General features: G+C 61.9%; 55 protein-coding genes (1 of these 55 cut by a window edge). 20 read left to right on the top strand and 35 right to left on the bottom strand.

Annotation, left to right across the window (positions count from 1 at the left end; translation table 11 throughout):
- Positions 1-143 precede the first annotated feature (143 nt).
- The 8 genes from QWE_RS14485 to QWE_RS14450 form a co-directional block, all read right to left on the bottom strand.
- Positions 144-2105 carry a methyl-accepting chemotaxis protein gene (locus QWE_RS14485; protein WP_006726897.1) on the bottom strand — a complete coding sequence of 654 codons (1962 nt, stop codon included), beginning with the start codon at positions 2103-2105 and terminating at the stop codon, positions 144-146.
- Positions 2106-2184: 79 nt separating this feature from the next.
- The gene (locus QWE_RS14480; protein ID WP_006726896.1) at positions 2185-2793 is read right to left on the bottom strand and encodes a hypothetical protein; all 609 of its coding nucleotides are present in this window, start codon (positions 2791-2793) and stop codon (positions 2185-2187) included.
- 412 nt (positions 2794-3205) lie between these two features.
- On the bottom strand, positions 3206-4240 hold the full coding sequence (gene hemH / locus QWE_RS14475) for a ferrochelatase (RefSeq protein ID WP_006726895.1): 1035 nt from the start codon (positions 4238-4240) through the stop codon (positions 3206-3208).
- A 121-nt stretch (positions 4241-4361) separates the two neighbouring features.
- Positions 4362-6311: a 5'-nucleotidase C-terminal domain-containing protein gene (locus tag QWE_RS14470; protein ID WP_006726894.1), complete on the bottom strand. Its 1950-nt coding sequence runs from the start codon at positions 6309-6311 to the stop codon at positions 4362-4364.
- A 204-nt stretch (positions 6312-6515) separates the two neighbouring features.
- Positions 6516-6878: an outer membrane lipoprotein Omp10 gene (omp10, locus tag QWE_RS14465; protein ID WP_040300272.1), complete on the bottom strand. Its 363-nt coding sequence runs from the start codon at positions 6876-6878 to the stop codon at positions 6516-6518.
- 186 nt (positions 6879-7064) lie between these two features.
- Complete coding sequence (locus tag QWE_RS14460; RefSeq protein ID WP_006726892.1) at positions 7065-8507, bottom strand: homospermidine synthase; 1443 nt, start codon at positions 8505-8507, stop codon at positions 7065-7067.
- Between the two features lie 136 nt (positions 8508-8643).
- Complete coding sequence (locus QWE_RS14455) at positions 8644-9498, bottom strand: heme-dependent oxidative N-demethylase family protein (protein ID WP_006726891.1); 855 nt, start codon at positions 9496-9498, stop codon at positions 8644-8646.
- Between the two features lie 63 nt (positions 9499-9561).
- The gene (locus tag QWE_RS14450) at positions 9562-10446 is read right to left on the bottom strand and encodes a LysR family transcriptional regulator (protein ID WP_006726890.1); all 885 of its coding nucleotides are present in this window, start codon (positions 10444-10446) and stop codon (positions 9562-9564) included.
- A gap of 110 nt (positions 10447-10556) precedes the next feature.
- Here QWE_RS14450 and QWE_RS14445 point away from each other — a divergent pair, with 110 nt between their 5' ends.
- Together QWE_RS14445 and QWE_RS14440 are read left to right on the top strand one after the other, a co-directional pair.
- Entirely contained in the window at positions 10557-11279 is a 723-nt protein-coding gene (locus QWE_RS14445; protein ID WP_006726889.1) for an SDR family oxidoreductase, read from the top strand.
- Between the two features lie 47 nt (positions 11280-11326).
- A complete protein-coding gene (locus QWE_RS14440) occupies positions 11327-11644 on the top strand; it encodes an Atu4866 domain-containing protein (protein ID WP_420804561.1) in 318 nt (105 codons plus the stop codon).
- A 6-nt stretch (positions 11645-11650) separates the two neighbouring features.
- Here the strand turns inward: QWE_RS14440 and QWE_RS14435 are convergent, their stop codons facing one another.
- Genes QWE_RS14435 through QWE_RS14425 form a run of 3 tightly spaced genes read right to left on the bottom strand, consistent with a single transcriptional unit; the run spans position 11651 to position 15290 of the window.
- Positions 11651-12274: an aminotransferase class IV family protein gene (locus tag QWE_RS14435; RefSeq protein ID WP_006726887.1), complete on the bottom strand. Its 624-nt coding sequence runs from the start codon at positions 12272-12274 to the stop codon at positions 11651-11653.
- Positions 12259-13422, bottom strand: coding sequence for an aminodeoxychorismate synthase component I (locus QWE_RS14430; protein ID WP_006726886.1), 1164 nt, complete (start codon positions 13420-13422; stop codon positions 12259-12261). The genes QWE_RS14435 and QWE_RS14430 overlap by 16 nt, the downstream gene beginning before the upstream one ends.
- A gap of 20 nt (positions 13423-13442) precedes the next feature.
- Positions 13443-15290, bottom strand: coding sequence for a M3 family oligoendopeptidase (locus tag QWE_RS14425; RefSeq protein WP_420804560.1), 1848 nt, complete (start codon positions 15288-15290; stop codon positions 13443-13445).
- 255 nt (positions 15291-15545) lie between these two features.
- On the opposite strand from QWE_RS14425, the gene QWE_RS14420 reads away from it, so the two are divergent.
- Both QWE_RS14420 and QWE_RS14415 read left to right on the top strand, forming a co-directional pair.
- A complete protein-coding gene (locus tag QWE_RS14420; protein WP_006726884.1) occupies positions 15546-17063 on the top strand; it encodes a sigma-54-dependent transcriptional regulator in 1518 nt (505 codons plus the stop codon).
- A 188-nt stretch (positions 17064-17251) separates the two neighbouring features.
- Positions 17252-19090: a peptidoglycan L,D-endopeptidase MepK gene (locus QWE_RS14415; protein ID WP_006726883.1), complete on the top strand. Its 1839-nt coding sequence runs from the start codon at positions 17252-17254 to the stop codon at positions 19088-19090.
- Positions 19091-19166: 76 nt separating this feature from the next.
- Here the strand turns inward: QWE_RS14415 and QWE_RS14410 are convergent, their stop codons facing one another.
- The 3 genes from QWE_RS14410 to QWE_RS14400 form a co-directional block, all read right to left on the bottom strand.
- Positions 19167-19433: a DUF2312 domain-containing protein gene (locus QWE_RS14410; RefSeq protein ID WP_006726882.1), complete on the bottom strand. Its 267-nt coding sequence runs from the start codon at positions 19431-19433 to the stop codon at positions 19167-19169.
- A 105-nt stretch (positions 19434-19538) separates the two neighbouring features.
- Positions 19539-19844, bottom strand: coding sequence for a DUF1244 domain-containing protein (locus QWE_RS14405; RefSeq protein ID WP_006726881.1), 306 nt, complete (start codon positions 19842-19844; stop codon positions 19539-19541).
- An 11-nt stretch (positions 19845-19855) separates the two neighbouring features.
- On the bottom strand, positions 19856-20662 hold the full coding sequence (locus QWE_RS14400; protein WP_006726880.1) for an N-formylglutamate amidohydrolase: 807 nt from the start codon (positions 20660-20662) through the stop codon (positions 19856-19858).
- A gap of 302 nt (positions 20663-20964) precedes the next feature.
- On the opposite strand from QWE_RS14400, the gene QWE_RS14395 reads away from it, so the two are divergent.
- Positions 20965-21354, top strand: coding sequence for a DUF1036 domain-containing protein (locus QWE_RS14395; RefSeq protein ID WP_085942941.1), 390 nt, complete (start codon positions 20965-20967; stop codon positions 21352-21354).
- Positions 21354-22793, top strand: a complete 1440-nt coding sequence (gene pyk / locus QWE_RS14390; RefSeq protein ID WP_006726878.1) for a pyruvate kinase — start codon at positions 21354-21356, stop codon at positions 22791-22793. The genes QWE_RS14395 and pyk overlap by 1 nt, the downstream gene beginning before the upstream one ends.
- Positions 22794-22851: 58 nt before the next feature.
- On the opposite strand, the gene QWE_RS14385 is transcribed toward pyk, so the two are convergent.
- Entirely contained in the window at positions 22852-23937 is a 1086-nt protein-coding gene (locus tag QWE_RS14385; RefSeq protein ID WP_006726877.1) for an alpha/beta fold hydrolase, read from the bottom strand.
- A 125-nt stretch (positions 23938-24062) separates the two neighbouring features.
- Here QWE_RS14385 and QWE_RS24760 point away from each other — a divergent pair, with 125 nt between their 5' ends.
- Positions 24063-24326 carry a BrnT family toxin gene (locus QWE_RS24760; RefSeq protein ID WP_006726876.1) on the top strand — a complete coding sequence of 88 codons (264 nt, stop codon included), beginning with the start codon at positions 24063-24065 and terminating at the stop codon, positions 24324-24326.
- Positions 24304-24573 carry a helix-turn-helix domain-containing protein gene (locus QWE_RS14380; protein WP_006726875.1) on the top strand — a complete coding sequence of 90 codons (270 nt, stop codon included), beginning with the start codon at positions 24304-24306 and terminating at the stop codon, positions 24571-24573. The genes QWE_RS24760 and QWE_RS14380 overlap by 23 nt, the downstream gene beginning before the upstream one ends.
- Positions 24574-24600: 27 nt before the next feature.
- On the opposite strand, the gene QWE_RS14375 is transcribed toward QWE_RS14380, so the two are convergent.
- The 5 genes from QWE_RS14375 to QWE_RS14355 form a co-directional block, all read right to left on the bottom strand.
- A complete protein-coding gene (locus QWE_RS14375; protein ID WP_006726874.1) occupies positions 24601-25236 on the bottom strand; it encodes a tetratricopeptide repeat protein in 636 nt (211 codons plus the stop codon).
- A 111-nt stretch (positions 25237-25347) separates the two neighbouring features.
- Entirely contained in the window at positions 25348-25473 is a 126-nt protein-coding gene (ykgO, locus tag QWE_RS14370) for a type B 50S ribosomal protein L36 (protein ID WP_006726873.1), read from the bottom strand.
- Positions 25474-25651: 178 nt separating this feature from the next.
- Complete coding sequence (locus tag QWE_RS14365) at positions 25652-26716, bottom strand: 5-(carboxyamino)imidazole ribonucleotide synthase (RefSeq protein ID WP_006726872.1); 1065 nt, start codon at positions 26714-26716, stop codon at positions 25652-25654.
- Complete coding sequence (gene purE / locus QWE_RS14360) at positions 26713-27213, bottom strand: 5-(carboxyamino)imidazole ribonucleotide mutase (protein ID WP_006726871.1); 501 nt, start codon at positions 27211-27213, stop codon at positions 26713-26715. The genes QWE_RS14365 and purE overlap by 4 nt, the downstream gene beginning before the upstream one ends.
- 17 nt (positions 27214-27230) lie before the next feature.
- Complete coding sequence (locus tag QWE_RS14355; protein WP_006726870.1) at positions 27231-27434, bottom strand: YdcH family protein; 204 nt, start codon at positions 27432-27434, stop codon at positions 27231-27233.
- Positions 27435-27668: 234 nt separating this feature from the next.
- Between QWE_RS14355 and QWE_RS24755 the strand changes: the two genes are divergently transcribed.
- Complete coding sequence (locus tag QWE_RS24755; protein WP_006726869.1) at positions 27669-27845, top strand: YdcH family protein; 177 nt, start codon at positions 27669-27671, stop codon at positions 27843-27845.
- A gap of 144 nt (positions 27846-27989) precedes the next feature.
- Here the strand turns inward: QWE_RS24755 and QWE_RS14345 are convergent, their stop codons facing one another.
- Together QWE_RS14345 and QWE_RS14340 are read right to left on the bottom strand one after the other, a co-directional pair.
- Positions 27990-28250: an ArsR/SmtB family transcription factor gene (locus QWE_RS14345; protein ID WP_040300270.1), complete on the bottom strand. Its 261-nt coding sequence runs from the start codon at positions 28248-28250 to the stop codon at positions 27990-27992.
- A gap of 84 nt (positions 28251-28334) precedes the next feature.
- On the bottom strand, positions 28335-29111 hold the full coding sequence (locus QWE_RS14340) for a sulfite exporter TauE/SafE family protein (protein ID WP_006726867.1): 777 nt from the start codon (positions 29109-29111) through the stop codon (positions 28335-28337).
- Between the two features lie 104 nt (positions 29112-29215).
- Between QWE_RS14340 and QWE_RS14335 the strand changes: the two genes are divergently transcribed.
- The 7 genes from QWE_RS14335 to QWE_RS14305 all read left to right on the top strand — a co-directional run bounded on the left by QWE_RS14335 (position 29216) and on the right by QWE_RS14305 (position 37346).
- Entirely contained in the window at positions 29216-29863 is a 648-nt protein-coding gene (locus tag QWE_RS14335; protein WP_006726866.1) for a thiamine phosphate synthase, read from the top strand.
- Between the two features lie 8 nt (positions 29864-29871).
- Positions 29872-31062, top strand: a complete 1191-nt coding sequence (locus QWE_RS14330) for a tetratricopeptide repeat protein (RefSeq protein ID WP_006726865.1) — start codon at positions 29872-29874, stop codon at positions 31060-31062.
- 180 nt (positions 31063-31242) lie between these two features.
- A complete protein-coding gene (locus tag QWE_RS14325; RefSeq protein WP_006726864.1) occupies positions 31243-32508 on the top strand; it encodes an MgtC/SapB family protein in 1266 nt (421 codons plus the stop codon).
- Between the two features lie 139 nt (positions 32509-32647).
- Positions 32648-33448: an inositol monophosphatase family protein gene (locus QWE_RS14320; protein ID WP_006726863.1), complete on the top strand. Its 801-nt coding sequence runs from the start codon at positions 32648-32650 to the stop codon at positions 33446-33448.
- A gap of 99 nt (positions 33449-33547) precedes the next feature.
- Complete coding sequence (locus QWE_RS14315) at positions 33548-34579, top strand: hypothetical protein (RefSeq protein ID WP_006726862.1); 1032 nt, start codon at positions 33548-33550, stop codon at positions 34577-34579.
- A complete protein-coding gene (locus QWE_RS14310; RefSeq protein WP_006726861.1) occupies positions 34580-35611 on the top strand; it encodes a peptidoglycan -binding protein in 1032 nt (343 codons plus the stop codon).
- A gap of 88 nt (positions 35612-35699) precedes the next feature.
- A complete protein-coding gene (locus tag QWE_RS14305; RefSeq protein WP_006726860.1) occupies positions 35700-37346 on the top strand; it encodes an FAD-binding dehydrogenase in 1647 nt (548 codons plus the stop codon).
- A 12-nt stretch (positions 37347-37358) separates the two neighbouring features.
- Here QWE_RS14305 and QWE_RS14300 read toward each other — a convergent pair whose 3' ends face one another.
- On the bottom strand, positions 37359-39161 hold the full coding sequence (locus QWE_RS14300) for an ABC transporter transmembrane domain-containing protein (protein WP_006726859.1): 1803 nt from the start codon (positions 39159-39161) through the stop codon (positions 37359-37361).
- 188 nt (positions 39162-39349) lie between these two features.
- On the opposite strand from QWE_RS14300, the gene rpmE reads away from it, so the two are divergent.
- Positions 39350-39571: a 50S ribosomal protein L31 gene (gene rpmE / locus QWE_RS14295; RefSeq protein WP_006726858.1), complete on the top strand. Its 222-nt coding sequence runs from the start codon at positions 39350-39352 to the stop codon at positions 39569-39571.
- 79 nt (positions 39572-39650) lie between these two features.
- Here rpmE and QWE_RS14290 read toward each other — a convergent pair whose 3' ends face one another.
- The 4 genes from QWE_RS14290 to QWE_RS14275 all read right to left on the bottom strand — a co-directional run bounded on the left by QWE_RS14290 (position 39651) and on the right by QWE_RS14275 (position 43218).
- On the bottom strand, positions 39651-40712 hold the full coding sequence (locus QWE_RS14290) for a patatin-like phospholipase family protein (RefSeq protein ID WP_006726857.1): 1062 nt from the start codon (positions 40710-40712) through the stop codon (positions 39651-39653).
- Between the two features lie 140 nt (positions 40713-40852).
- Positions 40853-41371, bottom strand: coding sequence for a protease adaptor protein RcdA (rcdA, locus tag QWE_RS14285; RefSeq protein WP_006726856.1), 519 nt, complete (start codon positions 41369-41371; stop codon positions 40853-40855).
- Positions 41372-41731: 360 nt separating this feature from the next.
- Positions 41732-41926 carry a DUF1192 domain-containing protein gene (locus QWE_RS14280; RefSeq protein WP_006726855.1) on the bottom strand — a complete coding sequence of 65 codons (195 nt, stop codon included), beginning with the start codon at positions 41924-41926 and terminating at the stop codon, positions 41732-41734.
- Positions 41923-43218, bottom strand: coding sequence for an MFS transporter (locus QWE_RS14275; protein WP_040300268.1), 1296 nt, complete (start codon positions 43216-43218; stop codon positions 41923-41925). Before QWE_RS14275 ends, QWE_RS14280 begins: the two co-directional genes overlap by 4 nt.
- Positions 43219-43425: 207 nt before the next feature.
- Here QWE_RS14275 and QWE_RS25475 point away from each other — a divergent pair, with 207 nt between their 5' ends.
- Positions 43426-43581, top strand: coding sequence for a hypothetical protein (locus tag QWE_RS25475; RefSeq protein WP_006726853.1), 156 nt, complete (start codon positions 43426-43428; stop codon positions 43579-43581).
- Positions 43582-43587: 6 nt separating this feature from the next.
- On the opposite strand, the gene QWE_RS14270 is transcribed toward QWE_RS25475, so the two are convergent.
- From QWE_RS14270 to tkt, 8 genes are all read right to left on the bottom strand, one after another.
- Positions 43588-44031, bottom strand: coding sequence for a PACE efflux transporter (locus QWE_RS14270; protein ID WP_006726852.1), 444 nt, complete (start codon positions 44029-44031; stop codon positions 43588-43590).
- Between the two features lie 150 nt (positions 44032-44181).
- A complete protein-coding gene (locus tag QWE_RS14265) occupies positions 44182-45105 on the bottom strand; it encodes a PhzF family phenazine biosynthesis protein (protein WP_006726851.1) in 924 nt (307 codons plus the stop codon).
- A gap of 124 nt (positions 45106-45229) precedes the next feature.
- Entirely contained in the window at positions 45230-46144 is a 915-nt protein-coding gene (locus QWE_RS14260) for a fructose bisphosphate aldolase (protein WP_006726850.1), read from the bottom strand.
- Between the two features lie 426 nt (positions 46145-46570).
- On the bottom strand, positions 46571-47770 hold the full coding sequence (locus tag QWE_RS14255) for a phosphoglycerate kinase (protein WP_006726849.1): 1200 nt from the start codon (positions 47768-47770) through the stop codon (positions 46571-46573).
- An 83-nt stretch (positions 47771-47853) separates the two neighbouring features.
- On the bottom strand, positions 47854-49683 hold the full coding sequence (locus QWE_RS14250) for a potassium/proton antiporter (protein ID WP_006726848.1): 1830 nt from the start codon (positions 49681-49683) through the stop codon (positions 47854-47856).
- A 214-nt stretch (positions 49684-49897) separates the two neighbouring features.
- The gene (locus QWE_RS14245; protein WP_006726847.1) at positions 49898-51556 is read right to left on the bottom strand and encodes a BCCT family transporter; all 1659 of its coding nucleotides are present in this window, start codon (positions 51554-51556) and stop codon (positions 49898-49900) included.
- A gap of 249 nt (positions 51557-51805) precedes the next feature.
- Complete coding sequence (gene gap / locus QWE_RS14240; RefSeq protein WP_006726846.1) at positions 51806-52816, bottom strand: type I glyceraldehyde-3-phosphate dehydrogenase; 1011 nt, start codon at positions 52814-52816, stop codon at positions 51806-51808.
- A 74-nt stretch (positions 52817-52890) separates the two neighbouring features.
- Positions 52891-54873 (bottom strand): transketolase, encoded by a 1983-nt coding sequence (gene tkt / locus QWE_RS14235; protein ID WP_006726845.1) that lies wholly within the window; start codon positions 54871-54873, stop codon positions 52891-52893.
- A gap of 342 nt (positions 54874-55215) precedes the next feature.
- Between tkt and QWE_RS14230 the strand changes: the two genes are divergently transcribed.
- Both QWE_RS14230 and QWE_RS14225 read left to right on the top strand, forming a co-directional pair.
- Entirely contained in the window at positions 55216-55488 is a 273-nt protein-coding gene (locus QWE_RS14230) for a DUF4164 domain-containing protein (RefSeq protein ID WP_006726844.1), read from the top strand.
- Between the two features lie 71 nt (positions 55489-55559).
- Positions 55560-55726, top strand: partial view of a cell division protein ZapA gene (locus QWE_RS14225; protein ID WP_006726843.1) — the 5' portion only. Its footprint extends 214 nt past the window's final position; the window shows 167 of its 381 coding nt (coding positions 1-167); it begins with the start codon at positions 55560-55562; its stop codon lies off the right edge, out of view.

The raw sequence follows: 55726 nt of genomic DNA, 5'->3' as shown, positions 1-55726 counted from the left end.
CATCGTGGCGGGACAGGGTAAATGCAAGGGATGGTGGTCACACACGGGCATGGTTTGCCGTGGAGGCTGGCAGGGGCCGCAAGAAACGGAAAAGCGGCGGGATCTCTCCCGCCGCCTCGATTTTCAGGCTGATCGACCTGAGCTTAGAACTCTTCCCAGCTGTCCTGGGCCACTGCCGCGTTGCCGTGGCTGCGCGGTGCCGGGGCGGCATGCCGGGCAGGTTCTGCGGCCCGCGGTGCAGGAGCGCGGCTTGCCGATGCCGAGGGCTGGGCCATGACACGGGCGGTTTCGCGCAGCGCCGATGCCTGGGTTTGCTGCACGCCGTCGATGGTGAAGTGCGAGATCAGATCGCGCAGCTTTGCGGCTTCGCTCGCGAGTGCTGCGGAGGCCGCGTTGGATTCCTCGACCATGGCCGCATTCTGCTGTGTCGTCTGGTCCATCGAGTTGACCGCATGGTTGACTTCCGACAGACCGGTTGCCTGCTCCTTGGCGGAGAGGGCGATGGCATCCATGTGGGTGTTCATCTCGGTGATGAAGCCGCCGATGGTGCGCAGCGCTTCGCCGGTCTTGCGGACGAGATCCACGCCGCCAGCGACTTCCGTCGAGGAGTTCTGGATGAGGGCCTTGATCTCCTTTGCAGCGTTCGCAGAGCGCTGGGCGAGTTCACGGACTTCCTGAGCGACGACGGCGAAGCCTTTGCCCGCTTCACCGGCGCGCGCTGCTTCAACACCCGCATTGAGCGCCAGAAGGTTGGTCTGGAAGGCAATTTCGTCGATCACGCCGATAATATTCGAGATCTGCTGCGAGGAGTTTTCGATCCGGCGCATGGCTTCTTCGGCACGAGAGACGACTTCCGACGACTGGTTGGCAGAGGTATTGGCATGGGCTGCGACACCGCGGGCCTCTTCAGTCCGCTTGGTCGAATTGACGACGTTGGCGGTGATTTCCTCGACCGCAGCTGCCGTTTCTTCGAGGGCGGCAGCCTGCTGCTCGGTGCGTTTCGACAGATGGTCGGTGCCCGACGCAATCTCGCGGGTACCGGTTTCCATGGTCGCGACACTGTTGGTGATCGAGGCCATGGTCTGGTTCAACTGCCGGATCGACTGGTTGAAGTCGTGGCGGAGGGCTTCGAAATCCGGGGCGAAGGCTTCATTGATCTGGAAGGCGAGATCGCCGGCGGCGAGGCGCTTCAGACCGGTGGCCAGACCCGAGGTTGCAACCCGCAAACGTTCGGCTGCATCGGCTTCGGCACGCTGCTGGGTCGCGATGCGATCGGCCTCGGCCTGACGACGGTTCCCGTCGGCTTCTGCTTCCAGACGCTTGTTGGCGATGGCTGCCTCGCGGAAGATCTGCATTGCCGCTGCCATGCGACCGATCTCATCCTTGCCGCCCTGGTCGATCGTGACGTCGAGATCGCCGTTTGCCAGGCGCGTCGTGTTGTCGGCAAGCTTGCCGAGCGGACGCGAAACGAGCTGGAAGTTGAGGAAGCCGAGCAGAACGGCAGCGATGCCGACGACGATCGAAGCGGCGAGGCTGACGGTTTCCACAAGCGAGAGGGCTGCGGTCTGGTTTTCAGCGGCAGCGGCGGCGCGCGCCGAAAGGGCAGACTTGATCTCGCCAAGGCGGGCTTCGAAGGCTTTGACCAGGGCCTCGCCTTCACCCGTCACTTCGATGGCACGGGCCAGTTCAACCGTTGCCGGGTCACGCATCAAGAGAATCTGACGTTCCATGAAGTTCGTCTTCCAAGTCTCAAAAGCGGTGATCGCCTCCTTGAACTTCGAGAGTTCACCGGGAGCAGACGTCGAGAGCATCGCTTCGATATTGGGACGGTCTGCGCCCATTTCCGCTGCCATATCTTGCGCAACCGCTGCGTAATCGCGGTTGCCAGTCAACAGGAAGGTCTTCAGTTGGAGGTCCGCAATATAAAGATCGGCGGAGAATTCTTCGATGACCTCCAGGACCCTATTCATCGTTGCGGTTTCCGCGACCTGCTCACTCGCTGTGATGGCGCGGTTGTGCATGAAGGTGGAGGCTGCGATCGCGATGGCGGCAAGGAGTCCGAAAGCGAGGAAGCCTTTGGCGCTTACGGATAGGTTCTTGAGCATAGTAAAATCCTGTCCCGGTCGGGGTCGAATTGGATCATGGTTTACAGGACGGCCGCCATCATGGGGTCGTGTCGACGGATCAGCTGCCGGCTAGCGCCCGGCGCTCGAGTTCCGTCAGGTTGAGTTCGACGGTGACGGCGCCGATCTTCTTCTTGTCGCTGTCGACCAGCGTCAGGCTCACCTGATTTCGCCAGATCTTCATTTCGTCGTCCCACTCGGCTTCGTCGATGAAGATCGCGTCTTCCGAGACGTCGTAGGTCTTCTGGAACTTCGCCTCGTCGCCCTGCCAGAAATCGCTGGTGATCGAGCTCTGACCGACGTTCAGGCCGTTCTGGTCCATGACGAAGATTTCGGGGTAGAGGCCGAGCGACTTGCCCTGGATGCGGGCGAGATAGACGGAGAGCGGGCTGGAGAGCGTGGCGGCAATCAGCGGCTTGTCGGCCGCTTCGCGCTCGGCCTTCCACTGATTGTCCAGCTCGTCGATCTTGTCCTGGGTCAGCTCGGTGAGCCGGGCGTTTTGCGCTTCGACCGATACGGTGACGATCTCGGCGGAAACAAATTCCTGGATCTCCTTGATCAGCTCTGGCGAGACGAGCTTGGCGACATCAGGCTGTGCCGGTTCTGCATGTGCAGTGGCGAGTGACGCGACGAGAAATGTCGATGCCAATGCGGTCGTGACGAATTTCATGGGTGGTCTCCTTCAACTCCCCCTAATTCTAGGGATCATTACTAAATGGAACCTTAATATAAGAAATCGCCTATCTAAAATTGTATGCAAATCCAATGATTTACGGGTCTCTCCGTCTGCCGATTTTGCGCCTTGCGTCAGCTTGAGGTTGTTTTTCCGGTTGTAGAGGCTCGGCCGGTGCGAACGGCTAACCGGATGAAAAGATGCATTAAATTTGTGCATCTGCGCCGAAAGGTGGGCGAAATCCCGGCAGTGGTCATGCGCTGATCATCGTTGCGGTTGCATCGCCTCGGCTGCCCGAAACGGGCGGGCCACGGTGGTGTCTTTTCCCGACCGGGATGCCGCGCAGAGAAAAGGGGCCGCCTGCCGGCAGCCCCTTCGTCAAGTTCTTTTCACGGTGCGCCTCGGACGATCAGGCCCAGCCCTGGAGCTCCCGGCGCACGACGTTCTCGATCACGCGCATACCGTCGTCGCTGTCGTTGAGACAGGGAATATGGGTGAACTTCTCGCCGCCATTGTGGAGGAAATCCTCGCCCGCTTCACCGGCGATTTCTTCCAGCGTCTCCAGGCAGTCGGAGACGAAGCCGGGGTTCATGATGGCGATGCGCTTGACGCCTTCCTGGGCGAGCTTTTCGACCGTCTTGTCGGTATAGGGCTGCAGCCATTCCTCAGGCCCGAAACGGGACTGGAAGGTGACCATCAGCTTTTCCTTCTCCCAGCCGAGGTGCTCGCGCAAGAGACGCGTCGTCTTGTAGCACTGGCAGTGATAGGGGTCGCCCTTCATGAAGTAGGACTTCGGAATGCCGTGATAGGAGGTGATCACCAGTTCCGGCTCCCAGTCGAGGGTCGCGAGGTGCTGGTTGATCGAGTTGGCGAGCGCCTCGATGTAGACAGGGTCGTCGGCATATTGCGGCACCGTGCGCAGCGCCGGTTGCCAACGCATCTTGAGAAGCGCCTTGAAGGCCTCGTCATTGACGGTTGCCGTCGTCGCGGCTGCATATTGCGGATAGAGCGGATAGACGAGAATGCGCTCGCAGCCTGCCTTCTGCATCTCGTTCATCTTCGCCTGAATCGCCGGCTGGCCGTAGCGCATGGCCCAGTCGACATGCACGTTCGGAAGATCCTTCAGGGCGACGGCGAGCTTCTCGGCCTGGCTGCGGGTGTAGGTGCGCAGATAGCTCTCATCGAGATCCTTGTTCCAGATCTCTTCATAGGCCTTGCCGACCTTCTGTGGGCGACGGTTGAGAACAATGCCGTACAGGATGGGGTACCAGAACCACCGCGACCACTCGATGACGCGCTTGTCCGTCAGGAACTCTTCGAGATAGCGGCGCATGGACTTGTAGTCTGTGCCATCAGGCGTTCCGAGATTGACGAGCAGCACGCCGACCTTGCCGAAATTGACGGGCGGATGGTCGGAGGGCCAATGGGCAGGCAGTACATTCATCTTGATATCCTGGTGCTGAGATCTCGACCGTTACGTGACGAAGGCCAGTTGAGATCATCTGATAAAAGCAAAAGCCGGCCCGGGGAAGCCCGGACCGGCTTTTGGCATGCGTCAAACGGTCTTACTGCGGCGGAAGCTGCAATTCCCGGCCGATCGAGATGACGTTCGGATTGCGCAGGGCATTCGCCTCGGCAATCTTGCTCCACATCATGCCGTCACCGTAGGTGGCCTGTGCAATCTTCCAGAGGCTGTCGCCAGCCACGACCTTGTAGACGGTTGCGGCAGTCGACATGGCCGTATCCGTAGCGGTTGCCGCTGGAGCTTCTGCCGCAGCGGGCGCCTCTGCAGCCGCCGGCGCCTCGGTTGCAGCTGGAGCCTCAGCGGCCGGTGCTTCCGTTGCGGTTGCAGCCGGTGCGCTCGCGTCGGCCTGCGGCGCGGCAGTCTCGTCCGCCGCCGTAGCGGTCGCCGAAATCACGGTGATACGACCGTCTGTGTAAGGCGTGTAGGGGCTGTTCTTGGCGATGTAGTCAGCCACCACGGTCTCGAGGCCCGGGCCGAAATCGTAGGCGTTCTGTCCGCCGCTCTCGAACACGCCATAGCCGTCACCACCGGTACGCATGTAGTTGTTGGTGGCCACGCCGTAGAGCTTCTCCGGGTCGATGGCGACGAAGGCGTCGCCTTCCTTGACCTCGACGGAGGAAATGCGGCTGCCGGCCGGCCTGCTGAGGTCAGCGGTGAACTTTAAACCGGACACCTGAGGGAAACGGCCAGCCGCTTCCTCGACCTGGCCCACGCCGTTTTCAAGCGCGGCTACGATGTCGGAGCCCTTGAGCTGGAAGGAGGCAAGTGTGTTCTGGAATGGCAGGACTGTCAGGACTTCACCCATGGTGACGGTACCGGCGTCGATCGACGCGCGCAGACCGCCGCCGTTCTGGATCGCGATAGTGATGCCCTGATCGCTCAGGCGGTCCACCATGGCATCCGCCACGAGATTGCCCATGGTGCATTCGACTGCACGGCAGGTTTCACGCGAGCCATCGATGGCCTCGGCAGTCTCGCCGATCTCCTTCAGCTTCAACTCTTCGATCGGTCCGCCGAGTTCGGCCACCTTGGCGACGAAGGCTTCATCCGGGGTCACCGAGGCGTCCAGCAGTTTGGGTTCGCCGGTCGCGGTCTTGACGACGCCTGCATCATCGAAAACGACCGTCAGGTCGCCGAGATATTTGGAATAGGCATAGGCCTGGACGATCGGAACATCCTGGCCGGCCGGGTTCTTGACCATGGTCGGATAAGGGCCGGCGGCCTTCTCGTCGGTGTTGGACAAAAGCGTGTGGCTGTGGCCGCCGACGATCACGTCGATGCCGTCAACGGCTGCCGCGATTTCCTGATCCTTGACGTAGCCGACATGCGAGAGCAGCACGATCTTGTCGATGCCCTGGCCTTCGATCTCGGCCACGGCTTCCTTTAGATAGGTGATCTCGTCGGCAAACAGGATCGTGTCGCCAGGCGAGGAGGTCTCGTCGGTGTCGGTTGCGAGGACCGAAACGATTGCGACCTTCTCCTCGCCGAATTCCTTGACGATGTAGGGCTTGAACTTGTCGGCGAGGGGAGAGTTGAGGCCAGCCAGCGTGTTGCCGGAGATCAGCGGGAACTGCAGCGCATCGATGAACTTTGCGAGCTCTTCCGGGCCGTCATCGAATTCGTGGTTGCCGATGGCCATGGCATCGAAGCCGATTTCGTTCATGAAGTCGGCGATCGGGGCGCTCTTGTAGGTGGTGTAGAAGAGCGAGCCCTGGAACTGGTCGCCAGCGTCGAGCGTCAGAACGTTCTTGCCCTCAAGTTCGGCGCGGCGGGCGTCGATTGCGGCCTTCACGCGGGCAATGCCGCCGAAGCACTCGTTCTTGGCAGCATCATCTGCCGAGCAGGTGGAATCGGATTTGCTGATGGCTTCGATGCGGGAATGCAGGTCGTTGATGTGCAGAATATTGAGTTCGAAATCGGCCAGAGCGGTTCCGGCGGTCAGGGCCAGCACCGAGGCGCTGAAAAGGCCAATCTTCAAATGTCTGAACATCTTATCTCTCCTGTTGCAATCGATCACCCACAGTCTGGCACGCATTTATGACAGTCACGCGCCAGAATTCGGATGGCGGATGTTTTCATCTAGACCGGGAGAGGGCAAGCAAAAATCACTTGAGGTCCGCATGTTAGCAGGGCCAGAAACGAAAGAAGCGGCCGCTTGGGCCGCTCCTTGATCCGCATGTCGTGATGCGCTTGCTCAGCCGCGGCGGGCGAGCGAGAACTGGGCGCCGCTGTCGGATGTGCAGTTGAGCTGCGACGGCGTCACGAGGGCGCAATTCACCTTCTGCTGCGTGTTGCGAACCAGCGACGTCATGTTGATCTCGACCAGCCGATCGTTGACGAGCGTATAGGTGCCGGATGCGAGGATCTGGTTGGTGTCGGTCGTCCTTGTGGTGAAGGTGCCGCCCTGGAAGGTCGAGGAGATGCCGTTGGGATCAACCCAGGCGCCTTCGATCGACGGACCCTGCTGGACGGCCGGCAACTGGCGCGGAGGGCTGGAATAGCATGACGAAAGGGCAAGGCTCATCGCCGTTACAGCTACCAGGGATCTGATTTTCATTCTTGTCTCCCACCATCTCGGCGGTTCGGTCCGGCCGCCCACCGTTTGCGTTGTCGTCGAGAACATGCCGCGAAGCCTCGGCCAAAGCAAGGCGAAAGCCTTGTATTGCCGGGGTTATCCCGTCCTTGCTTGCAACGAGAAAGGCCCGCCGCAGGCGACGGGCCTTAAGTTCATTCCTGAAACCGTTTAGCGGACCAGGATGTTCCGGAACTGCCACGGATCCTTTTCGTCGAGATCTTCCGGGAAGAGACCCGGGCGACCGTCGAGCGGGGTCCAGTCGGTGTAGTGGCCTTCGACCGGGCCGAGATAGGGCGATTGCACTTCGAGGCAGCGCTTGTAGTCCATCTCGTCGGCTTCGACGATGCCGGCCTTCGGGTTCTCGAGTGCCCAGACCATGCCGGCGAGCACAGCCGAGGTCACCTGCAGGCCGGTTGCGTTCTGATAGGGCGCGATGCGGCGGGTTTCTTCGAGCGACAGGCGCGAACCGTACCAGTAGGCGTTCTTCTCGTGGCCGTAGAGCAGCACGCCAAGTTCGTCGACGCCGTCAACCAGTTCGTCTTCGTTCAGGACGTGCAGCACCGGCTGCTGCGTGCCGCCATTGCCGAACATCTCGTGCAGCGAAAGCACGGCGTCGTTGGCCGGGTGATAGGCATAGTGGCAGGTCGGGCGATAGACGACTTCGCCATCCTTCTCGACGGTGAAATAGTCGGCGATCGAGATCGACTCGTTGTGGGTGACGAGGAATCCGTATTGCGGGCCGGGGGTCGGGCACCAGGTGCGAACGCGGGTGTTGGCGCCCGGCTGCTCCAGATAGATCGCAGCCTTGCAGCCCTTCTTGTGCTTCTTGGCGTTCTTCGGCATCCAGTTTTCATGGGTGCCCCAGCCGAGTTCGGAGGGCTGCAGGCCTTCCGAGATGAAGCCTTCTGCCGACCATGTGTTCCAGAAGACGTTGAGCGGCTTCGGGTTCTTCGTGCGCTGGGTATCGCGCTCGGCAATGTGGACGCCCTTAACGCCAACCTTCTTCATCAGCTTGGCCCAGCCGTCGCGATCGTTCTGGTCGGGCTCGTCAAACTTGATGCCGATTTCATGGGCGAGGTTGACGAGGCCCTGCTTGACGAACCAGGAGACCATGCCCGGGTTTGCGCCGCAGGTGGAAACGGCCGTCGTGCCACCCGGGTTCTTCGCCTTTTCCTGGCGCACGGTTTCGCGCAGCGCGTAGTTGGTGCGCTCGGAATTCTTCATGCTCTTGTCGAAGTAGAAGCCGAGCCAGGGCTCGACAACCGTGTCGATGTAGAGCACGTCGAGCTTGCGGCAGAGCTTCATCAGGTCGAGCGAGCCGGTGTCGACCGACAGGTTGACGCAGAAGCCCTGGCCTTCGCCTTCGGTCAGAAGCGGCTTCAAAAGCTTCTTGTAGTTCTCCTTGGTGACGTGCGCCTGGATGTGCTTGATGCCATGCTTGGCCAGCAGGTCTGCCTCGTCATTGCGGGGATCGATGACGACCATCCGGCTCTTGTCGAACTTGAAGTGGCGTTCGATCAGCGGCAGGGTGCCGCGGCCGATCGAGCCGAAACCGATCATCACGATCGGGCCGGTGATCTCGCCATAAACCGGGTAGGTCATTTCGCTCATTTCCGTCTCCTTGGAGGCCCGGTCATTATGCCTGGGCCATGTTTCCGGCCTGTGTTGTGCGGCCGGAGCGATACTGGCGGTTCTAGATCACAAAAATCTGACACAATAAAGGGTAGGGGCATGGGGGTGAGGGGCCTCACCGCTGATTTTCGAGTGCTGTATCTTGCCGCAGGTGAGCGACGAGCCGGTCACGCTGGATGTCGAGCCCCTTGTAGCGGAGCTGATCGTTGGCCAACCCCTCCAGCTGCTCGGCCAGAGCCGCGCGGAGCCTTAGGCCTTCCGGGTGGTTCCTGAACGCCGTGACCGGGTCCAGATAGATGCGGATCGTGAAGACGATCGCGCCGGTTTCCGGCAGTTTCGTCAGTGTCTGGCGCTCGACACGCACCACGGCCTCGCCCGGTTCAGCGGCGTCATTGCGGCCGGTTTCCGGGTGAAAGAGCTTTTGCCGCCAGTTGATTGACCAGTTGAAGCGCTCTGCGGGCAGGCCGGGCGCGAGATTGTCGAAGATACGATTGATCATCACCGCGTTGCGCGTGCCGCCCTGGAACCCCGGCACATGCTCATGGACCGCCTCAATCGGTCGGTCGAATTTCTCCGCAAGCGACCAGGAGGATGGGAAGGAGAGATGGGCGGCGGCGATGGACCAGCCGGCCTCGCGCTTCATCATGATCACCAGATCGTCCTGTACCAACATTCCGGCGCGGAGCAGTGGAGGGAGTGTGTGGTCGGCAAGGCCGGTCTCAAGCATGTGTCGTGGATGATGGGCTTTGAGATGGGCGATGAGGGCTGCCAGACATTCCTCCTGGGCGGGGAGACTGTCTTCAGTCGCCCGGAAAACGTCATCAAGCCGTGTCGCTGCCAGCGCGCGCTTTTCGTTCAGGTAGCGATCGCACTCGGCATCCGGCTCGATCCAGCGCTGAGGGTCGAGCGCCGAGAGGCCGATGGCGAAGGGGCGGGTGGCACCGGCATAGGGCGTATGGGTGAAGGGCATGGGCTCAGGCTCCAGCGGATCGCCGTCCGTGTCAATCTCGGCCAGCCATGAATGCGCTGTCGGTCATCGCTTGAGGTAGTCCACAAGGGCGCGCAATTTCGGGGCCATGTTTCTGCGGCTTGGATAATAGAGGTAGAAGCCGGGGAAGGTCGGACAGTAATCCTTGAGGACGGCGACCAGTTCGCCGCGCGCGAGCGGTTCCGCAAACGAATCCTCCATGCCGAAGGTGATGCCCGCACCGGCGACAGCGAGCTTCACCATCAGGGTCATCTCGGTGGTGGTGATGCTCTCGGCAACCGCCACCGAAAACTCCTTTCCGTTCTCGGCGAACTCCCAACGATAGGGTGCGACGCGCGGGCCGGTTCGCCATCCGATGCAGCGATGGTTTGCGAGCTCGCGCGGATCGGCCGGCGTTCCGAAGTCCTCGAGATAGGCTGGGGAAGCGACCGCCAGCTGTCTCAGGTTCCCTGAGACGGGAACCGCGATCATGTCCTGTGCGATGACCTCACCGAGCCTGACACCGGCGTCATAGCCTTCGGCGACGATGTCGAACTCCTCGTCGGTGACCGTCACATGCAATTTGACTTCGGGATGTTGCCTGGCGAAGCGAGCGAGCAGAGATCCGGAGAGAAAGCTTTCCGCAATCGACGACACCGCGAGATTGAGCTGTCCGCGCGGTCTTCTCTGTAGATTGGCCGCGGCCTCCAGAGCATCGGTCATCTCGACCAGCGAAGGGGCGATCTGGGTATACAGACGTTCGCCGGCTTCCGTGAGGGCGACGCTGCGGGTGGTGCGGGCCAGGAGGGCGATGCCGAGCGCTTCTTCCAGCTTGCGGATCGACTGGCTGACGGCCGATCGGGTGACCCCGATGCGGTCTGCTGCCGCGCGGAAATTCCTCTCCTCCGCAACCAGGGCGAAGACGGCAAGTGCGTTCAGATCGTGCAACATTGGTTAGCTCTCCTTTCCAGTGAGGAAAGTTTTCAGCGGCTTATCGCGACAATGGCGCAGCCTTATCTTCCTGACAAGCGCATCTGGCGCGAGGCAAAAAAGGAAACGTCATGGATAAGGTCGTCTTGATTACCGGTGCATCGAGCGGGATCGGGGTGGGCATCGCCCACGAATTGGCGAAAGCTGGAGCAACCGTGGTCCTCGGTGCGCGTCGCATCGACAGGCTGGAGAAGGTGGCGAAGGAGATCCGCTGGGCCGGCGGTCAGGTGATGACGCGCAACCTCGATGTCACCGATCGCGCCAACGTGGCAGCCTTTGCCGCGGCCGCGCGGCAGGAATACGGACGCGTCGATGCGATCGTCAACAATGCAGGCGTCATGCCGCTTTCGCTGATGTCGTCGCTGAAGGTCGACGAATGGGACCGCATGGTGGACGTCAACATCAAGGGCGTCCTCTACGGGATCGCGGCCGTGCTGCCCGAAATGACCGCGCGGGGTTCGGGCCATATCGTCAACATTGCCTCAGTCGGCGCGCTGACGGTCTCGCCGACGGCGGCCGTTTACTGCGCCACGAAGTTTGCCGTGCGGGCGATCTCCGATGGCCTTCGCCAGGAGAACGACAGGCTGCGTGTCACCTGCATCCATCCCGGCGTCGTCGAGAGCGAACTGGCCGACACGATCTCGGATCCCGTGGCTGCCGAAGCGATGAAAGGCTTTCGTGCCATCGCCTTGACACCCGATGCCATCGGCCGGGCTGTCCGATATGCGATGGAACAGCCTGACGACGTCGATGTCAGCGAAATCGTCGTGCGCCCTGTGCGTTCGCCTTACTGACGGAGGCCAGGATAAAGCGTTTTCACCCCATTGCTCTTGGCACCGTCATCGCACTGGCGACGGCGCCGGTTTATCCCCTCAACGTTCTGGCAGAAGAAAACATGGATCAAACATCGAAAACCGAGCAGTCCCACCCTTACGTCGGCATGTGGGTTACCGAAGACGGCAGGATCCGGCACGAACTCCTGCCGAATTGCCGTTACGATGAGGCCCGAGGATCCAGAGAGCGCGCCTATCAGGGACGCTATGTCGTCACCGGCAATCACATCGACCATTGGGACGATACGGGCTTTACAGCCGACGGTACCTTCGTCAGCCAAGACGTGCTGCACCACGGGGGCATGATCTTTCACCGACGAAAGTAACCGGGCTCAGCCGTCCACCAGTTCTGCGCGGATCAGGCCGCGCAGGGAGTTGCCGACAAAAAGCTTGCGCTGGCGAAGGTCGTCGAGTTTCAGCACTTCGCCACGCGCTTTGCGCTCCCGGATCAATTCGGCGCGCAGCACGCCCGGCAGGAGACCGCTGGTCAATGGTGGGGTGAGCAGCATGCCATCGGCTGCTTCGGCAAACAGGTTGGTAATCGTGCCTTCGCAGACTTCTCCCCGCTCGTTGAGCAGGAGCACTTCGTCGGCCTCATCCTTGGAAAACTCGGCGCGGGCGGCCTCGTAAGGCTCGCGCCGGGATGTCTTGTGGCGGAAAAGGCTGTCTTCGGATTGCAGCCTTGTCTTTGCGATCTTCAGGCGCCAGACCGTTTCTTCCGGGATCGGCTCGAAGGGCGTCGCCGTCACCTCCATCTTGCCGCGATAGGTCATGACGAGTCGTACCCGCAGCGGTGTCTCGCCGGACACTTCCTTCTCGAGCTTGCCTTTTGCGTCTTGCGGTTGGCGGAAACCCAGCGCATCGGCGGACCGGGACAGACGGCGCAGATGCTGGTCGAGCCGCAGAAAGCCTGCGTCCGGCTGCCATCGCATCGTCTCGATCAGCGAGAAATCCATTGATCACCCAGGGCAAAACGCGCCTTCAGCAGGCATTCCTCGTATTCGGCCTCGGCCTTCGAATCGAAGACGATGCCGCCGCCGACATTGAAGACGGCGCGCCCCTCGTTGAAAAGAGAGATGGTGCGGATTGCCACTGAAAAACGCATGGGGCCTGCAGGGTCGCACCAGCCGATTGCGCCGCAATAGACGTCGCGCGGGCCGGCTTCCAGTTCGTGCAGGATGCGCATGGCCCACATTTTCGGCGCGCCAGTCACGGATCCGCAGGGAAAAAGGGCGGCCATGATCTCGGGGAGGCCGAGGTCGGGCGAGAGTTTCGCCCTGACATAGCTGACCATCTGGTGAACCGTTGGATAGGTCTCGATCGCGAAAAGCTTGGGGACCGAGAGGGTGCCGACCTCTGTGATGACGGAAACGTCGTTGCGCAGGAGGTCGACGATCATCCTGTTCTCGGCTTGCGTCTTCCCGTCGGCAAGCATCGCGTCGATGATCGCCTCGTCCTCCTCGGGGCTTGCGCCGCGCGCTGCCGTGCCTTTCATCGGGCGCGTCTCGATCCAGCCATCCTCGTCGACAGAGAAGAAGAGTTCGGGCGAGCGGGAGAGGATGACGGGACCGATGCCGTCATCGATCAGCGCGCCGTAATGCACCGGCTGGCGGCCGACGAGCGACCAGAAGGCCGCGCGCGGGTCGCCGTCCCAGCGCGCCTCGACGGGCATGGTGAGATTGGCCTGATAGCAATCGCCCTTGCGCAGATGATCATGCAGTCGGTCGAAGCGGCGGCAATAGGCTTCGAGATCCCATGCGGCGCGCGGGTCGCTCAAGAGCGGCGCGTTCGGAATATTCGAGGGCGCCTGTGCGAGTGGGTGCGCTGCCGGTGCGGGAGCGTCGTAAACCCCCATCGATATCAGCGGCGTCTCACGCCCATCCTCGATGAGGGGCCTGAGCTTCGGTTCGAAGACGAAGCCTGCTTCATAGGAAAGATAGCCCGCCAGCCACTTGCCGGACTTGCGGTGCGCTTCCAACTTGGCGAGCGCAGGCTCGACCTCGTCCGCCGACCGGGCGACGACGAGCGTTTCCGGTTCGGCAAAGACGAGGCTCGTCCCCGCGCGGTCGTCGCGGAAGAGCGCATAAGGCGCGTGGTCACGCATGGGATGTCGGCAGCTCCGGTTCAGGCGGCCTTATCTAACGCTTCCAGCTCGTCGATCAGCCCCTCGATCATCGACAGACCCTTGGCCCAGAACGACGGATCGGTGGCATCGAGGCCGAAGGGAGCCAAAAGCTCGGAGTGATGCTTGGTGCCGCCGGCCTTCAGAAGCTCGAAATACTTGTCCTGGAAGCCCTGGTCGGCATTCTGGTAGACGGCATAAAGCGAGTTTACCAGGCAGTCGCCGAAGGCATAGGCATAGACGTAGAATGGCGAGTGGATGAAATGGGGGATATAGGCCCACCAGTTCTCATAGCCTTCCGAGATCTTGATCGCCGGCCCCAGGCTTTCCTGCTGCACGGAGAGCCATAATTCGCCGATTTTCTCGGCCGTCAATTCGCCCTCCTTGCGGGCCGTGTGGATCTTGCGCTCGAATTGGTAGAAGGCGATCTGGCGCACGACGGTGTTGATCATGTCCTCGACCTTCTGGGCGAGCATGGCCTTTCGTTCGCGTTTATCGGTCGTCTTGTCGAGAAGGGCGCGGAAGGTCAGCATTTCGCCGAAGACGGATGCGGTTTCGGCGAGCGTCAGCGGGGTCTGGCACATCAGTGCGCCCTGGCCGCCGGCGAGCACCTGGTGTACGCCGTGGCCGAGTTCATGGGCAAGCGTCATGACATCGCGCGGCTTGCCGAGGTAGTTCACCAGAACATAGGGGTGAGCCGAAGGCACTGTCGGATGGGCGAAGGCGCCCGGGGCCTTGCCCGGGCGGGCAGGCGCATCGATCCAGCCGCCGTCGAAGAAGCGGCCGGCGATCTCGGCCATTTCGGGTGCAAAGCCGCCATAGGCAGACAGCACCATGTCCTTGGCTTCATCCCATGAGATCAGGCGGTCCGGTGTTTCGGCAAGCGGCGCATTACGGTCCCAGAAGTTCATTTGGTCCATGCCGAGCCACTTTGCCTTCATCTTGTAATAGCGATGCGAAAGGCGCGGATAGGCTTCGCGGACCGCTTCGGCGAGTGCATCGACCACTTCGCGTTCCACGCGGTTGGCAAGATGGCGGCTGTCAGCGATGTCGTCGAAACCGCGCCAGCGGTCGGAGATGTCCTTGTCCTTGGCGAGCGTGTTGGTCACCAGAGTGAAGATGCGGATATTGTCCTTGAAGGTCTTCGACAGGGCTTCGGCAGCCAGCTTGCGCTTCGCCGGGTCGGCATCCTGAAGAAGCGTCAGCGTCGGCTCCAGCGGCATCTCGTCTTCGCCGACCTTGAAGCGGAGTGCGGCAAGCGTCTCGTCGAACAGGCGGTTGAAGGCGGCGGCACCCGTCTGCGACTTTTCAAGGAAAAGTTGCTCGATCCGGTCGTCGAGCTGGAAGGGCTTGTCCTTGCGCAGGTCGACGATCCAGGGACGGAAGTGGCCGAGAGCCTGATCGCGGTCCATGGCCGCATCGACGGCGTCGTCGGGCAGGCGGTTGAGTTCCAGCGGGAAGAAGAGAAGGCGGGACGACATGTCCGTCAGCTTGGCCTGGATGTCGCCGAAGAACTTGCCGTTCGCCGGATTGGTCATGTCGGAATAATAAGTGAGGCCGGCATAGGAGGCGACGCGACCGAGCAGGTCTTCGAGTGCTTCCATCTCCCGCAGCGCTTCGGCCAGCGAGCCTTCTCCGACGGTTTCGAGAGATGCTGCAAGCTTGCCCTTCCACTTCGTCTCAAAGGCAAGCGCATCGGCGCCGGCCTTCTCGACGGCACCGAGAAATTCCGACGAGGTCTGGCCGGGATAAAGGTCTTCGAGTTTCCAGACGGGAAGGTCGCCGAGGTTTTGATCCCTGCTCGCGGAGGCCTGGGTGAGGGGGCTTAAGGCGGGGCGGCGGTCGATCATCATGGTGACGTCCTTTCTCTCGTTCGTTCGGGAGATGTAGTCAGTCGTCCGCCGATGGGCAAGCAGCCGGGTGTGCCGGTGTGGGGCGACCAGAGCGAGCCGATTGCCGCAGCGCCCCTGTGGATTGTGCCATAAACGGTTAAGGACCGTTAAAATGTTAGGTTTTCTCCCAAGAACATCTTCAGGCCTTTCTGCCAGTCTGCCCGCGATAACCCAGGAGCGCGAACGCGCCGAAACAGCCTCGGGGAGCGCAAGTTGACCGCACAGATTCTACTCATCGATGAAGATGCCGCCGAGCGCCGCAGCATGAAGGCTGCGATCGAAGCGCACGGCCATGCCGTTCATGTCGCCGACACCGCGCAAGCGGGTGTCGATCTCTTCCGCCGCCACGCCGAGCAGATCGGTGTGGTGGTGCTCGACGTGACATCGGCAGACGGCCTGAACCCCAGCGTCATTCCCATGCTCGCCGAGATCAATGCAGGCGTGCCCGTCATTGTCTGTACCACGGAAGGCGCGACCGAAACCGCGCTCAACGCCGTGCGTGCGGGTGCTTTCGACTTCCTCGTCAAGCCGATCGCCCAGGAGCGGCTGATCGGCGCGATCGAATCGGCATTGAAGATCCATCGCACCAGCCTGCAGGGCCGCACGCCGCGCCGGGCCCGCAGCGGTTCGGTCAGCTTTTCCGACGTCGTTGCGGCCAGTGCGGCCATGTCGCGCGTCGTGGAGCTCGGTCGTCGTGCAGCACAATCGATGATCCCGGTGATGCTCGAAGGGGAAGCCGGCGTCGGCAAGGAACTCGTGGCACGCGCCATCCATGCTGCCAGCGATCGGTCGTCCCGTCCGTTCGTTTCGGTCAACTGCAATGCCATTACGCCTGCGCAGATCGAAGACGTGCTGTTCGGCAGCGAAACCCAGATGGGCAAGGTCGCCGAGGCCGAGGGTGGCACGCTCTTCATCGAGGAAATCAGCGAGTTGCCGCCGGTCGGCCAGATGCGCCTGCTCGAAGTCGTCCAGTCCGGCGAGGTGCATCGCAGCGGACAGGCGAAGCCCTTGAAGGCCAATGTGCGGCTGGTTCTGGCAACCAACAAGGACCTGATCGAGGAGGTCAAGGCCGGGCGCTTCCGCGAGGACCTCTATTACCGCGTCAACGTCTTTCCGATCACCATTGCGGCCCTCCGGCGCCGCAAGGAGGATATCCCGCATCTGATCCGGGCCTTTGTCGAGCGCTTTTCGCTCGAGCAGCGCCTGCCGCGGACCCTGCAGGTCGAATCCTCCGCACTTGCCCTACTGACCTCCTTCGACTGGCCCGGCAATACGAGGCAGCTCGAGAACGCGATCTTCCGCGCTGTTGTTCTGGCCGAGGGCACAAGCCTCAAGGAAAGCGACTTTCCGCAGATCGCAGCGCAGGTAACCAGTCATCGAGGCGCGACTGTCGGCAGCGAGGCGCAGGCCCCGGTGTATGAGCCAAGCCCGATCGCCAAGGTCCAGGCCGCTCTTGCCGAGCGCGCAGCGAGCTTCAGCGGCGGCCAGTCGGCTCCATCCACAGGTTTCAATGGATCGGCCTCCGGCAATGTCATCGTCAGCACCGACGAGGCCGGCAATGTGCGCAAGCTGGCCGAAATCGAGGAGGAGCTGATCCGCTTTGCGCTGAAGTTCTATCGCGGCCAGATGAGCCAGGTTGCCCGGAAGCTCGGCATCGGGCGGTCCACGCTCTACCGCAAGCTCAAGGATTACGGAATCGATCCCGACGATCCGCAGAAGGATGCCGCTTGATTTGCCTCAACCGTTCGATGTTAACTCTGGGGTAAGCTTAATCGCCTACCAAGGAGCTAAGCATTTGTTAGGCAAGCGTTCACCATAAAGTGACAGCTTGTGCGGATGTGGCAAATTTGCCATGGTATGACCGCATTTGACGTTCATTTCGGTTGGCGTGGGACGTAGTCTTTCGGACGGGGATTGCATTGCAGGCATCGCAGGACATCAGCGCGCTCTATGGACAAAACGAGCGCAAAATCCGGCTTGCGTCTGCGCAGTCGGTGAACCGGCTGTTGTCTTCGCTGTTTGCCGCCCTTCTCATGAGCTTCTGCTTCCTGCTCGGCAATGCCGCAACAGCGCGCGCCGAGAGCCGCACCCTCAACATCGAATTCGTCCATACCGGCGAACGCGCCTCGATCACCTTCAAGCGCAATGGCCGCTACGACCCCAACGGTCTGAAGCAACTCAACTATATTCTCCGTGACTGGCGTCGCAACGAGCCGACGAAGATGGACCCGCGCCTCTTCGATCTCGTCTGGGAGGTTTACCGCCAGTCGCGTGCCAAGGGCTACATCAAGGTCGTATCGGCTTATCGTTCGCCTGCCACAAACAACATGCTGCGTTCGCGCTCCCAGGGTGTCGCGAAGGAAAGCCAGCACATGCGCGGCACCGCGATGGACTTCTACATTCCCGGTGTTCCGCTGAAGACGCTGCGCGAAATCGGCGTCAAGATGCAGGCCGGTGGCGTTGGCTACTATCCGAATTCCGGCTCGCCGTTCGTTCACATGGATGTTGCCGGCGTGCGTGCCTGGCCGCGCATGAACCGCCAGGATCTCGTGCGTCTCTTCCCCGATGGCAAGACCGTGCATATTCCTGCCGACGGCAAGCCGTTGCCGGGCTATCAGCAGGCGCTCGCCGAATACAAGCGTCGCGTCGCGTCCGGCAACACCGTCATGATCGCCGAGGAAAAGACCCGCGGGCGTCCGCGCAACTTCCTTGCCATGCTGTTCGGCGGTGGCGACGAGGATGAGGTCGAAGATGTGCCGCAACCCGCCGCCCGTCCGGCTACGGCCCAGCCGGCTCCGGCCGCGCCGCGTCAGGAACCCGTCGTGACGGCGTCCGAGCCGGTGATGGTCGCCAATACGCTTCCTGGTGTCGATGCCGCGGATGCGCCTGTCCCGCAGGCCCGCCCTTCACTGCGTCCGGCCGACAACAGCCTTGCCGTTGCGCTCTATCAGCCGCCGCGTAACGCCGCCGAGGATGCGCTGCAACAGGTCGCAAGTGGCGTGCCCACGCCGGCCAGCGCGCCGTCTGATCAATTTCCCGACCTCGCCTCCTTGAATGTGCCCGTACCGACGCTTCTGAATACGCGTCCTGGCGCTGGTCCCGCGGAAGGGGTAATGACGGCCTCGATCGATCCGAGTTCGGAAGCCATGCTGCTGTCCGAAGGAATGGCCGTACCGGTTCCGGCAGCGCGTCCGCAGGTCGCCGAGGCGCTGCTCGCCTCCGCCCAGGCGGAAGCCGAAGCGGAAGTGGATGAAGTCGAACAGGCGATCCTGTCGCCTGAGGCCGCTGCCGCCCTCGAAGACAGCACCATGCCGGAAATGGCCGCACCGATCCCGTCGAGCGCGCCCGCTCAGGCCGAGCTTCGTGCCGCACCGGCGCCGGCTGCAAAGCCTGTCGAAATGGCGTCGATCCCGCCGCAGCAGGAAGCCAGTGTCGAGCCGACCACACAGTTCGGCGACATGTTCGATGCACCGTCCGAGCCAGTGGCAGACGCCGATGCAGTCGTGCCGAAGAAGGGCGGTCGTCCGGGTCAGGAAGATGCAGAGCGTGCGCATATGGCGATGTATGGCGGTACTCAGCTGACCAAGAACATGATCGAGCAGTGGGCGCTGAACCAGGGCAAGTTCGACGCCGTCGCCAAGCCGGTGAAAGCACCTCGCGTCGTGTCCCGTTCGCTCGTGGCACCCCCGACCGCTGTTCCGGACGGGTTCCGCCTCGATGCCACCACGGTCGATCCGAGCCGCTTCGGCGCTCCCTGATCCAAGGCTTTTCCAGATTGCAGACAAAAAAACCCGCCGGATCGGCGGGTTTTTTGTCTGTCGCAATGCGCCTGCCTCAGCCTTCCGGCGGGCTCTCGATCATGCCGAGCGCGTGCAGGTAGGTGTCGAGGATCAGATCCTCTTCCATGCGCTCCTGGTCGTCCTTCTTGCGAAGCGCGATGACCTTCTTGAGGATCTTGGTGTCGAAGCCCATGGACTTGGCTTCGCCGTAGACATCCTTGATGTCGTCGGCGATGGTCTTCTTTTCTTCTTCCAGGCGCTCGATGCGTTCGACAAAGGCACGGAGCTGGTCGCGGGCGACGCCGTGAGCGGCATCAGTCATGGGCAATCTCCTTCATTGCGGGGATGGCATTCTCGGGATGGTTTTCGTGGCGTCCACGTGCCGCGAAGCAGCGTCCGCGTCAAGTCCCAAAGCTTGTGGGAAGCGTCATTCCTTCGGGCGGTTCTCTTCGAAGGCTTGCTGCTGGGCGGTGCTCGCTTCGCTCTGATTGCGTGCTTTCCATTCGTCATAGGGCATGCCGTAGACGATCTCGCGGCTTTCGTCCTTGGTTAGGTCGAGGCCGGTTTCCTTGGCGGCGTCGAGATACCAGTTGGACAGGCAGTTGCGGCAAAAGCCGGCAAGGTTCATCAGGTCAATGTTCTGCACGTCTGGACGATTGCGCAGATGGGAAACAAGCCGACGAAAGGCGGCCGCTTCGAGTTCGGTCTGCTGGTCCTTAGTCGGGAGCGTCATGCTGTCCTCCTTCAGGGCGCGGTGGGTTGCGCGGGGTAGGGGCCGGTGCGCGAGGCATGGATTTCATACTCGTGCAGCTTCGGGTCGGCATTGAGGCGTTCGAAGATCGGCGCGAGGCGATCGGCCCAGGCGGTGACGCCGGCTTCGTCTGCTATCAGGTCCTGGCGAACTTCCAGTAGCGCATGCGGAATGCCCGTAATCATGCAGTGGCGATACATGGTGTCGCCCTTGAGCGCGCCGTCATAGGGTTCGTTGTCGCCTACGAGGATACCCGAAGCCGCCAGTCCATCAATCAGGGGGCGGACAGCCCGTCCATCTGTGTCCCACAGGACAGCCGCATGCCATGGGCGAGGCACGCCCTTCCAGGCGGGTGTGTAGGAATGCAGTGAAAGCACCAGCGGCGCTTTGCCCGAGGCGTCCGCGACCTTGGCGATCACATCGGAGACCGCACCGTGGTAGGGCCGATGATAGGTCTCGATGCGGTGCTGCCATTCCTCCGATGTGATCGGATGGTTTCCGGGCACGATGGCGCCGTCGGAGATGCGCATGATGATCGTCGGGTCATCCTCGCCGCGATTCGGATCGATCAGCAGACGGGAGAAGCGTGACATGACCGCGGGGACGCCGAGGCGGGCGGCCAGCTGCCGGGTTAGCGGCTCGATACCGATGTCATAGGCAATGTGACGGCTAAAGGCGGTATCCGGCAGCCCAAGTCTTCCATAGGGCTTGGGCACGATATTCGTCGCGTGGTCGGCGAGGAGCACCAGGCCAGCGTCGAAACGGCCATCCAGAATCTCGAAAACGGGGGAAACATTCATCAGTTTGAAGCCATCGTCTGGTACAAGCGCTTGATCGCATGGGGAATGGGGGAGCGCAAGCTTTCATGGCTGTCACGTTTGTGCCAAGATCGAACATATAGGTTTTGAGACTGGCCAAAGGCAGAAAATATAATCGATTAGAGTTGCGTTGACATTCTCTGGTCAGCATCGCAAGAAGGCATCCCATGCGCATTTTTGGAGTTCCGGCGGCAATCGTGCATCACCCGATCAGACAGACTTTCGACCGTGCCACGGCACGTTTTCTGAAGCCCCTCCTGATCGCGGGTGCGCTGTTTTCGCCCATGCTGGCAGCCTCTGCTGCCCATGCCGAGTTTCGTGTCTGCAACGGCACGCAGAACTTGGTCGGGGTCGCGGTCGGCTACCGGGCTGAAGAGGGCTGGATCACGGAAGGTTGGTGGCAGGTTCCTGCCGGCACCTGTGCCACTCTCATCGAGGGTGAGCTCCAGTCGCGCTATTATTATCTCTATGCTGAGGATGCCGCTCGCGGTGGTCGCTGGACCGGTGACATCAACATGTGTGTCGCCGAAAACGAGTTCAAGATCGTGGGCGTGAAGGACTGCTTCGCGCGCGGCTATCAGCAGATGGGATTCAAGGAATACGACACCGGCAGGCAGGGGAGCTGGATGGTCCAGCTGTCTGATACGTCGGGCACCCAGGAAAGCCAGAACTGATGAAGCGAAACCGCAAAGTAAAGATCCTCGCCACGCTTGGTCCCGCCTCTTCCGATGAGGCGATGATCCGGAAACTGCACGAAGCAGGGGCCGATCTTTTCCGCATCAACATGAGCCATTCGAGCCATGAGATGCTGCGGACGCTCATCCAGCGCATTCGTAACGTCGAGGCCGCATGTGGCCGCCCGATCGGCATTCTCGCCGACCTGCAGGGACCGAAGCTCCGCGTCGGCAAGTTTGCAGACACGACCGTCGAGCTGAAGCCCGGCCAGACCTTCACGCTGGACAGCAATGAAGCGCCCGGTGATGCAAGCCGCGTCTACCTGCCGCATCCGGAAATCCTCGAATCGGTCAAGGTGGGCGACCGTCTGCTCATCGACGACGGCAAGCTGCATCTGAAGGCTGTCAAATGCGACGGCAAGACGATCGTCACGGAAGTCGTCTCGGGCACGAAGATCTCCGACCGCAAGGGCGTGAGCCTGCCCGACACCATTCTCGCGACCGGTGTTCTCACCGACAAGGACCGCGCCGACCTCGACGCGGTGCTCGCCACCAATGATGTCGACTGGGTCGCACTCTCCTTCATCCAGCGCCCGGAAGATCTGGCGGAAGTCCGCAAGATCGCCAAGGGTCGCGTCGGCCTGATGTCGAAGATCGAGAAGCCGCAGGCGATCGAGCGCATCGACGAGATCATCGCGCTTTCCGACGCTCTGATGGTTGCCCGTGGTGACCTCGGCGTGGAAATGCCGCTCGAGCGTGTTCCCGGCATCCAGAAGCAGCTGATCCGTGCCTGCCGCCGCGAAGGCAAGCCCGTCGTCGTGGCCACCCAGATGCTGGAATCGATGATCACGGCCCCGGTTCCGACCCGCGCCGAAGTCTCCGACGTTGCGACCGCCGTCTTCGAAGGTGCAGACGCGATCATGCTGTCGGCCGAGTCGGCTTCCGGTCAGTATCCGGTCGAAGCGGTGGCCACCATGGCCTCGATTGCCGAAACCGTCGAGCGCGAGCCGCACTATCCGGGCATCATCTACGCCCAGCGCGCCCAGCCGGAAGCGACCGGCGCCGACGCCATCTCGCTCGCTGCCCGCCAGATCGCCGAGACGCTGCGTCTGCAGGCGATCGTCTGCTACACGTCTTCGGGCAATACGGGTCTGCGCGCCTCGCGCGAGCGTCCGGAAGTGCCGATCATTGCGCTGTCGCCGGTCATCCATACCGCGCGTCGCCTCTCGGTCGTCTGGGGCCTGCACTGCGTCGTCTCTTCTGAGCCGACCGATCTCGACGACATGGTCAACCGCGCCTGCCGCATCGTTGTCGAGGAAGGCTTCGGCAAACCTGGTGACCGCATCATCATGTCTGCTGGCGTGCCGCTCGGCACACCCGGTTCGACCAACATGCTGCGCATTGCCTATATCGGTTCCGACGGTCAGTCGGGCGTTTGAGCCAACCGCATCCTTGATCCGAAAAAGCCGCCTTCGGGGCGGCTTTTTTTATGGGGAATTATTGGCCTGCCTGAAGGGAAGGGGCGGAACCTACTGGCTCCACCCGAGTGGCCGCGAGTCGAGGCTCGACCGCGCGCGCCATGGCCTGAAGGTCGCGCTCTTTGCCCGCGATCTTTTCCAGGGCCGTGATGACGATTTCCGTCACGATATAGTCCGGCTTGTGCCCGAGGCCGGCAATCCAGACGAGTTCAGAGCCTGCAATATCGCGGGCGAGGCCCTTCGAATGGATCTCCTCCAGCACGATCTCATCGCTGTCGCCGGTGATGATAACCGTCGGCTTGTCGATCTCGCGGTAGCGCGGGGCAAAGCCGGTCACATAGGCATGCAGGCCGGCGACGTCCCTGGCATTCGAGCGGAAGGTGGAGGGACGCAGGACGAGTGCCGGCCCGGTGTCCTCGACATAGGTTTCCGGACGTGGATTGGGGGCGAAGACGTGGTCGGTCGCGGCTGTGATCCGCATCATGCCGGCATGGAGCGCCAGCGTTTGACAGAAGATCGGTCCGATCACCGGGGCAGAGGCGAGGTGGTAATACCAGTCGACGCCGCCCGGCCAGGGATGGGTGGCAGCCGCCAGGAAGACGAGCCCTTCCACCTTATCCGGATGCAGCACGCCGAAACTCGCGGTGATCGCGCCGCCGAAAGAGTGGCCGACGATGATTGCCCGCTCGATGCCCTTGTTCTCCATCAGCCGCGCAATCGCGTTGGCCTGTCCGTCCGGCGTGTCGTTCTCTGGCCCGCCGCGCTCCGAATAGCCGTGTCCCGGCCGATCGACGAAGAGAAGCTCGGCGCGGCCACGCAAAGTCTCCAGGAAGGCCCCCGCCTGGTCCCTCAGGTTGCCGGAGGCGCCATGGATGAACACGATCGGCGGCAGGTCGGCTTCAGGGCTTGCGGGCACGTGAAGGGCGTTCAGACGAAAGCCGCCGATATCGATGAGCTCACCGATGTTCGGTATCTTCGCCTCAATGGCGCGGGCACGGAGTTGCGTGGCAATGGCGAGCGCCGCGAGCACGGAGATGAGGACGAGGAGGATCACGAGCAAGACGAAACCGATACGGGGGAGGAGCAAGAGCGAAGCTTCCGGCATGGACGATATGGCAACAAGATCGTGCGGCTGTGCCGTTCGTCAAGATGACATGCGCGGCCCGCCTCCTGTTCCTCGCACAAGTCTTGTGTGGTGTACGGGATATCCGTATAGTCGGGTATGGCTGAATGGTTCGATCCGGAGAAGAACCAGATCAATACGGCGAAACATGGTGTTTCGCTGGCATTTGGAGATCGTATTTCGACGATCTCAATCATCTCGTTGTCCCGTCCATACGCGAACGCGACGGTGAGGACAGGTACAATGTGATCGGTCGAGTCGAAGAGAAGCTGTTTACCGGAGTGTTTGTGTGGCGCGGGCAGGAACCACGTTTCATCTCGGTCCGGCGAAGCAATCAAGGAGAAGAGCGTGCCTATCGTGATACCGGCTGATCCGAACGACAATGAGGACTTTGACGTCTCGGCGGAGGCGCTAGACCGTGCGCAGCGTTCGCGATTGATCCGCCGCACCCGCACGGCCCTTGGTTTGTCGCAAACGGAGTTCGCGTCTCGATTTCGCGTGCCTGTGGGAACGCTCCGCGACTGGGAACAGGCGAGGGCAACGCCGCCTGATTTTGCGATCGCCTACGTGCGGGTGATTGGCAAACATCCCGATCTCGTGGCGAAGGTGGTTGCCTGAGCGGGTGCCGCCGCGGGTTTGGCTAACTTACGTCCGCTGGCCAGCCAGTTCTTCGGACAGCTTGGCGACAATCTCCTGTGCCTCGCGGTCGGCGGGGAAGACTTCGAGATAGCGTTCCCAGGCCTTCAGTGCCGCATCCTTGCTGCCGCGTTCGGTGAGAATGCCGGCAAGGCCGGCGATGGCGCCGAAGTGTCGGGGCTCCAGCTCCAGCACCTTTTCGATGTCGGAGACGGACTTCTTGTAGTTGCCCATGGTGAAATGCAGCGTGGCGCGCTGATTCCAGGCGCCGACGAAATCGGGCTTCAGGGTGATGGCCTGATCAATGAAATCGAGGGCAGCCGCGTTGCGTTTTTCCGCGGCGGCCTTAGCGGACCATTGCATCAGAAGATTGATCGTCGGGCTGGAGGACTCGCTCCAGGTCGCCATCGTGGAATTGGCAATCTGCCGGGCCGCCTGCGGATTGCGCTCTCGTTTGAGTTCGGCGAGCAGATCATCGACCGTCTTCGGCTTGGCTGGCGGCCTGAGTGGGATCTGTTCGACAGGCATCTCAGTTGCCTGCGTGCCACCTTGCTCTTCCGGCGCCTGTGCGGCGACGGTGCCTGCAAAGAGCAGGGCGGGCAGAAGCGGGAGGGTGAGGGCGAGTCGCAAAGAAAAACGGCGCATGCAGGGAAGGTAGTCCCTCAGCGCCGTCTTTCAAACTCAAATTTCCGATATCAACACGCCGCATGCGGCGGGCAGTCCGTCCGGCTCATGGGATCCTGAGATCCCGGGGCATCAGCCCTGGCGAGCCTTGAAGCGCGGGTTCTGCTTGTTGATGATGTAGATACGGCCCTTGCGGCGAACCAGACGGTTGTCGCGATGACGGGCCTTAAGCGCTTTCAGCGAGTTCTTGATCTTCATTTTTCTGGTCCACAACGATTGTCGGGGAATGTGTCATTCACCCACTGTGTTCAAACAATCAAAAGCGCGCCGCTGGGCGCGCCCCTGAAGAGTTGGCGGCAATTAGCCCGAGGGAGGCCGCCGTGTCAACATCTCCGGCCGAAAATGCGGGACGCATCCTGCTAAAAAACCGGGAAAATCAGTCGCGAAACGGCAGGATTTCGGTCACATGACCCATCTTGCGGCCGGGGCGGGCTTCCGTCTTGCCGTAGAGATGGACGAGCACGTTCGGCTTTGAGAGCCAGGCGGGGACAGAATCGATGTCGTCGCCGATCAGATTCGTCATCACGCAATCGGAGTGGCGCACGGTATCGCCGAGCGACAGAGAGGCAACCGCGCGGATATGCTGCTCGAACTGCGAGACGATGCAGGCAGCCTCCGTCCAGTGGCCGGAGTTGTGCACGCGGGGCGCGATCTCGTTGGCGATCAAGCTGCCGTCTTTAAGCACGAAGAACTCCATGCCGACGACGCCGACGTAGCCCAGAGCGTCCAGCAGCCTGGTCGCGGCCTCGCGGGCGGCCTTGGCCGTGTCCTGCGTGATCGCGGCGGGCTGGGTCGATGTGTGCAGGATGCCGCCCCGATGAACATTCTCGGTCGGGTCGTAGCAACGGACTTCGCCATCGGTGCCGCGGGCGGCGATGATCGAGATCTCGCAAACGAAGGGCACGAAGCTTTCGAGAATGAGCGGTACCGAGCCGAGTGCCTCATAACCGCCGTCTGAGCTGTCGCCCTTACGATAGACCTTCTGGCCCTTGCCATCGTAACCGAGGCGACGGGTCTTCAACACGCCTTCACCGCCAAAGTCAGCGAGTGCGGCGTCGAGGTCGGCTTGGCTGTCTACGGCATGGAAGCGCGCGGTTTCGATGCCGGATGCGTTGAGGAAGCGCTTTTCCGTGACGCGGTCCTGGGCAACTTCGAGTGCCTTCGGCGGCGGATAGACCGGCACGCTGGCAGCCAGTGTTTCGGCGGCCGAAACGGGCACGTTTTCGAATTCATAGGTGACGACATCGCAGAGGCGGGCGAGCTCGGTGAGTGCTGCCGGATCGTCATAGGCTGCCGTGATCTGCTGGTTGGCCACCTGCGCAGCGGGGCTGTCGGCCTGCGGTTCGAGGATCACGGTGCGAAAATTCAGCCGGGCGGCGGACATGGCCAGCATGCGACCAAGCTGGCCGCCACCGATGATGCCGATGGTGCGGATCGTCATGGGGCCTCGTCCACGGGATATTCTGCGACCGATGCCGTCTGGCGTTCGACCCATTCGTCGAGGCGATCGGCCAGTTCTTCGTCGAAGGCGGCAAGCACGCGGGCGGCCAGCAGGGCGGCGTTGACGGCGCCAGCGCGGCCGATGGCCAGCGTTCCCACGGGAATGCCGGCGGGCATCTGGACGATGGAATAGAGGCTGTCGAGGCCGGACATCGTTTTCGACTGAACGGGCACGCCGAAGACGGGCAGATTGGTCATCGAGGCGACCATGCCCGGCAGATGGGCAGCACCGCCTGCGCCGGCAACAATCACCTTGAAGCCCTCGTCGCGGGCGCCCTTGGCAAAGGCGACCATGCGGTCGGGCGTGCGATGTGCCGAAACGATGCGGGCTTCATAGGAGACGCCGAGTGCGTCGAGCGTGTCGGCGGCATTCTTCATGGTCTCCCAGTCGGACTGGCTTCCCATAATGATGGCGACGGGCGGGCACTCAGCTGTCATCTCGTATCCTTGTGCCTTCAGGCGATGATGTCGGGAATGATCTGGTCTTCCAGCGCGGTGATCTTGTCCTTGATGGACAGTTTCTTCTTCTTCATGCGCTGAATCCGAAGGGCATCGCAGCCGGTCGTGATCATGGCATTGATCGCCGCGTCATAGTCTTCATGTTCCTGGCGAAGCCGTGCCAACGAAAGCCTGACGTCGGCCTGTTCCTGATCGGCCATGCTTGTTCCCCATTATCGCCGTGTGGCCCATCCTTTAAGGATGCCCCGAAGATTCGCGCAAGCTCCTATCACCAAATACCGGTAACGGGAAGTTATCCTTGTCTCCGATTTTCAAGGTCGTTTTCGGCCAATTCGCCTTCGACAAACCGCATTTCTCGTGTCACATTATCTTCGCAAAGCCTGAAACTCCAGCGGATGAGGGCTGGAGGTAGGCGATAAGGAAGGACGCATCAAATGACCATACAGGCTCATCTTGAATCGCTGCAGAAGAAGCATGGAGCCCTGGAGGATCAACTCCATGACGCGCTTGCATCTCCCTCCGTTGATGACCGGCACATTGCCGAGCTGAAGCGCCTGAAACTGCGCCTCAAGGATGAAATGGAACGCCTGAGGGCCTCCACACGCCACTGATATCACCTTCCGGCTGCGCCGGGATCTGGCGGACCCAAAGACCGATCCCGATGTTTTCATGAAGCAGCCACGACACCACCCTCGGCCCCGGAGTTCAATCGACTTCGGGGCTTTTGTTTTGCCTTGATGACTGTTTCTTGAGGTTCAGGACCAGAACTGGTCGAGCCACATGTTCATGCGGTCGAAGCCCGGGCGATTGATCACATAGATCCGCCGCGTGCCTTCCGAGCGGACATCGACGAGGCCGCTATCGAGCAATGCTTTCAGATGTTGCGAGACCGCAGGGCGGCTGATCGGCAGCTGCGCGGCAAGTTCGTTCACGGTCTTTTCCCCCCGACGCAGATCCTCGAGGATATGCCGCCGGTTCGGGTCTGCGATCGCCATGAACGGGTCTGCGTTCGTCATGACGGAAAGGTTATGTCAAAGGCCCTTCCGCGGCAAGCGGCGATGTGCGCTGCAACAAGCCATGACCGAACACGAAATCGCGCGTCAGATGCCGAAAAGCCCCCGGGTGCCATCCCAGGTCAGCTTGCTGCCGGCGATCAGGACCATGCCGTACATCAACGGGTAGAAGATCGCCGGTCTCAGGTAATGCACGAGGCGGGCTCCGGCGAGCGTCGATACCAGCGCGATGGGCAAGAGGGCTGCCGACAGGCTGAGATTGGTCGCGTCCAGTTCTCCGAGCGCAAAATAGGGGATGACCTTGATCGCGTTGAGGATGGCGAAGAAGCGCGTCGAGGTGCCGGTATAGGTCAGCGGATCGAGCTTCAGCGGCAGGACATAGATCTGGAAGGGCGGCCCGCCGGCGTGGGCAACAAAGCTCGCATAACCGGCGAGTGAACCCCAGAAGGAGCCGGCGACAGGGCGCTGGGCTGCGGGGGCCGTTTCCTGTCCCTTGTAGGCCGCCCAGCTTTCGAGGAAATATTTGAGCGAAAAGACGATCGAGATGCCGCCGAGAACCAGGCGCATCGCATCCGCCGAGACATAGGTCGATGTCGCCCAGCCAAGTCCGATGCCGATGACGGCACCCGGCAGCATGGCGACGAGGGTCGCGCGATTGTTGTGATGCCGCCAGGCCCAGAGTGCGACGGCGTCCATGACGAGAAGGATCGGCAGGAAGATGGCGGCGGCCTGCATCGGCGGTACGGCGAAGGCGAGGAGGGGCACGCCGATCAGCGCAAAAGCGCCGCCAAGGCCGCCTTTCGACAGGCCGACAAGGGCAACAGCGGGAATGGCGACGGCATAGAAGTTCGGGTCTGTCAGCATTGCGCGGTTGATCCTTTCGGAAGAGCGGTCTATCGGATTTGTCTAGAGAAAACGAGGACGAAATCCTGAGAAACGGACCTGTCCCGCACACGGAAACACCGCGCATGATCGATAATCGCTGCCGCCTGGTCCTCATCGTTCCCGATATGGCGGATCCCGCCGAGCGCGCCGAAGTGCTCGGCAATGCGCTGCGCGGCGGCGATGTCGCATCGGTGATCATCCCGCAATACGGGCTCGACGACACCGTCTTCCAGAAGCATGCCGAGATGCTGGTTCCAGTGATCCAGGAGGCGGGTGCCGCAGCGCTCGTCGTCGACAACAGTCGCGTCGCGGGTCGGGTGAAGGCGGATGGACTGCATGTCAGCGGCAATGCCGAAGCGCTTGCCGAGGCCGTCGAGAAGCATGCGCCGAAGCTGATCGTCGGCGGTGGCAATGCCATGGACCGCCACCATGCGCTGGAAATGGGCGAGATCCAGCCTGACTATATCTTTTTCGGCAAACTCGACGGGGACATCAAGCCGGAGGCGCATTCGAAGAATGTCGCGCTCGGCGAATGGTGGTCGTCGATGATCGAGATCCCGGCCATCGTCATGGGCGGAGCCGATCCCTCTTCGGCCGTCGTCGTTGCCGAAAGCGGCGTGGAATTCGTGGCGCTGGGCAAGGCCGTCTTTGCCGATCCGGCACAAGCTGCCGCGATTGTGACCCGGGTCAATGCCGAGCTTGACGAAAAAGCGCCACGGTTTGAAGATTGAACCGCCTGATGCGTTCAATCTCGTCCCATCATCGCCTGATTCTCGCCGTGCTCGCCGGGGCATGCCTTGCCTTGGCCAGCCCGGCCATCGGTCAAGAGGGCGAGGATGGTCTGGAGATCGGCGATGCGCCGGCCATCCTGCCGGCCGATCCCGATGAAGCAGGCGAGATCGAACGCGGGGCACGGCCCAGCAGCAGCACGGGCGACGCCAATACGCTTGATCGCGGTGACCGGGATTCCCTGCCGCCTGTGACAAAGGGCGCCAAGCCGACCGCGGACGATAAGCCGGACGAGTTGCAGGGCATCAATATCTACCTGCGCATGGGCGCACCGCTGCCGGAACTGCCGCCGGAAAAGCCCTATGATGGAAAGCCCGACGAGGCCTATGGCGCTTTCCAGCGCGGATTGTTCCTGACGGCCGTCGACAAGGCGCTGCCGCGCGCCCAGCTTGGGGATCCGGCTGCCCAGACACTGCTTGCGGAAATCATGTCGCGCGGGCTCGGCGTCAAGCGTGACCTGAAAGGCGCTGCCTTCTGGTATGGTCAGGCTGCCCAGGGCGGCGATCCTTCCGCCATGTTCAAATACGCGCTTCTCCTGATGGAGGGGCGCGAAGTGACGCAGGACAGAGCCAAGGCCGATGATTACATGCGGCGCGCGGCCGATGCCGGCAATGCCTCGGCGCAGTTCAACTGGGCGCAGATCCTGGTGTCGGGCACGCCCGGCGTACGCGGCCTGACCGCCGCCATGCCCTATTACGAAAAGGCTGCCGAGCAGGGGATTGCCGATGCGCAATATGCGCTGGCGCAGGTCTATTCCGCGTTGAAGGACGTGCCGCCGGAAAAGAAGGCGCGGGCTCGCGAATGGATGATGCGGGCGGCTCGCGCCGGTTTCGACACCGCGCAACTCGACATGGGGCTATGGCTGGTCAACGGCTATAACGGCCCTCGTGATTACGAGGCCGGCTATCGCTGGCTTTCCATCGCGGCTGCGCGCGGCAACGTGGTTGCCCAGAACCGCATCGCCCATCTCTATATCAATGCGCTCGGCACCGGCCCCAATCCGGTCGAAGCCGCCAAGTGGTATGTGCTGTCGCGCCGTGCGGGGCTCAAGGACCCGGCGCTGGAGGACTTCTATCTGGGGCTCAACGAAGAACAGCAGAAACAGGCGATCGATCTTGCCAACCGCTTCCGTCGGATCTGACGAGACCAGGTTCTGCCGCTGTATACCAAGTCTCTATAATAGATACGTATAGGATGGCCGTCAGAGGCCATCGGCGAGGTGCGGCGCGCCTAGCCGATCTCTCTTGGCCTGCAGGACCGGTGGGGCCGATCCTATCGGTTCCTGCTGTCGAGATCTGGTATCAAGGGAAGGGCGGCGGTCATGGATCTCATCGATGTCTTTCAACGTCTCGGGCTTGCGATCGCCATCGGTGCCGCCATCGGCGTCGAACGCCACTGGCGCGAGCGCGACGAGCCCGAGGGCGCGCGCATTGCCGGCATCCGGACCTTCACCCTAATTGGAATGACCGGCGGCATCGGCGGGCTTCTTGATCAAGGCATGACGCCGTCCGGACTGTCCGGGCTGATCATTGCGAGCTTCCTGATCGTGATTGCCATGGTTCTCCTGCGGTTTGGCCTGATGGAGGCGCGGGCCGAAGGCTCGTTCAGCGCGACGACCGTCATTTCGGGCATCACCACTTTCGGCCTGGGTGTCCTTGCTGTCGCGGGCGATATGTCGGTCGCTTCTGCGGCGGGCGCTGCCACCGTCACGATCCTTGCCAGCCGCGAGTTCCTGCATGCCGCGATCCGACGGCTGACGTGGATCGAGCTCCGCTCAGCCGTTGTGCTGCTTGCCATGGGCTTCGTGCTACTGCCGCTCATTCCGGCTGATCCCTATGGCCCGTTCGGCGGGGTCTCGCCCCGCAGTCTCGTGATCCTGGTCATCATGCTCGCCTCCATTTCCTATGTCGGCTACGTCGCCGTCCGACTGATCGGTGGCGGGCGCGGGGATCTCGTCGCCGGTGCCGTAGGTGGGCTTGTCTCCTCGACTGCAACGACGCTCGCCATGGCGCGCCAAAGCCAGAACACGGCAGTGGCCGCCGGTCCCGCAGCCGGTGCGATCGCTGCCGGCAGCATCTCGCTCTTCCGGACGGCGCTTCTGCTCCTCGCGCTCGCTCCGGCGCTCGGCTGGCGCCTGTTGCCCGGCTTACTCGTTGCCGGTGGCATAATGCTGGCAGGCGCCATGACGGCCATCGCTCGCGCCGACACGGCGTCGGAGGCAGACCTGCCCGGTAATCCGTTCGAGCTGTCGCAGGTCATCAAGATGGCTGTTCTGATCACCGTCATCGCCTTTATCGCGCGTGCGGCAAGCCAGATCTTCGGTGACGGCGGCCTTTATGTGGTCTCGGCCCTGACGGCGCTTGCCGATGTCGATGCGGCGACGGTCACGCTCGCCGGCATGCTGCCTGCGCTCTCTCTCGACGTGGCGCTCATTGCGGTCGGGATTGCCGTGACCGCCAACATGGTGGCGAAAGTGGTCTATGCGGCGGTCGCAGGTAGCCGTGGTTTCTCGCTTCGGCTCGCAGCCGCATCGGCGCTTGCCGTCGCTGGCGGCCTGATCGTCACCTTTGCTGCAGGGCACGTCTGAGCCGCGTGCATGGGCCGAAAGGGCCAAGCCCCTTGAATTCCGGCGGCATTTGTGGTCTTGAACCGGCCAAACATCGCCGCCGACGCGCGCTCGCCCGTTGTCGCCTTCCGGCGCCTCCCAGTTTCAAGGAATCCGATCTATGGCCCGCTCCGCCCTTCTCAATGTCATGGTCCAGTCTGCACTCAAGGCCGGCAAGTCGCTGTCGCGCGATTTCGGCGAAGTGCAGAACCTGCAGGTCTCGGTGAAGGGCCCTGGCGATTTCGTCTCGCAGGCTGATTTCCGCGCCGAGAAGATCGTGCGTGAAGAGCTGCTCAAGGCCCGCCCGACCTATGGCTTCCTCGGCGAGGAAGGCGAAGAGATCAAGGGCACCGACGGCGCGCATCGCTGGATCGTCGATCCGCTCGACGGCACCACCAACTTCCTGCACGGCATTCCGCAGTTCGCGGTGTCGATTGCGCTCGAGCGCAATGGCGAGATCGTCGCGGGCGTCATCTTCAACCCGGCGACCGACGAACTCTACACGACGGAAAAGGGTGGCGGCGCCTTCCTCAACGATCGCCGCATCCGAGTTGGCGCCCGCAAGGTGCTGTCCGATTGCGTCGTCGGCTGCGGTGTGCCGCATCTCGGTCGTGGCCAGCACGGCAAGTTCCTCATCGAACTGCGCCATGTCATGGGCGAAGTCTCCGGCGTGCGCCGCATGGGGGCTGCAGCGCTTGACCTCGCCTATGTCGCGGCCGGTCGTCTCGACGGCTTCTGGGAAGCCCAGCTCAATGCCTGGGACATCGCGGCTGGCATTCTGCTGATCAAGGAAGCCGGCGGCTTCGTCTCCGACATGAAGGGCGGCCAGGAGATGTTCGAGAACGGCACGGTGCTTGCCGGCAACGAATATATCCGCAAGGCGCTGGAAGAGGTCGTGAACCGTCCGGTGCCGCAGGCCTGATTTCGACCGTCGGGAAAATTTTCCCAAAGTCCGCGGCTTCAATTCGTCTCAATTTTGCACTAGCCTCCGGGTCAAGATTCCCCGGAGGTTGAGCGTACCATGGCGAAAGTGAAGTTGGAGGATCTCGAGGTGGGTGAGACCCGTCCGGGAGCATACGGCCAGAAGCTCTCCAGCCCGATGCCCTTCTTCACGACGATGGTGATCTTCCTGATCATCGTGTGTTTCATCGCGGCTATCCTCTATCGGCAGGCGCATGCCGCCTTCATCACCAATCCCGGCCTGAACGGCCTGATCCTCGGCGTTCTCGTCGTCGGCATCATCCTCGTGTTTGCCCAGGTTCTAGCGCTTCGACCGGAAGTGCGCTGGTTCAATTCCTTCCGCGCGGCTGGCGACAATGCCATGCTGGTCGGCCGCGACCCTAAGCTGCTGGCGCCGATGCGGGCGCTGATCGGTGGTCGCCGGTCGATGGCGATTTCGACGGCCGCGCTGCGCTCCATTCTCGATTCGATCGGCACACGGCTAGACGAGTCGCGCGACATTACCCGCTATCTGATCGGTCTGCTCGTCTTTCTCGGTCTTCTGGGAACGTTCTGGGGACTGCTTGGCACAATCGGCTCGATCAACGAGGTCATCGGTTCGCTCGATCCTGCGTCGGGCGACGGCAACGACATCCTTCAGTCGCTGAAGGCAGGGCTTACGGCGCCGCTCGCTGGCATGGGCACGGCCTTCTCCTCGTCGCTGCTCGGTCTTTCCGGTTCGCTGATCCTTGGCTTCCTCGATCTCCAGGCTGGTCGCGCGCAGAACAGGTTCTATACCGAGCTTGAAAACTGGCTGTCTTCCGTCACCGATCTCGATTCGGAGCGTCCTGTCGCCTCCGCTTCAAACGGCGCTGTTGCCAGTGACGATATCCGCCTGCTGGTCGAGGAAATACAGAAACTCGCCAGTCGCGAGGGCAATGATCGCTCGGTCGCGGCGATTGCCGGTCTCGCCGAGGGGATCCAGGGGCTGGTCAAGAACATGCGCAACGAGCAGCAGATGCTGCGCGACTGGATCGAGGCCCAGCAGGAAGACGCGCGCGCCATGCGCAAGACGCTGGACCGGTTGAACGACAAGATCGGCGGGGCGAAGTAAATGGCGCTCGGGCGCAACCGCCGCCGCGAGCGCGGTGTCGACTACTGGCCGGGCTTCGTCGATGCCCTGTCGACGCTGCTGCTCGCGATCATGTTTCTGCTCACCGTCTTCGTCATTGCGCAGTTCATCCTGGGTCGGGAGATCTCGGGCAGGGACGAGGTGCTGAACCGGCTCAACAGCCAGATCGCCGAACTCACCCAGTTGCTGGCGCTGGAGAAGAGCGGCAACCAGGATCTCCAGGATACACTGGCATCACTGCAATCGTCTCTCTCCTCGTCTGAAAGCGAGCGCACCCGGCTGCAGCAATTGCTCGACAGCGGTGCAGGCTCGGCAGATGTCGCCAATCAGAAGGTTGGCCGGCTGACCGATGAACTCGATGCCGAAAGGCAGGTGAGTGCGCGGGCGATGAGCCAGATTGAGCTCTTGAACCAGCAGATTGCAGCGCTTCGCGCGCAGATCGCCGCCATCGAAGGTGCGCTCCAGGCTTCCGAAGCCAAGGATCAAGCGTCCCAGGCGCGCATTGCCGATCTCGGCCGTCGTCTCAACGTGGCGCTTGCCCAGCGTGTTCAGGAACTCAACCGCTATCGCTCGGACTTCTTCGGACGGCTGCGCGAAATCCTCTCCGACCGCGAGAACATCCGGATCGTCGGCGACCGCTTCGTCTTCCAGTCGGAAGTGCTCTTCCCCGTCGGTGGCGCCGATCTCGATGCGGCCGGGCAGGGGGAGATGGACAAGCTCGCTGCGGCCATTCTCGAACTCGCCCAGGAAATTCCCGAGGAAATCAACTGGGTCCTCAGGGTCGACGGGCATACCGACGCATCGCCGCTCACGGGAACGGGCCGTTATCGCGACAACTGGGAACTCTCGTCCGCGCGTGCGACATCGGTGGTCAAATACCTGATCTCCAGAGGTGTTCCCGCCAACCGTCTGGTCGCTGCAGGCTTCGGTGAATTCCAGCCGATTGCGGAGGGCGATACGCCCGACACTCTGGCACAGAACCGACGTATCGAGCTCAAGCTGACCGAGCGTTGATCCCATCCGCAACTGTTTGTGTGCCAGACAACTTGCGGCCTTGCTTACGTGCGCGTAAAAGTAAGAAAAAGCTTGTCGGGAGGAAGGCATGCGGGAATTCGATGTACTCGTCATCGGGGGAGGGCTGGCCGGTCTCGTCGCTGCAACCGAGGCTGCCGATCGCGGTCTGAAGGTTGGGCTGATCGATCAGGAAGGCGAGCAGAACCTCGGCGGACAGGCTTTCTGGTCGCTGGGCGGGCTGTTCTTTGTCGACAGTCCCGAACAGCGGCGGATGCGTATTCGCGACAGTCTGGAGCTGGCAAGGCAGGACTGGTTCGGCTCCGCCGCCTTCGACCGCACGGAAGATTTCTGGCCCCGCCAGTGGGCGGAGGCCTATCTGCAATTTGCCGCCGGCGAAAAGCGCAGCTGGCTGAAAGCCCAAGGTGTCAGCTGGTTTCCTGTGGTGGGATGGGCCGAGCGTGGCGGCGGTCATGCCGATGGACATGGCAACTCGGTCCCGCGTTTCCACGTCACCTGGGGCACGGGCCCCGGCGTGCTTGCGCCCTTCGTGCGCCGCGCCAAGGCGGCATCGGACGAGGGCAAGCTTACCTTCCTGTTCCGCCATCAGGTCGACCGCCTGACCGTGACTAATGGCGCGGTGACGGGCGCCACCGGCGTTCTTCTCGCCGGTGATGCGACGCCGCGCGGCGGATCGAGTTCCCGCAACGTCGTCGGCGAATTCGAGGTCAAGGCCGGGGCCGTCATCGTGGCTTCGGGCGGTATCGGCGGCAATCACGATCTCGTCCGCAAGAGCTGGCCGGTCGAGCGCCTGGGGCCGCCGCCGAAACATATGGTCGCAGGCGTACCGGCCCATGTCGATGGTCGCATGCTGTCGATCACTCAGGCCGTCGGCGGCGAGATCATCAATGGCGACCGGATGTGGCACTATACGGAAGGCCTGAAGAACTGGGATCCGATCTGGCCGAACCACGGTATCCGCATCCTTCCGGGGCCGTCCTCCTTCTGGTGCGATGTCGACGGCAACCGTTTCCCGGCGCCGGCCATGCCCGGCTTCGATACGCTCGGGACCCTCAAGGCAATCCGGGCGCGGGGGCATGAATATTCCTGGTTCATCCTAAACAAGGCGATCATCAAGAAGGAATTCGCCCTCTCCGGGTCGGAGCAGAACCCCGATCTGACGGACAAGAACTATCCGCTGCTGTTGAAACGCCTCGGCAAGAACCCGCCGGGCCCGGTGCAGGCCTTCATGGACAAGGGCGAGGATTTTGTCGTGCGCGACAATCTCGAAGACCTGATCGCCGGCATGAACGAGCTTTCCGGCGAATACCGGCTCGGCGTCCACCATCTGCGCGCGCAGATCGAAGCGCGCGACCGCGAGATGGAAAACAGCTTCTCCAAGGACGCGCAGGTGACTGCGATCCATGGCGCCCGCAATTATCTCGGCGACAAGCTGATGCGGACTGCCAAGCCGCACCGGCTGCTCGATCCGGCGGCCGGTCCGCTAATCGGCGTCAGGCTGCATATCCTGACGCGCAAGACGCTGGGCGGCTTACATACGGATCTCGAGGGGCGCGTGCTGAACCGCGAGAACAAGCCGGTGCCGGGGCTCTACGCGGCCGGCGAGGTGTCCGGCTTCGGCGGCGGCGGCATGCATGGCTATAATGCGCTCGAGGGCACCTTTCTCGGCGGCTGCCTGTTCTCCGGCCGCGTGGCAGGAAGAAGCGTCGGGCGATAAAGTCCGTGTACCTTACTGTGCGGCTGCAGTGAAGTCGCGGCCACCGGTCTCGAACTGCAGACGCGCGAGCTTGGCGTAGAGGCCGCCCTGCTGGATGAGGCTCTGGTGGGTGCCTTCCTCGACGATGCGGCCATCGTCGAGCACCAGAATGCGGTCGGCCTTCAGCACCGTCGCAAGTCGGTGGGCGATGACAATGGTGGTGCGGTCGCGCATCAGGCCGTCGAGCGCCTTCTGCACCAGCGTTTCGCTTTCGGCATCGAGGGCGGACGTTGCTTCATCGAGCAGCAGAAGGGGTGCGTCGCGCAGCAAGGCACGGGCAATCGCAATACGCTGGCGCTGGCCGCCAGACAGGGTCACGCCACGTTCGCCGACGATCGTATCGAAGCCGTTCTCGAGGCGTCCGATGAACTCGCTCGCCTGAGCCGCTTCTGCTGCAACCTCGACCATGCCGCGGCAGGCGTTGGGCGTGCCGAAGGCGATGTTGTCGTGGATCGACGAGGCGAAGATCGTGGTGTCCTGCGGGACGATGGCGATCCGGGCGCGTACGGCCTCGGGATCGGCTTCGCGGATGTCGACGCCATCCAGGCGGATGGTGCCGGATAGCGGATCGTAGAAGCGCAGGATGAGCGAGAAGATCGTGCTCTTTCCGGCGCCGGAGGGACCGACGATCGCGACCGTCTCGCCATGGGCGACCGAGAACGAAAGACCGTTGAGGGCAGATTTTGTCTTCGCCGAAGGGTAGCTGAAATACACGTCCTCGAAGCTGACGCTGCCCTCGGCGGGTTCGGGGAGCGCCTTCGGTACGGCGGGTGCTGCAATGGCCGGGTGTTCGGCAAGCAGTTCATGCAGGCGTTCGGCTGCACCGGCGGCTTGCGAGAGTTCGCCCCAGACTTCCGAGAGCGTGCCGAGCGAACCGGCGGCAATCAGAGAATAGAGTAGGAACTGGCCAAGCGTGCCGCCGCTCATCGTGCCTGCGAGTACGCTTTGCGCGCCGTACCAGAGGACGCCGACGACACTGCCGAAGACGAGGGCGATCGCGACGCCGGTCAGGAGCGAGCGGGAACGGATCGCGGAGCGTGCCGCTTCATAGGCACTTTCGACGGAGGACGAGTAGCGTGTGCGTGCGGCTTCCTCGGCGTTGAAGGCCTGGAGGGTGCGGGCGGCGCCAATGACTTCGCCGGCATAGGACGAGGCTTCTGCGAGCGTGTCCTGGGCGGCGCGCGAGCGCTGACGTACCGAGCGCCCGAAACCGACCAGCGGGAAGACGATGACGGGAATCGCCGCAAGCACCATGATCGAGAGCTTCGGGCTGGTCGCAATCATCATGACGATGGCGCCGAGACAGAGGATCGTGTTGCGGAGTGCCAGCGAGGCGGTGGCGCCGACGGCCGACTTCAGCTGAGTCGTGTCCGCGGTCAGGCGCGAGACGATCTCGCCGGACTGGTTGATGTCGAAGAAGGAGGGCGACAGTTTCGTCACATGGGCGAAGACGTCGCGGCGCAGATCCGCCACCACGCGCTCGCCGATGGTGATGACGTAGTAATAACGAAGCGCGCTTGCGACGGCGAGGACAAGCGCCATAACGATCATCATGGCGAAGTATGCGTTGATGAATTCGCTGTCTGCGGCCTGGAAGCCGTGGTCCAGCATCCGACGGATGGCGATCGGCAGCGCCAGCGTCGTCGCGGCTGCAAGGCAGAGAAAGATCAGCGCGCCGGCAACCAGACCCCGGTAGCGCTTGAGATAGGGAAAGAGGCTGGTCAGAGGCTTCAGAGAGCGTCGTTTCTTGTCTGTTGTGTCGGCTTCCAAGGTCACTCTGTCATGCTCCTTCAGTACCAATCTGCTTTCGCGCCATGGCACTTGTTATCCCTGCGTCCTTCATGTATAGGCACGGCATCGAATTGGGAAGCCGTAGACCAGACGGACTGTGGCTTCATCTATTGAATAGGTCCTGCCGAGGCAATTGCGGCATTTGGACCCCACGGCACAGCAGGAATAGAGCGATGAAGGCTGACATCCATCCCGACTACCACGTCATCAAGGTCGTCATGACCGACGGCACCGAATACGAGACCCGTTCGACCTGGGGTTCGGAAGGCGCCGTCATGAACCTCGAAATCGACCCGACCTCGCACCCGGCCTGGACCGGTGGCAACCAGCAGTTGCTGGACCGCGGTGGTCGCGTTTCGAAGTTCAACAAGCGCTTCGGCGGCCTCGGCCTCTGATCGTTTCGAACGATATCATACAAAAAGCCCGGCCATCGTGCCGGGCTTTTTGCATTTGCGTCTGATTCTGCCGAGTGGATCAGATGGCTGCCAGACGATCGGCGATCTCTTCGAGCGCGAGATCGTGTTTTTCAGCGAGCGTCAGGCCGAAGCGCTCCAGCTTCGAAATGTTGTCGGGCGTGGCATCATCGAGCGCGTCGTTGACCCCGACGAGCGGCGCATCCAGCCGGAAATAGTTGAGCGCCTTTCGATTGGCGGTCGTCACCACCGTCGCACCATCGGAAAAACGGGGCGGGTCGAGGTTCAACAGCTTGTTCAGCTGGTAGGACGCTGTGCTCGACTGCCCTTGCATAAGCACGGAAATCAGCGGCGTGTCGTTGGCCGGGTTGATCCAGCCACCCGCGCCCCAGCTCTTGGCCTGCTGGTAGGGGATCTTGCGGTTGGCCGATCCCGTTCCCAGTGAGAGGATGACAATGTCGTTGTCACGCCAGCCGAGCTTGCAGCCCTCGACATAGGCGGCCATGGCTGGATCGTTCGCGAAGACGCCCCCATCGATCAGCGGGATGGCCGGGATCTGTCCGTGGCTTTGACCTGCCAGGTCCTCGACCATGGCCGGCTCGAAATAGGTCGGTGCGGCCGAAGAGCCGCGCACCGCCTGCCAGAAGAGGAAGCGTTCGTGATCCTTGTCGGCATTGGTCAGGAAGACCGCACGCCGCGCATGGATGTCATAGGCAGTGATCAGCACCTTGCCGAGCGCGTCCTTGATCTCGCTTTTTTCCCCGAGCATCTGCCGCAGGATCTTCTCGAGCGGTGCGGCGTCGTAGCGTTCCTCGAACAAGCCGCCGAAATTGGCCATCTTGCGGAAGAGGCCGATGTTGAAGATCTCAGCGCCCTTGCGCTTGTAGAGATCCAGCAAGGTCCTGGGATCGGCCGCCGGCTCTGCGGGTTTCCCTGGCTTCGGGCAGGTCAGCCCCGCCGCTATGATCGCACCCGTCGACGTCCCGGCAATCAGATGGAAATAGCGATGCAGTGGTAGGCGCTTGTCCCGCTTCTCGAGCTTGTCCTTGAGGACGGTGAGGATAGCGGCTGGGATTGTACCCCTGATGCCGCCACCGTCGATCGAAAGAATGAACCTTGCCATGTGCTCAACTCCCCCTGTTCAGGAGAGTGTCGCAGAATATTTAAAGTTGTAAACGTTAATTTTTGCAATCCACTTGGTTCAGGCATGAAAAAACCCGGCGCAGCTTCGCTGGCCGGGTCGAGGTCTTGCTTGAAGCGTAATCAGCCTGCGTTGAAGGCGGTGCGAAGCAGGTTCAGCTGTGCCTGAACGCTGTTTTCGTTGTCCGGCTGGAAATCTTCTTCGCTGGCGGGACGATAGATTTCGCGGTCGAGCAGAGCGATGCGGTTCTGCAGGCGAAGCGAGCGCTCGACCAGATCGCGGAAGGCTTCCGGCAGGTCGTTCCAGCCAGGAGCAGCGCGATCGACGTTGAAGCCGTCGAGACGAACCTTGCTCTTTTCCGAGAGAACCTGATCGCGGCTCATCTCGCCATTGTTGACGGCGCGCTGCAGCAGCAGCCAGGAGGCCATCTGCATGAGGCGCGTGGTCAGGCGCATCGATTCCGCCGCGTAGAGAACGGAAGCCTGGCGCGGCAATACCTTTGCGGCTGCGCGACCCGGGCCATCGAGATAGGCGGCGGTTTCCTCAACAAGGCCCATGCCCTCGGCATAGGTCGCCTTGAACTGGCTGGACGCTGCCACACGACCGGCAAAGCTAACCGTATTCATACCGAGTTCAGACATGGATGTTTCCCTGTAAACGCATCACTTAGGCATGTAACGACAGCGCTACAAACTTGTTCCTGCCGCATTTTGTGAGGCTACGATGCTACCAATAGCCCAAATCCGCAAGGCGAAACTTAAGGAAGGGTTAATTCCCACACTTTCGTGAAACCTTTGCCGTTTTGGGCAAAAAAAGAGCCGCAAATGCGGCTCTCAAGGTAAAACAGGGAGAAATCAGAAGGAGTTTCCATGAAACGAACCAGCTGAGCCCGAAGATCGGGGTGACTGTAGTTTCCCTGAAATGGCTTAATAAACGGTAAACGCCAAGATCAGATTCAGATCGTTTCAAGACATCACGGGCGTCTCACCGAATATTGACGGCTAAGATCTCGGTCCAAACAGGCTGTCGGCGGCTTTCCTGCCAGCTTCCTTGCGGTCGATCTCCGCCCTGATTCGGTCGATCTCGGTCTCCAGAAGCGAAATTCGGTGGCGAAGTTCGTCAGCCGAGATGGCGGAGAGCTCGCAGCCAAGCTCGTGGCCGGTGCTGCGCTTGCGTGCTTCTTCATCGATGATCATGGGCGTGCCTCCATTGGATGAGTGTCGTCCAATTCATCCTGCTCCGGCAAGGGGGCGGCACGTGGATCGAGGCTCAAGCCTTCCGGCGTGCTGCTCATCGGCGATGCCGAGATCGGCAGGTTTGGCACGTTTTCACGATCCTCGGCCGGTATCGCCGCGCGCGTCCGGCTGCGGTAGATCGCATAGGCCGAAATCAGCAGGTGCGCGACTGCCGTCACCGCAAAGAGCGCATAGGGGCCGGCCGCCGTCATGACCGGGCCGCCGAGCGTCGGTCCGATGATCGTGCCGATGCCGAAGAGCAGCAGCAGTCCGCCGGAGACCTTCACGAACTCGTCGGGTTTGGCGAAGTCGTTGGCGTGGGCCACGGCGATCGGATAGAGCGCATTGGCGGCGGCGCCGTATATGCCGACGAAGATGAAGATCCAGAGCGGATCAGAAGGCGTGATGGCGACCATGGCGAGGGCTGCGAAGGCGGCGAGCGCCGAGAGTGCTGCCAAGACGTAGCGGCGATCGATGCGATCGGAGAGCTTGCCGGCCGGAAACTGCATGATGGCGCCGAGGAAGATCGTGACCGACAGGAGCAGCGCGATGGTCGACGGGTCGAGACCGACGCGTGATCCGAAGACGGCCCCGAGCGTGCCATAGGCACCGTTGGCGATGCCAATCATGAGGATGCCAACGAAGGAAACGGGTGAGTTGCGGTAGAGTAATGGCAAGTCGAGCTTGATGGACCGGAGCGGCTGCGGCGTGGCTGCCGTCGACATCAAGGTTGGCATGATCGCGAAGCCGTAGACTATGCCGCAGATCATGAAGAGAATGGTCGTTGCCGGGTCAAAGGCGCCTACCAGCATCTGTCCCGCCACCACACCGATCAGCGTGATCGAGATGTAGAACGAGAAAATCATGCCGCGGCTCTCATTGGTCGCGCGCTCGTTCAGCCAGCTCTCGATAATCATCGACGTGCCTGCGGTGCAGAAACCTGTGATGACGCGCAGTGCGACCCACCAGGTGGCATCGACAACGATGCCGGTGAGGAGAGCGTTCACCAGGATCAGGGCAACGAAGGTCGAGAAGGCCCGGACATGGCCGACCCTAACCACCAGCTTGGGTGCAACGAAGCAGCCGAGCACGAAGCCGGCAGCCCAGGTGGTGCCGAGCAGGCCGAGGACTTCGTTGGAATAGCCTTCGGCGGCCCCGCGCACGGGCAGGAGCAGACCATGCAGGCCGTTTCCGAGGAAGAGGAAGAGCGTGCCCAGAAGCAGGGCCATTACCGGCAGAAGATTACGTCTCATGGCATTCTTGTCGATTGGTGTGGAGGGCGCCCGAATCGGAGGAGCACGGCACGATCACAATAGAAGGATCTTCCTACCGTTGTCTGAATGCGACCTTGGTGCTTGCAGGATCAAGTTCTGGCGGGCAAAAGTGACAGTGGTGTGGCTGCCCCGCCGCAGCAAGAGCGGCAGATACGACATTTCGTGCGGCCTCCACAGGGAAATTCAATGACCAAGGCCATATCCGCCTTCCTGATCCTTGCCATGATCGTGCAGATCATCAAGCCGCTCGGCCTTCCGGGCCTGAGGCGACGGAGCGATTTCTGGAAACTCGCCATCGTCGCCTTCGTCACCTGGTCGGTCACGCTTCTGATTCGACCCTGAGATCTCTCACTGAGGTGCTGCGGCCTTTTCCGTCTTCCATTCGGGCAGCGGGAAGACACGGTCATAGGCCCAATTGAAGACGAAGGCGTAGACCAGATAAAAGAGGGCAAAGGCGACGTCCATGACGAAGGCCTGCCAGAGGCTGATCTGCAGATACCAGGCGATGAACGGCATCAGGATCATCAGCAGGCCGGCCTCGAAGAGGACGGCGTGAAGGACACGCACAGGCACCGTCTTCAGCGTCGTGCCGGTGAGGCGGCGCAGAAGGTGGTCGAAGCCGAGATTGTAGATGTAGTTCCAGAAGGTCGCGAGGGTCGCGCCGACGACACCGACGACACCGATGTCTTTCGCTGGCATTGCGAATGCCAGGGTGCCGAGCGGGATGACCAAGCCCAGTCCGATGAGTTCAAAGCTGATGGCGTGGCGAATACGATCTGCGGTCTTCCGCATGTTCTTCCCTCCGGGAAAACAGGCGGGTCGTCCCGCAGTCAATCAGGCCCATTGTGGGGAGGTCGTCCTCGGGTTTTGATATAGTCGTGTGGCGCTGAGGCGGCAAGGTACGCTCGTCGAAGTTTTCGGCGGGTATTATTGTCCGGGAAACTAGAGTGCCAGCTGACCCCGCATGACAAGGACGGAGCTTCCGGTGATCTCGACATGGTCGAAGACCCCGTTGCTTGTCCGTACGGCAAGCCTGATCAGGCTGCGGCGTCCCATCTCCACGCCCTGTTCCACGAGAATATGTCGCTCTTCCGGTGCCTGTGCTAGCGTCGTCAGGAAGGCGCCGAGGGCTGCCGATGCGCTGCCGGTTGCCGGGTCTTCGATCACATTGTCGAAAGGCGCGAACATGCGCGCACGCAGATGATCTGCACCGACCCAGGTGTAGAGGAAGGTGGCGCAGTCGCAATCTTCGCCGGCATGCATCAGCCTCAGGGCCGTCAGCGGCTCCAGACGAGACGCAGCCCTTGCCAGCGCGTCGAGGTTTGCCACCTCGATCAGAATGAACTTCAATCCTACGGACGCGAATATGGGCTGGTGCCGGATGGTGACAATGTCATCCGGCGCAAGGGCTATGCAGGGTGCCATGAGCTCGGGTGCAATCGATGCGCCTGTTGTCAGGGGTCCGGGTGCTCGGATGGTGGTTGCCGTCACCATGCCGTCTGCATCCCGGTTCACGCTCACCTCGACCAACCCCGCTTTCTCCTCGAAGCGGATACGATCCACGACAGGCTTGCCGAAGACATTACCCTCGACGGCCAGAGCGTGGGCAGTGCCGACATTGGGATGACCGGCGAAGGGTACCTCCGTCACCGGCGTGAAGATGCGGACTTCTGCCGTGTTGCCGTCATCTTTTGGCGGAAGCACGAAGGTCGTCTCGGAATAGCCGAACTCGGCCGAGATGGCCTGCATCTGCTCGTCACTCAAGCCCCGAGCGTCAGTGATGACGGCGAGCGGGTTGCCGCAGAAGCGGGTGTCGGTGAAAACGTCGAGGGTGACGAAGGGAATGCTGCGGGAAGGGGACGGCATGGCGGCTCCAGAGGATCTCTGCCCGACTGATAACGCAAGAAGCCCGGCGCATGGCCGAGCTTTCGTGTCCTGATGACAAGATTTCGCGTGCGGCCGCGGATCAACCGGAGGCCGTGAACGCCGTCTATTCGGCGGCAATCGCGCCGACCTTGTTGACGCTTGCGGCGTAGATCTGGTCGATGGTTGCGGCGATGCTCGTATTGAACTCGGCATCGCTCATCGAGACGCGCAGCTTCTCGGCCAGCGCACGCGAGAAGCTTGCGATCATCCCGTGGTTCTGGCTCAGCTTCTGACAGGCGTCCGCCGTGCTGTAACCGCCGGAAAGGGCGACGACCCGAACGACGGAGGGATGCGAAACGAGAGGCGCGTAAAAATCGGCGACTGTGGGAATGGTGAGCTTCAGCATGACCTTGTCGCCGGATGGCAGCTTGTTGAGCTCGGCCGCGATCGCATCGCGAAGGATTGCCTCGGCCTCGGCCTTGGTCGGGCTCTTGATCGAGACTTCCGGCTCGACGATCGGGACGAGGTCCTGGCCGATGATCTGGCGCGCGACTTCGAACTGCTGTTTGACCACGGCTGCGATGCCGGCCTTGTCGGCATGGGCGATGACCGAGCGCATCTTGGTGCCGAAGATGCCCTTGTCGCGTCCGCGGATCAGGAGCGCGTCGAGGTCGGGCATGGGCTTCATCAGCTGAACGCCGTTCTCTTCGTCACGCAGTCCCTTGTCGATCTTGAGAAAGGGCACGACGCCGCGTTTCTCCCAAAGAAAGGTTGGGACAGGCTCGCCGTCGACATCGCCGTCCATCGTGCGCTCGAAGAGGATCGCGCCGATGACCTTGTCGCCGGAGAAGGCCGGTGCCTTCATGATGCGCACGCGCATGGCGTGGATCAGGCGATACATTTCGTCATCGCCGCTATAGTCGGTTTCGGCGACGCCGTAGAGGCGCAGGGCGCCGGGTGTCGAACCCCCGCTCTGGTCCAGCGCGGCGATAAAGCCGGGCGCCGAGGTGATCTTGTTCAACATTTTCGCGTCCACCATATCTCACTCCTATCCCTGAACATGGCGCGCAACGCGCCGGACAATTCTTATCGTCGTAGACGGACTACGCGGCCGCCCCGGTTACTCTTCGACCGCTTTCAGGTCATTCCGACCTTCGTGTCTCCGGCGATAACAGAACTTCCGCGACGGGAAAATGGTGCGCTAACCTATTGAAACGATTGAAATCATTTCAATCGTTTGAAAATTCAAAGATTTTTAAATGCGTTTCAAACGAAGTTAGCTTCGCGGTCCTTCCAGCGCCTTCCTCCCAATAGCCCTTTAAAGATCCGAACCCGTTGACTGTGCCCGAGGTTCCCTCACGAGGATGGTAACACGTCTCTGTCGACGGCCAAATGACGCACGAAAAAACCGCGCGCCCGGAAGGCACGCGGTTCATCGAAATATCGGGCTGTTCAGCCGCTGTGTTCAGCCCTTGGTGAGGACAGCCACGCCCGGCAGTTCCTTGCCTTCCATCCATTCCAGGAAGGCGCCGCCGGCGGTCGAGACATAAGAGAAGTCGTCGGCCACTTCGGCATGGTTCAGGGCGGATACCGTGTCGCCGCCGCCAGCGACGGATACGAGCTTGCCGGCTCTTGTCTGTTCAGCGGCATGCAGGGCGGCCGAGACGGTCGCCTTGTCGAAGGGAGCGATCTCGAAGGCGCCCAACGGTCCGTTCCAGACCAGCGTCGCAGCCTTCTCGATCCAGCCGTTGATCAGCTCGACCGACTTCGGGCCGACATCGAGCATCATCGCATCAGCCGGGATAGCGTTGATGTCGACGGTTTCGTTGGCGGCGTTCGCCTTGAACTCGCGGGCGACAACGCCGTCGACCGGAAGCACGATGGCGCAGCCGGCGGTCTTTGCCGTCTCCATGATCGAGCGGGCGGTATCTGCAAGGTCATGCTCGCAGAGCGACTTGCCGACATTGATGCCTTGCGCTGCGATAAAAGTGTTGGCCATGCCGCCGCCGATGACGAGCGCATCGACCTTGGTCACGAGGTTGGACAAGAGGTCAATCTTGGTCGAGACCTTGGCGCCGCCGACGATGGCAACGACGGGGCGCGTCGGCTGTCCGAGGCCCTTTTCGAGGGCTTCGAGTTCGGCCTGCATGGTGCGACCGGCATAGGCGGGCAGGTGGTGGGCGAGACCTTCGGTCGAGGCATGCGCGCGGTGCGCTGCCGAGAAGGCGTCGTTGACGTAGAGGTCGCCGTTCTTGGCGAGCTCAGCGGTAAAGCCGGCTTCGTTCTTCTCTTCGCCCTTGTGGAAGCGGGTGTTTTCGAGAAGCAGGATGTCGCCATTTTCCATCTTGGCGATGGCATCTGCTGCCGGGGCGCCGATGCAGTCGGAGGCGAAGGCGACGCGCTGGTCGAGCACTTCCTCGACGGCCGGGGCAATCAGCGACAGCGACTGGTCAGCCACCGGTTCACCCTTGGGGCGGCCGAAATGCGCCAGCAGGATAACCTTGGCACCCTTCTCGGACAGTTCGAGGATCGTCGGCGCCACACGCTCGATGCGCGTCGTGTCGGAAACCTTGCCGTCGGTGACGGGCACGTTGAGGTCGACGCGGACAAGCACGCGCTTGCCTGCGATGTCGGTGAGATCGTCGAGTGTCTTGAAAGCCGGCATGAGTTACCCGTCTTGAATGCTGTTGAATGGGGCTGACGGGCCGGACCTTACACCGCTTGCGTGACGGCGCAAGGCAAGCGCCGTCATTTTTCGCCGCCGATTTCGCCTCTTGCGGCAGCCCGCTTGCGGCGCAGGTAATCGCGGGTCGCGTGGGCAAGTTCACGCAGGTTGAGAAAGATCGGCCAGGTGGTCGCCGGCTCTACCGGCTCCATGGAAACGCCAACCGTGGCAATATGGCCATGTTCGTCAATGTCGCGAACAATGAGCACGATGGTGCCGAGACGGACGCGATCGGCATAATCGGCGCGACCGCCGAGACGCTGGGTGATCATCTCGGCAACCGTCTTGCCGCGTTCACTGTCCGTGATCGACAGGGGGCCATAGGCTTCGTCGAGGTCGCGGACATGGGTCGAGGGCGAAATGGCAAAAGTGCCAAAGAACTCGCCATCGTCCTCTTCCACGGGTGCCTCGGTTGCAAACAAGCGGTCGAGCAGTTTCGAGTAGCTCGGTGCGATGAAGAGATAGACCTGATCATTCTCGCGCAGGCGCCCTGCATATTGATAGCGCATGGACTTGCCGTCACGAATGACCAGCGAAGGCATCGCCCAGCGGGGAATGCGCTCGCCTCCCAATACGGGACTGCCGGCCACCACACGATAGGCCAGCAGCTCATGATTGGCCGTCCCCGGCAGGTCGAGTTCGACCTTGTCGATGGCGCCGATGCGCGGCGGGATGATCAGGCCGAGGCGTTTTGCGAGCGGCTTGATGGTCCAGCCCTGCAGGACGAGCGAGATCATGACGACGATGAAGGCCGTGTTGAAGAAGGTCTGGCCGTTTTCCATCGCTCCGACGACGGGCACGATGCCGAGCAGGATCGAGACCGCGCCGCGCAAGCCCACCCAGGCGATGAAACCGGTTTCACGCTGCGTGAAGTCGAAGGGCAAGAGACACAGCCAGACAGCGATCGGTCGGGCGATGAAGACCAGGAAAAGAGCGAGCAGAACTGCCGGCAGCAGGATTTCCGGGAACTGCGACGGGGTCGCCAGCAGTCCGAGGACAAGGAACATGATGATCTGGGCGAGCCAGGTCATGCCGTCCTGGAAGCGCTTGATCGAGACCGTTGAGGGCAGTTTGCGCGAACCTGCGTAGATGCCGGCCACGTAGACGGCGAGGAATCCGCTGCCGCCGATCAGGCCGGTGAAGGCGAAGATCATCAGCGCCATTGCCAGCATGAAAATCGGGGCGAGCCCCTGCTCGATCTGCAGCTTGCGCAAGATGAAGGCGATCGAAGCGCCACCGAGGAGGCCAAGAATCAGGCCTATGCCCATCTGTTCGATGAAGAGCCTGAGCAGTTCGAGCGACAGGCCGTCGGAGCCGCTGCCGGTCGTAATCAGTTCGACGAGCGCGATGGTCAGGAAGATCGCCATCGGGTCGTTGGTTCCGGATTCGACTTCCAGGGAGGAACGAACCCTGTCGCGGATGTTGATGCCGCCGATACGGAGAAGGAAGAACACGGCTGCGGCGTCGGTGGAGCCCAGGATCGCGCCGAGCAACATGCCTTCGAGATAGCTGAGGCCGAACAGAAAATGCGCGGCGACCCCGACGAGGAGGGTGGTCAGCAGCACTCCCAGTGTCGCCAGAGTGAGGGCAGGGCCTGCTGAAAGGCGGAAGGACTGGAGCGAGGTGCCGAAACCGGAATCGAAAAGAACGACCGCGAGAGCAAGCGAGCCGATCACGTAGGCAAGCGGGAAGTTTGAAAACTCGATGCCGAGACCATCGACGCCGGCACCGAGGCCGATTGTCAGGAACAGCAGCAGAAGGGGAGCACCGAAGCGGAAGGCTATGAGGCTCGAAAAAGCGGCCAGGAACACCAGGGCTGTCGCAACCAGCGTGACCGCATAGAACTCACTCAATCCTCTTCCCCTCTCGCCCGATTACCAATCCCCGAGATCCCACGTTCTAGGACAGGCATGGCGGCTGTCAGACCGATTGCGTCTGCGCGAGCGACATGCCTACAGGCTGACAATTTCATGAAACTCAGATTTGCCGGATGGCAGTAAGAAAATGAAATGGGATCATGATGATATTAGGGCGGATTTAAATTTTTAAATCCGCCCTAACCGACTCTTACCTAGGTTCCGACAGGAGACCCTTGATCAAGGCATAGCTGGCGCCCAGCAAGACGATCGCGAAGGGCAGGCCGGTGGAGACCGCCATGGCCTGAAGCGCCACGAGACCCCCGCCGAGAAGCAGTGCAACGGCCACTAGGCCTTCGAAAGTCGCCCAGAAGACGCGTTGCGGGACCGGTGCATTGACCTTGCCGCCTGCCGAAATCGTGTCGATGACCAGCGAGCCGGAGTCCGACGAGGTCACGAAGAAGACGATTACGAGCACGATGCCGATGAAGGACGTCACCGCTGTGATCGGCAGATGCGCCAGCATTTCGAAGAGCTGCAGTTCAAGGGCTGCATCCTGAACGCTGGTCAGGCCGTCATTGACGAGCTGGCTGATCGCCGTGCCGCCGAGCGCCGTCATCCAGAGGACGGAGACAAGCGAGGGGATGAGCAGGACTGCCGTCAGAAGGCCGCGAACCGTGCGACCACGGCTGACGCGCGCGATGAACATGCCGACAAACGGCGACCAGCTGATCCACCAGGCCCAGTAGAAGGCCGTCCAGCCCTGCGAGAAGTTGGTGTCTTCTCGACCGAACGGATTGGCGAGAGCCGGCAGATAGGTCGCATAGGCCTTGAGGTTCAGGAAGAAGCCCTGGATGATCTGCATGGTCGGGCCAACGGCGATGACGAAGAGCAGCAGCAGGGCTGCCAGACCAAGGTTGACCTCCGACAGAAGTTTCACGCCCTTGTCCATGCCGGCAACCACCGATGCAATAGCAATGCAGGTGATGGCGAGCACGAGCAGGATCATCGTGGTTTCCGTCGAGGGAATGCCGAAGAGGAATTCCAGACCGGCACTAGCCTGCTGGGCTCCGATACCGAGCGAGGTGGAGAGGCCGAAGATGGTGGCAAAGACCGCGAGAATGTCGATCACATGGCCCGGCCAGCCCCAGACGCGCTCGCCGAAGATCGGGTAGAAGATCGAACGCAAGGTGAGCGGCAAGCCCTTGTTGAAGGAGAAGAGTGCGAGCGAAAGCGCGACGATGGCATAGATCGCCCAGGGATGCAGGCCCCAGTGGAAGATCGTGGCGGCCATGGCAAGCCGGCGTGCTGCTTCTGGATCGCCAGCGGCGCCATTCAGCGGCGCCCAGTCCGTGCGAACGCCGTCTTCGAAGACCGGTCCGCCAAGCGCTGCCGTGAAATGCCCCATGGGCTCTGAAACCCCGTAGAACATCAGGCCAATGCCCATGCCGGCGGCAAAGAGCATCGAGAACCAGGCGAGATTGCCGTAATCCGGTGTTGCTTCCGGTCCGCCAAGACGGATTCGCCCGAGCGGTGAGAGGATGAGGCCGATGCAGACGAGCACGAAGACATTGCCGGTCAGCAGGAAGAACCAGTCGAGATTGCTCGTCAAGAAGTTTCTCAGGCCCGTGAAGGCTGGTTCAAGCGTGGTCTGGAAGGCCAGCGTCAGGAAGGTAAATAGTACGATTGACAGAGCCGAGACGCTGAAGACGACATTATGGATGTCGAGCTCGAAGACGAAACGGCGGCGGAAGTTGATGTTGTCTTGACCGATCTCATAATCAGTGTCGATGATTTCGGTCCGCCCTTCGGGCGCCGGTATCGCATCTTCGGCGACGGCTGTATGGGGATCGGTCGTTGTGAGAGCCAATGGTCCGGTATCCTTTCGATGTCTTCAGGGGCAAAACAACCCCGGGAGAAGGCGCGGGTTGTGCGCCAGAATGTGGTGAAGCGACCACAAGGGTGGCCGCATTTGCGCCACAATTCGTAGGGGCAACTGACAAGGCGGCGTATTGTTCCCGTGGGGAACGATTTTTTTCCTGCCTGTCGGGTGCTGCCCGAAATAAAAAAAAGGCGGGCCATTGCTGGCCCGCCTGCATGCGAGATCAGTTGGTCTAGCTCAGATGAGCTTGGCCAGTGCCACTGCCGTATCCGACATGCGGTTGGAGAAGCCCCACTCGTTGTCGTACCAGGTCAGGATGCGCACGAAGTTGCCTTCGAGAACCTTGGTCTGGTCGAGCGCGAAGATCGACGAGTGGCTGTCGTGGTTGAAGTCGCGCGAAACCAGCGGCTCGTCGGTGTAACCGAGGATGCCCTTCAGCGCGCCGTCGGAGGCGGCGATGATGGCGTCGTTGATTTCCTGAGCCGTGGTGTTCCGCTTGGCGACGAACTTGAAGTCGACAACCGAGACGTTCGGGGTCGGCACTCGGATCGAGGTGCCATCGAGACGGCCCTTGAGGTGCGGCAGGACCAGGCCAACGGCCTTGGCTGCACCGGTCGAGGTCGGGATCATGGAGAGCGCTGCCGCGCGAGCGCGGTAGAGATCCTTGTGCATGGTGTCGAGCGTCGGCTGGTCACCGGTGTAGGAGTGGATCGTGGTCATGAAGCCGTGATCGATGCCGACGGCGTCATCCACCGTCTTGACGACGGGAACCAGGCAGTTCGTCGTGCAGGAGGCGTTGGAGATGACCAGGTGGTCCTTGGTCAGCTGGTCGTGGTTGACGCCGAAGACGACGGTGAGGTCAGCGCCATCGGCCGGAGCCGAGACGATGACGCGCTTGGCGCCAGCCTGGAGGTGCAGGGCAGCCTTGTCACGCGAGGTGAAGATGCCCGTGCATTCCATGGCGATGTCGACGCCGAGTTCCTTGTGCGGAAGCGTGGCCGGGTCCTTGATCGCGGTGACTTTGATCGGCTTGCCGCCGTCGATGATGATCGTATCGCCTTCGACCTTTACCGTGGCCGGGAACTTGCCGTGGATCGAGTCGTAACGCAGCAGATGCGCGTTCGTCTCGACCGGACCGAGATCGTTGATGGCGACGACTTCGATGTCGGTGCGGCCGGATTCGACGATGGCGCGGAGAACGTTACGTCCGATACGGCCGAAGCCGTTGATGGCAACTTTCACAGTCATTGGTGCACTCCCGATTGAATATTGAGCTCTTGGGCAATGTCAGGGCGCCGCGTGTGCGCCCTGGCGGGATGGTGTCAGGCAAGCTTGGCTTCGGCGGCAGCGACCACGGCGTCAGCCGTGATGCCGAAGTGCTTGTAGAGTTCCTTGGCCGGGCCGGAGGCGCCGAAGGACTTCATGCCGATGAAGGTGCCGGTGGAACCGATGATGGCGTCCCAGCCCTGGCGGATGCCGGCTTCGACGGCGATGTTGACCGGCGCATGGCCGATGATCGCTTCCTGGTAGTCGGCGTCCTGCTCGAAGAAGAGTTCGAAGCAGGGAACGGAGACGACGCGGGCCGGAATGCCCTTGGCTTCCAGCTGCTGCTGGGCCTGCATTGCAATCTCGACTTCCGAACCGGAGGCGAAGATCGAGACCTTGGCGTCGCTGGCGGAGATCAGCTCGTAAGCACCCTGAGCACAAAGATTGCGCTCCTCATACTCGGTGCGGGCCGGGATCAGGTTCTGACGCGTGAGCGCGATGCCCGACGGGCGATCCTTGGTTTCGAGCGCCACCTGCCAGCATTCCACCGTTTCCGTGGCGTCGGCCGGGCGGAACATCATCAGGTTCGGAATGGCGCGGAGCGCTGCCATATGCTCGACCGGCTGGTGGGTCGGGCCGTCTTCGCCCAGACCGATGGAATCATGGGTCAGGACGTGGATGACGCGGATGCCCATGAGGGCAGCCAGACGAATCGACGGGCGGCAATAGTCCGAGAAGATCAGGAAGCCGCCGGAATAGGGGATCAGACCGCCATGCAGCGCAATCCCGTTCATCGCGGCTGCCATGCCGTGTTCGCGGATGCCGTAGTGGATGTAGCGGCCGGAGAAGTCGGTCGGGGTGATCGACTTGGTCTGGCTCGTCTTGGTGTTGTTCGAGCCGGTCAGGTCGGCGGAGCCGCCGAGCGTTTCGGTGACGACACCGTTTATGACTTCGAGCGCATCTTCCGAGGCCTTGCGGGTTGCAACCGTCGGCTTGGTTTCAGCGAGCTTCTTCTTGTAGGCGTCGATCGCGCCAGCCAGCGTGCCAGGCAGTTCGCCTGCAAAGCGGCGGCTGAACTCGGCGCGCTTTTCAGCCTCGGCGGCAGCCAGGCGTGCTTCCCAGTCCTTACGGGTCTTGGTCGAGCGCAGGCCAGCCAGACGCCAGGCGTCGAGCACGTCGGCGGGGATCGAAAAGGCTTCGTCTTCCCAGCCGAGCGCCTTGCGGGTCGCGGCGATCTCATCGGCGCCGAGCGGCGAGCCGTGGACCTTGTGCGTGCCGGCCTTGTTCGGAGCGCCGAAGCCGATGACGGTCTTGGCGGCGATCATGGTCGGCTTGTCGGATGCCTTGGCGGTTTCGATGGCAGCGGCGATCGCTTCCGGATCATGGCCGTCGATCGCGATGGTGTTCCAGCCGGCCGAGCGGAAGCGGGCATGCTGGTCGGTCGAGTCGGCGAGTGAGATCGCGCCGTCGATCGAGATGCCGTTGTCGTCCCAGAAGACGATCAGCTTGTTGAGCTTCAGGTGGCCTGCGAGCGTGATCGCTTCCTGGCTGATGCCTTCCATCAGGCAACCGTCGCCAGCGAGCACGTAAGTGTAATGATCCTGCAGCTCCGAGCCGAACTCGTCTGCGAGCTTCTTTTCGGCGAGTGCCATGCCAACGGCCGTGGCGATGCCCTGACCGAGCGGACCGGTGGTCGTTTCGATGCCCGAGGCGTGGCCATATTCCGGATGGCCGGCTGTCTTTGCGCCAAGCTGGCGGAAGGACTTGATGTCCTCGATCGTCATGTCCTCATAGCCGGTCAAATAGAGGAGCGAGTAGATCAGCATCGAGCCATGGCCGGCCGACAAGACAAAGCGGTCGCGGTCGGGCCACAGCGGGTTCTTGGGGTCGAAGCTCAGGTAGCGGGTAAAGAGAACGGTTGCGACATCGGCGCAGCCCATGGGCATGCCGGGGTGGCCGGAATTGGCCTTTTCCACTGCATCCATGGCGAGGAAACGGATCGCATTCGCCATCCGCTGATGTTTTTCGGGAGAAATCATGGCTTTTCCGCTTGTTCCGGGGCTTCGAGACACGGCTCGCCGAGACGGGCCGTCTGAACGGGGGTGATCCTTAGCAGGTGCATCGCGCAAGTCAACAAATGGGCCGGGTTGCGGCGTTTCCTGGATCAAGAAAACATCTCTTTGCCTCTTTCCTGTGCGACTGCGCCGGATGACTTACGGAGTGGCAAGAACGGGACGGTCTTCCACAGAATTGGCTTCTTCCGGAGGTGTGCGCTTTATTGACGCGTGCCAAGGGCGAGGCTTACTGTCCCGGCTCACAGGATCGGGGCGGCCACGACGATTCGTGTAGCGAACAGACTTCACTGAGGCAGGGGCAAGAGAATGCCGGCGGAAAATTCGGTGGATGCCGCGCTCGCGGCGCTACGACAGGCTGTCGCCGGGCTCGAAAACGCCGTCGACATGCGCTTCGAAGCGGAGCGCGAGAGTATGGAGATCGATGGAGAGGTGCGGCGCGTTCATGCGGATCGCGCCCGGCTTGCTCAGGAACTGGACCAGTCGGAGTTTCGGGCCAACCGGCTCGAGGAGGTCAACCGCGAGGTTTCGCGTCGACTGGTGACGGCGATGGAAACGATCCGTGCGGTGCTCGATCGCTGAAGTATCGTGCCGCTGGGCGCTTTTTGCTTACGGTGCGAGTGCACCACGCGTAGAAGAGAGTTGGAACGCCGATGGCGCAGGTGACAGTCACGATCGACGGGAAAGCCTATCGCATGGCGTGCGAGGAGGGGCAGGAAGCCCATCTGACGGAGCTGGCGAGCGAGTTCGATCGTTATGTCGGCCATCTCAAGGGGCAATTCGGTGAGATCGGCGATCTCCGGATCACTGTCATGGCCGG

Origin of the sequence: Agrobacterium albertimagni AOL15 (genome assembly GCF_000300855.1) — a bacterium.
GTDB classification, from domain to species: Bacteria; Pseudomonadota; Alphaproteobacteria; order Rhizobiales; family Rhizobiaceae; genus Allorhizobium; species Allorhizobium albertimagni.
This window is presented reverse-complemented; position numbering and strand designations above follow the sequence as displayed.

What these genes read in the sequence shown, in the direction of transcription:
- QWE_RS14485 (WP_006726897.1), bottom strand. Translation starts at nt 2,105, where the DNA reads ATGCTCAAGAACCTATCCGTAAGCGCCAAAGGCTTCCTCGCTTTCGGA.
- QWE_RS14480 (WP_006726896.1), bottom strand. Translation starts at nt 2,793, where the DNA reads ATGAAATTCGTCACGACCGCATTGGCATCGACATTTCTCGTCGCGTCA.
- hemH (WP_006726895.1), bottom strand. Translation starts at nt 4,240, where the DNA reads ATGAATGTACTGCCTGCCCATTGGCCCTCCGACCATCCGCCCGTCAAT.
- QWE_RS14470 (WP_006726894.1), bottom strand. Translation starts at nt 6,311, where the DNA reads ATGTTCAGACATTTGAAGATTGGCCTTTTCAGCGCCTCGGTGCTGGCC.
- omp10 (WP_040300272.1), bottom strand. Translation starts at nt 6,878, where the DNA reads ATGAAAATCAGATCCCTGGTAGCTGTAACGGCGATGAGCCTTGCCCTT.
- QWE_RS14460 (WP_006726892.1), bottom strand. Translation starts at nt 8,507, where the DNA reads ATGAGCGAAATGACCTACCCGGTTTATGGCGAGATCACCGGCCCGATC.
- QWE_RS14455 (WP_006726891.1), bottom strand. Translation starts at nt 9,498, where the DNA reads ATGCCCTTCACCCATACGCCCTATGCCGGTGCCACCCGCCCCTTCGCC.
- QWE_RS14450 (WP_006726890.1), bottom strand. Translation starts at nt 10,446, where the DNA reads ATGTTGCACGATCTGAACGCACTTGCCGTCTTCGCCCTGGTTGCGGAG.
- QWE_RS14445 (WP_006726889.1), top strand. Translation starts at nt 10,557, where the DNA reads ATGGATAAGGTCGTCTTGATTACCGGTGCATCGAGCGGGATCGGGGTG.
- QWE_RS14435 (WP_006726887.1), bottom strand. Translation starts at nt 12,274, where the DNA reads ATGGATTTCTCGCTGATCGAGACGATGCGATGGCAGCCGGACGCAGGC.
- QWE_RS14430 (WP_006726886.1), bottom strand. Translation starts at nt 13,422, where the DNA reads ATGCGTGACCACGCGCCTTATGCGCTCTTCCGCGACGACCGCGCGGGG.
- QWE_RS14425 (WP_420804560.1), bottom strand. Translation starts at nt 15,290, where the DNA reads ATGATCGACCGCCGCCCCGCCTTAAGCCCCCTCACCCAGGCCTCCGCG.
- QWE_RS14410 (WP_006726882.1), bottom strand. Translation starts at nt 19,433, where the DNA reads ATGACTGATGCCGCTCACGGCGTCGCCCGCGACCAGCTCCGTGCCTTT.
- QWE_RS14405 (WP_006726881.1), bottom strand. Translation starts at nt 19,844, where the DNA reads ATGACGCTCCCGACTAAGGACCAGCAGACCGAACTCGAAGCGGCCGCC.
- QWE_RS14400 (WP_006726880.1), bottom strand. Translation starts at nt 20,662, where the DNA reads ATGAATGTTTCCCCCGTTTTCGAGATTCTGGATGGCCGTTTCGACGCT.
- QWE_RS14395 (WP_085942941.1), top strand. Translation starts at nt 20,965, where the DNA reads ATGCTGGCAGCCTCTGCTGCCCATGCCGAGTTTCGTGTCTGCAACGGC.
- pyk (WP_006726878.1), top strand. Translation starts at nt 21,354, where the DNA reads ATGAAGCGAAACCGCAAAGTAAAGATCCTCGCCACGCTTGGTCCCGCC.
- QWE_RS14385 (WP_006726877.1), bottom strand. Translation starts at nt 23,937, where the DNA reads ATGCCGGAAGCTTCGCTCTTGCTCCTCCCCCGTATCGGTTTCGTCTTG.
- QWE_RS24760 (WP_006726876.1), top strand. Translation starts at nt 24,063, where the DNA reads ATGGTTCGATCCGGAGAAGAACCAGATCAATACGGCGAAACATGGTGT.
- QWE_RS14375 (WP_006726874.1), bottom strand. Translation starts at nt 25,236, where the DNA reads ATGCGCCGTTTTTCTTTGCGACTCGCCCTCACCCTCCCGCTTCTGCCC.
- ykgO (WP_006726873.1), bottom strand. Translation starts at nt 25,473, where the DNA reads ATGAAGATCAAGAACTCGCTGAAAGCGCTTAAGGCCCGTCATCGCGAC.
- QWE_RS14365 (WP_006726872.1), bottom strand. Translation starts at nt 26,716, where the DNA reads ATGACGATCCGCACCATCGGCATCATCGGTGGCGGCCAGCTTGGTCGC.
- purE (WP_006726871.1), bottom strand. Translation starts at nt 27,213, where the DNA reads ATGACAGCTGAGTGCCCGCCCGTCGCCATCATTATGGGAAGCCAGTCC.
- QWE_RS14355 (WP_006726870.1), bottom strand. Translation starts at nt 27,434, where the DNA reads ATGGCCGATCAGGAACAGGCCGACGTCAGGCTTTCGTTGGCACGGCTT.
- QWE_RS24755 (WP_006726869.1), top strand. Translation starts at nt 27,669, where the DNA reads ATGACCATACAGGCTCATCTTGAATCGCTGCAGAAGAAGCATGGAGCC.
- QWE_RS14345 (WP_040300270.1), bottom strand. Translation starts at nt 28,250, where the DNA reads ATGACGAACGCAGACCCGTTCATGGCGATCGCAGACCCGAACCGGCGG.
- QWE_RS14340 (WP_006726867.1), bottom strand. Translation starts at nt 29,111, where the DNA reads ATGCTGACAGACCCGAACTTCTATGCCGTCGCCATTCCCGCTGTTGCC.
- QWE_RS14335 (WP_006726866.1), top strand. Translation starts at nt 29,216, where the DNA reads ATGATCGATAATCGCTGCCGCCTGGTCCTCATCGTTCCCGATATGGCG.
- QWE_RS14330 (WP_006726865.1), top strand. Translation starts at nt 29,872, where the DNA reads ATGCGTTCAATCTCGTCCCATCATCGCCTGATTCTCGCCGTGCTCGCC.
- QWE_RS14325 (WP_006726864.1), top strand. Translation starts at nt 31,243, where the DNA reads ATGGATCTCATCGATGTCTTTCAACGTCTCGGGCTTGCGATCGCCATC.
- QWE_RS14320 (WP_006726863.1), top strand. Translation starts at nt 32,648, where the DNA reads ATGGCCCGCTCCGCCCTTCTCAATGTCATGGTCCAGTCTGCACTCAAG.
- QWE_RS14315 (WP_006726862.1), top strand. Translation starts at nt 33,548, where the DNA reads ATGGCGAAAGTGAAGTTGGAGGATCTCGAGGTGGGTGAGACCCGTCCG.
- QWE_RS14310 (WP_006726861.1), top strand. Translation starts at nt 34,580, where the DNA reads ATGGCGCTCGGGCGCAACCGCCGCCGCGAGCGCGGTGTCGACTACTGG.
- QWE_RS14305 (WP_006726860.1), top strand. Translation starts at nt 35,700, where the DNA reads ATGCGGGAATTCGATGTACTCGTCATCGGGGGAGGGCTGGCCGGTCTC.
- rpmE (WP_006726858.1), top strand. Translation starts at nt 39,350, where the DNA reads ATGAAGGCTGACATCCATCCCGACTACCACGTCATCAAGGTCGTCATG.
- QWE_RS14290 (WP_006726857.1), bottom strand. Translation starts at nt 40,712, where the DNA reads ATGGCAAGGTTCATTCTTTCGATCGACGGTGGCGGCATCAGGGGTACA.
- rcdA (WP_006726856.1), bottom strand. Translation starts at nt 41,371, where the DNA reads ATGTCTGAACTCGGTATGAATACGGTTAGCTTTGCCGGTCGTGTGGCA.
- QWE_RS14280 (WP_006726855.1), bottom strand. Translation starts at nt 41,926, where the DNA reads ATGATCATCGATGAAGAAGCACGCAAGCGCAGCACCGGCCACGAGCTT.
- QWE_RS14275 (WP_040300268.1), bottom strand. Translation starts at nt 43,218, where the DNA reads ATGAGACGTAATCTTCTGCCGGTAATGGCCCTGCTTCTGGGCACGCTC.
- QWE_RS25475 (WP_006726853.1), top strand. Translation starts at nt 43,426, where the DNA reads ATGACCAAGGCCATATCCGCCTTCCTGATCCTTGCCATGATCGTGCAG.
- QWE_RS14270 (WP_006726852.1), bottom strand. Translation starts at nt 44,031, where the DNA reads ATGCGGAAGACCGCAGATCGTATTCGCCACGCCATCAGCTTTGAACTC.
- QWE_RS14265 (WP_006726851.1), bottom strand. Translation starts at nt 45,105, where the DNA reads ATGCCGTCCCCTTCCCGCAGCATTCCCTTCGTCACCCTCGACGTTTTC.
- QWE_RS14260 (WP_006726850.1), bottom strand. Translation starts at nt 46,144, where the DNA reads ATGGTGGACGCGAAAATGTTGAACAAGATCACCTCGGCGCCCGGCTTT.
- QWE_RS14255 (WP_006726849.1), bottom strand. Translation starts at nt 47,770, where the DNA reads ATGCCGGCTTTCAAGACACTCGACGATCTCACCGACATCGCAGGCAAG.
- gap (WP_006726846.1), bottom strand. Translation starts at nt 52,816, where the DNA reads ATGACTGTGAAAGTTGCCATCAACGGCTTCGGCCGTATCGGACGTAAC.
- tkt (WP_006726845.1), bottom strand. Translation starts at nt 54,873, where the DNA reads ATGATTTCTCCCGAAAAACATCAGCGGATGGCGAATGCGATCCGTTTC.
- QWE_RS14230 (WP_006726844.1), top strand. Translation starts at nt 55,216, where the DNA reads ATGCCGGCGGAAAATTCGGTGGATGCCGCGCTCGCGGCGCTACGACAG.